The sequence below is a fragment of the Vibrio sp. 10N.247.310.23 genome (genome assembly GCF_041467155.1).
Taxonomy (GTDB): domain Bacteria; phylum Pseudomonadota; class Gammaproteobacteria; order Enterobacterales; family Vibrionaceae; genus Vibrio; species Vibrio crassostreae_C.
The window spans coordinates 115344-173014 of record NZ_JBFSTZ010000005.1 but is presented as its reverse complement, the minus strand read 5'-3'; the positions used below and the strand labels follow the sequence as shown (position 1 = coordinate 173014).

At 45.1% G+C, this 57671-nt stretch carries 46 protein-coding genes and 2 tRNA genes (2 of these 48 cut by a window edge); 28 read left to right on the top strand and 20 right to left on the bottom strand.

All coding sequences use genetic code 11. The annotated features are described in order from the left end of the window. The 13 genes from AB6D93_RS05715 to hemL form a co-directional block, all read right to left on the bottom strand. A protein-coding gene (locus AB6D93_RS05715) for a GH36-type glycosyl hydrolase domain-containing protein (RefSeq protein WP_017066806.1) crosses the window boundary here: on the bottom strand, positions 1-225 show its beginning. It extends 2181 nt beyond the left edge of the window; only the first 225 of its 2406 coding nucleotides appear in the window; it begins with the start codon at positions 223-225; its stop codon lies off the left edge, out of view. A 127-nt stretch (positions 226-352) separates the two neighbouring features. Further along, positions 353-2314, bottom strand: coding sequence for a beta-N-acetylhexosaminidase (locus tag AB6D93_RS05710; protein WP_102331934.1), 1962 nt, complete (start codon positions 2312-2314; stop codon positions 353-355). A 12-nt stretch (positions 2315-2326) separates the two neighbouring features. Beyond that, positions 2327-3211 (bottom strand): N-acetylglucosamine kinase, encoded by an 885-nt coding sequence (locus AB6D93_RS05705; protein WP_102331935.1) that lies wholly within the window; start codon positions 3209-3211, stop codon positions 2327-2329. Between the two features lie 2 nt (positions 3212-3213). Beyond that, positions 3214-4935, bottom strand: coding sequence for a glycoside hydrolase family 9 protein (locus tag AB6D93_RS05700; RefSeq protein WP_102331936.1), 1722 nt, complete (start codon positions 4933-4935; stop codon positions 3214-3216). 98 nt (positions 4936-5033) lie between these two features. Then, the gene (locus AB6D93_RS05695) at positions 5034-6029 is read right to left on the bottom strand and encodes an ABC transporter ATP-binding protein (RefSeq protein ID WP_017063264.1); all 996 of its coding nucleotides are present in this window, start codon (positions 6027-6029) and stop codon (positions 5034-5036) included. Between the two features lie 74 nt (positions 6030-6103). Beyond that, positions 6104-7087 (bottom strand): ABC transporter ATP-binding protein, encoded by a 984-nt coding sequence (locus tag AB6D93_RS05690; RefSeq protein WP_017063265.1) that lies wholly within the window; start codon positions 7085-7087, stop codon positions 6104-6106. 2 nt (positions 7088-7089) lie between these two features. Next, on the bottom strand, positions 7090-8115 hold the full coding sequence (locus tag AB6D93_RS05685) for an ABC transporter permease (RefSeq protein ID WP_017056648.1): 1026 nt from the start codon (positions 8113-8115) through the stop codon (positions 7090-7092). A gap of 2 nt (positions 8116-8117) precedes the next feature. Next, the gene (locus AB6D93_RS05680) at positions 8118-9104 is read right to left on the bottom strand and encodes an ABC transporter permease (protein ID WP_017059409.1); all 987 of its coding nucleotides are present in this window, start codon (positions 9102-9104) and stop codon (positions 8118-8120) included. 169 nt (positions 9105-9273) lie between these two features. Further along, positions 9274-10956 (bottom strand): ABC transporter substrate-binding protein, encoded by a 1683-nt coding sequence (locus AB6D93_RS05675; protein WP_017056650.1) that lies wholly within the window; start codon positions 10954-10956, stop codon positions 9274-9276. A gap of 711 nt (positions 10957-11667) precedes the next feature. Further along, on the bottom strand, positions 11668-15057 hold the full coding sequence (locus tag AB6D93_RS05670; RefSeq protein ID WP_017063266.1) for a response regulator: 3390 nt from the start codon (positions 15055-15057) through the stop codon (positions 11668-11670). Positions 15058-15273: 216 nt separating this feature from the next. After that, a complete protein-coding gene (gene rsmC / locus AB6D93_RS05665; RefSeq protein ID WP_017066801.1) occupies positions 15274-16296 on the bottom strand; it encodes a 16S rRNA (guanine(1207)-N(2))-methyltransferase RsmC in 1023 nt (340 codons plus the stop codon). Between the two features lie 110 nt (positions 16297-16406). Next, positions 16407-17492 (bottom strand): AI-2E family transporter, encoded by a 1086-nt coding sequence (locus tag AB6D93_RS05660; protein WP_017059406.1) that lies wholly within the window; start codon positions 17490-17492, stop codon positions 16407-16409. Positions 17493-17835: 343 nt separating this feature from the next. Then, positions 17836-19131 carry a glutamate-1-semialdehyde 2,1-aminomutase gene (hemL, locus tag AB6D93_RS05655; protein ID WP_102331937.1) on the bottom strand — a complete coding sequence of 432 codons (1296 nt, stop codon included), beginning with the start codon at positions 19129-19131 and terminating at the stop codon, positions 17836-17838. A gap of 296 nt (positions 19132-19427) precedes the next feature. Between hemL and erpA the strand changes: the two genes are divergently transcribed. The 3 genes from erpA to AB6D93_RS05640 all read left to right on the top strand — a co-directional run bounded on the left by erpA (position 19428) and on the right by AB6D93_RS05640 (position 24336). Continuing rightward, a complete protein-coding gene (gene erpA, locus AB6D93_RS05650) occupies positions 19428-19769 on the top strand; it encodes an iron-sulfur cluster insertion protein ErpA (RefSeq protein WP_004734539.1) in 342 nt (113 codons plus the stop codon). A gap of 339 nt (positions 19770-20108) precedes the next feature. After that, on the top strand, positions 20109-21233 hold the full coding sequence (locus AB6D93_RS05645) for an efflux RND transporter periplasmic adaptor subunit (RefSeq protein WP_102331938.1): 1125 nt from the start codon (positions 20109-20111) through the stop codon (positions 21231-21233). Positions 21234-21243: 10 nt separating this feature from the next. Then, entirely contained in the window at positions 21244-24336 is a 3093-nt protein-coding gene (locus AB6D93_RS05640) for an efflux RND transporter permease subunit (RefSeq protein WP_102331939.1), read from the top strand. 84 nt (positions 24337-24420) lie between these two features. On the opposite strand, the gene AB6D93_RS05635 is transcribed toward AB6D93_RS05640, so the two are convergent. Beyond that, entirely contained in the window at positions 24421-25710 is a 1290-nt protein-coding gene (locus AB6D93_RS05635; RefSeq protein WP_065584911.1) for a peptidoglycan DD-metalloendopeptidase family protein, read from the bottom strand. A 129-nt stretch (positions 25711-25839) separates the two neighbouring features. Here AB6D93_RS05635 and tyrS point away from each other — a divergent pair, with 129 nt between their 5' ends. Both tyrS and AB6D93_RS05625 read left to right on the top strand, forming a co-directional pair. Then, the gene (gene tyrS / locus AB6D93_RS05630) at positions 25840-27027 is read left to right on the top strand and encodes a tyrosine--tRNA ligase (RefSeq protein WP_017059402.1); all 1188 of its coding nucleotides are present in this window, start codon (positions 25840-25842) and stop codon (positions 27025-27027) included. Positions 27028-27408: 381 nt separating this feature from the next. Further along, positions 27409-28254 carry a magnesium transporter gene (locus AB6D93_RS05625; protein ID WP_102331940.1) on the top strand — a complete coding sequence of 282 codons (846 nt, stop codon included), beginning with the start codon at positions 27409-27411 and terminating at the stop codon, positions 28252-28254. A 125-nt stretch (positions 28255-28379) separates the two neighbouring features. Here AB6D93_RS05625 and dacB read toward each other — a convergent pair whose 3' ends face one another. Both dacB and AB6D93_RS05615 read right to left on the bottom strand, forming a co-directional pair. After that, a complete protein-coding gene (dacB, locus tag AB6D93_RS05620) occupies positions 28380-29813 on the bottom strand; it encodes a serine-type D-Ala-D-Ala carboxypeptidase (protein WP_102331941.1) in 1434 nt (477 codons plus the stop codon). 112 nt (positions 29814-29925) lie between these two features. After that, positions 29926-30963, bottom strand: a complete 1038-nt coding sequence (locus AB6D93_RS05615) for a porin (RefSeq protein WP_102331942.1) — start codon at positions 30961-30963, stop codon at positions 29926-29928. A gap of 513 nt (positions 30964-31476) precedes the next feature. Here AB6D93_RS05615 and greA point away from each other — a divergent pair. Beyond that, positions 31477-31950 carry a transcription elongation factor GreA gene (gene greA, locus AB6D93_RS05610; RefSeq protein WP_008222155.1) on the top strand — a complete coding sequence of 158 codons (474 nt, stop codon included), beginning with the start codon at positions 31477-31479 and terminating at the stop codon, positions 31948-31950. A gap of 125 nt (positions 31951-32075) precedes the next feature. Here the strand turns inward: greA and yhbY are convergent, their stop codons facing one another. Beyond that, positions 32076-32372, bottom strand: coding sequence for a ribosome assembly RNA-binding protein YhbY (yhbY, locus tag AB6D93_RS05605; protein ID WP_004738252.1), 297 nt, complete (start codon positions 32370-32372; stop codon positions 32076-32078). Between the two features lie 114 nt (positions 32373-32486). Between yhbY and rlmE the strand changes: the two genes are divergently transcribed. The 17 genes from rlmE to AB6D93_RS05520 all read left to right on the top strand — a co-directional run bounded on the left by rlmE (position 32487) and on the right by AB6D93_RS05520 (position 50775). Beyond that, a complete protein-coding gene (gene rlmE / locus AB6D93_RS05600) occupies positions 32487-33116 on the top strand; it encodes a 23S rRNA (uridine(2552)-2'-O)-methyltransferase RlmE (protein ID WP_017059396.1) in 630 nt (209 codons plus the stop codon). Positions 33117-33223: 107 nt separating this feature from the next. Next, positions 33224-35191 carry an ATP-dependent zinc metalloprotease FtsH gene (gene ftsH / locus AB6D93_RS05595; RefSeq protein ID WP_017059395.1) on the top strand — a complete coding sequence of 656 codons (1968 nt, stop codon included), beginning with the start codon at positions 33224-33226 and terminating at the stop codon, positions 35189-35191. A gap of 88 nt (positions 35192-35279) precedes the next feature. Next, a complete protein-coding gene (gene folP, locus AB6D93_RS05590; RefSeq protein ID WP_102331943.1) occupies positions 35280-36110 on the top strand; it encodes a dihydropteroate synthase in 831 nt (276 codons plus the stop codon). Between the two features lie 21 nt (positions 36111-36131). Continuing rightward, entirely contained in the window at positions 36132-37472 is a 1341-nt protein-coding gene (gene glmM, locus AB6D93_RS05585; protein WP_017059393.1) for a phosphoglucosamine mutase, read from the top strand. A gap of 294 nt (positions 37473-37766) precedes the next feature. Next, positions 37767-38099 (top strand): preprotein translocase subunit SecG, encoded by a 333-nt coding sequence (gene secG, locus AB6D93_RS05580; RefSeq protein WP_017059392.1) that lies wholly within the window; start codon positions 37767-37769, stop codon positions 38097-38099. A 16-nt stretch (positions 38100-38115) separates the two neighbouring features. Next, positions 38116-38200, top strand: a tRNA-Leu gene (locus tag AB6D93_RS05575). A gap of 53 nt (positions 38201-38253) precedes the next feature. Further along, positions 38254-38330 (top strand) — tRNA-Met (locus tag AB6D93_RS05570). A 234-nt stretch (positions 38331-38564) separates the two neighbouring features. Then, positions 38565-39020 (top strand): ribosome maturation factor RimP, encoded by a 456-nt coding sequence (gene rimP / locus AB6D93_RS05565; RefSeq protein WP_004738265.1) that lies wholly within the window; start codon positions 38565-38567, stop codon positions 39018-39020. A 35-nt stretch (positions 39021-39055) separates the two neighbouring features. Continuing rightward, positions 39056-40543, top strand: coding sequence for a transcription termination factor NusA (nusA, locus tag AB6D93_RS05560; RefSeq protein ID WP_017059230.1), 1488 nt, complete (start codon positions 39056-39058; stop codon positions 40541-40543). A 22-nt stretch (positions 40544-40565) separates the two neighbouring features. Further along, the gene (infB, locus tag AB6D93_RS05555) at positions 40566-43256 is read left to right on the top strand and encodes a translation initiation factor IF-2 (protein WP_017059231.1); all 2691 of its coding nucleotides are present in this window, start codon (positions 40566-40568) and stop codon (positions 43254-43256) included. Between the two features lie 134 nt (positions 43257-43390). Further along, the gene (gene rbfA, locus AB6D93_RS05550; RefSeq protein WP_017065964.1) at positions 43391-43804 is read left to right on the top strand and encodes a 30S ribosome-binding factor RbfA; all 414 of its coding nucleotides are present in this window, start codon (positions 43391-43393) and stop codon (positions 43802-43804) included. Continuing rightward, the gene (gene truB / locus AB6D93_RS05545) at positions 43804-44757 is read left to right on the top strand and encodes a tRNA pseudouridine(55) synthase TruB (protein ID WP_017059233.1); all 954 of its coding nucleotides are present in this window, start codon (positions 43804-43806) and stop codon (positions 44755-44757) included. The genes rbfA and truB overlap by 1 nt, the downstream gene beginning before the upstream one ends. 213 nt (positions 44758-44970) lie before the next feature. Next, positions 44971-45240: a 30S ribosomal protein S15 gene (gene rpsO, locus AB6D93_RS05540; RefSeq protein ID WP_010436144.1), complete on the top strand. Its 270-nt coding sequence runs from the start codon at positions 44971-44973 to the stop codon at positions 45238-45240. A gap of 378 nt (positions 45241-45618) precedes the next feature. Then, complete coding sequence (gene pnp / locus AB6D93_RS05535) at positions 45619-47739, top strand: polyribonucleotide nucleotidyltransferase (RefSeq protein WP_017059234.1); 2121 nt, start codon at positions 45619-45621, stop codon at positions 47737-47739. A 124-nt stretch (positions 47740-47863) separates the two neighbouring features. Then, entirely contained in the window at positions 47864-48787 is a 924-nt protein-coding gene (gene nlpI / locus AB6D93_RS05530) for a lipoprotein NlpI (RefSeq protein WP_017059235.1), read from the top strand. A gap of 153 nt (positions 48788-48940) precedes the next feature. Further along, on the top strand, positions 48941-49348 hold the full coding sequence (locus AB6D93_RS05525) for a MarR family winged helix-turn-helix transcriptional regulator (RefSeq protein ID WP_017056675.1): 408 nt from the start codon (positions 48941-48943) through the stop codon (positions 49346-49348). An 89-nt stretch (positions 49349-49437) separates the two neighbouring features. Beyond that, positions 49438-50775 (top strand): MATE family efflux transporter, encoded by a 1338-nt coding sequence (locus tag AB6D93_RS05520; RefSeq protein ID WP_017065966.1) that lies wholly within the window; start codon positions 49438-49440, stop codon positions 50773-50775. An 85-nt stretch (positions 50776-50860) separates the two neighbouring features. On the opposite strand, the gene AB6D93_RS05515 is transcribed toward AB6D93_RS05520, so the two are convergent. The 3 genes from AB6D93_RS05515 to AB6D93_RS05500 form a co-directional block, all read right to left on the bottom strand. Next, positions 50861-51739 (bottom strand): U32 family peptidase, encoded by an 879-nt coding sequence (locus tag AB6D93_RS05515; protein ID WP_017059237.1) that lies wholly within the window; start codon positions 51737-51739, stop codon positions 50861-50863. Positions 51740-51757: 18 nt separating this feature from the next. Further along, positions 51758-52771 (bottom strand): peptidase U32 family protein, encoded by a 1014-nt coding sequence (locus tag AB6D93_RS05510; RefSeq protein WP_017068227.1) that lies wholly within the window; start codon positions 52769-52771, stop codon positions 51758-51760. A gap of 168 nt (positions 52772-52939) precedes the next feature. Then, complete coding sequence (locus AB6D93_RS05500; protein WP_017068226.1) at positions 52940-54979, bottom strand: bifunctional diguanylate cyclase/phosphodiesterase; 2040 nt, start codon at positions 54977-54979, stop codon at positions 52940-52942. A gap of 258 nt (positions 54980-55237) precedes the next feature. Between AB6D93_RS05500 and AB6D93_RS05495 the strand changes: the two genes are divergently transcribed. The 5 genes from AB6D93_RS05495 to prfC all read left to right on the top strand — a co-directional run. After that, on the top strand, positions 55238-55765 hold the full coding sequence (locus AB6D93_RS05495; RefSeq protein ID WP_029235120.1) for an SCP2 domain-containing protein: 528 nt from the start codon (positions 55238-55240) through the stop codon (positions 55763-55765). Continuing rightward, positions 55749-56252 carry a GNAT family N-acetyltransferase gene (locus AB6D93_RS05490; protein ID WP_017063279.1) on the top strand — a complete coding sequence of 168 codons (504 nt, stop codon included), beginning with the start codon at positions 55749-55751 and terminating at the stop codon, positions 56250-56252. The genes AB6D93_RS05495 and AB6D93_RS05490 overlap by 17 nt, the downstream gene beginning before the upstream one ends. Before the next feature lie 198 nt (positions 56253-56450). Then, the gene (locus AB6D93_RS05485; RefSeq protein WP_017063280.1) at positions 56451-56849 is read left to right on the top strand and encodes a DNA polymerase III subunit psi; all 399 of its coding nucleotides are present in this window, start codon (positions 56451-56453) and stop codon (positions 56847-56849) included. Continuing rightward, positions 56842-57297, top strand: coding sequence for a ribosomal protein S18-alanine N-acetyltransferase (gene rimI, locus AB6D93_RS05480; protein WP_017063281.1), 456 nt, complete (start codon positions 56842-56844; stop codon positions 57295-57297). The genes AB6D93_RS05485 and rimI overlap by 8 nt, the downstream gene beginning before the upstream one ends. A 172-nt stretch (positions 57298-57469) precedes the next feature. Further along, positions 57470-57671, top strand: partial view of a peptide chain release factor 3 gene (gene prfC, locus AB6D93_RS05475; RefSeq protein WP_017063282.1) — the 5' portion only. It continues 1379 nt past the right edge of the window; the window shows 202 of its 1581 coding nt (coding positions 1-202); its start codon is at positions 57470-57472; the stop codon falls past the right edge of the window.

Genomic DNA, 57671 nt, shown 5'->3' with positions numbered 1-57671 from the left:
ATCACGCAGGTACACATAGTGTCCAGGACGGTCAAAGGTGCCGTTTGGACGGAACTTAGTAACACGGTTGTATTCCGGAGAATTGTAGAACGAGTAACCGCCCGCATTGTGCGAAATCACGGTACAAAACTTTTCAGTACCTAGGTAGTTTGTCCAAGGTGCTGGTACATCAGGGCGAGTGATGACGTATTCGCGATTGTCGTTATCGAAATAGCCGTATTTCATTGTCATTTCCTTTTTAACAAACTGCATCTATGCAGCTAATTTTTAAATAGTGATGCTGAGTCGTATCTAACTGAGCACCTTAATTTGAGTCAGCAACCACTCGATATGAGTGTCGCTTTGGTTTGTTTTATTGAGCTTTCCAAGGGTTGCGATAATCAACATTGAGTTTGTCGAGTAATGGCAGATGCCCCTTTAGGCGAGATAGGTAATCTAGCCAGTTTCGGTTGTTTTTATGTGTCCAACATCCTTCAGCTAAAGCGCTAATTCTTGGGAATACCATGTAATCCATACGCTTTTGGTTGGTGACGATCTCACACCATAGAGCACACTGAATTCCGCGGATCCGCTTACGAATTGGGTCGGTGTCGGATACCTCAGCAAGTGCTTCGTAGGTATAAGCTTGTTCTAATGGGATAACGGCAGCCCAATCTACGCCCGGTTCTTCCGGTGCATAATCTTGGGTCATGTCGAGATAGGTAAACTGTGCAGGTTGCAACACCACATCAAAGCCTTGGCGAGCGCAATTGACAGCCGCTTCTTCACTGAGCCATGAGTAGATGATGGTCTCTTTACTCACTTTGTCGCCGTGCTGTGCTTCTTCCCAGCCGACCATGCGTTTGCCGAGTTGCTTAAGCTTGTTTTCGGCATAGCGGAATAGGTGGCCTTGTAGGTCTTTGCTGTCTTGGTACTGGTGTTCTTTCATCAATGCTTGAGCAGCAGGGCTGTTGGTCCACACACCGGGTGGCACTTCGTCTGCACCCATGTGAATCAATTCGCTCGGGAATAGCTCTGCGACTTCTTCAATAACTGCATCTAGAAATTGGTAAGTACCGGGCAAACCTGGGTTTAGTACATTGTCGTTGTAGTGCTGAATGCTCTTGTATTGAGTGGTATCCGCTTGCTCTACCAGCATGTCAGGCAGTGATTTGATTGCGGCACGGCAGTGTCCCGGAATATCGATCTCTGGGATCACCGTGATGCTGCGTTGCTCTGCATATTCAATGACTTCACGAATTTGTTGTTGCGTGTAGAAGCCGCCGTAGTTTTCCGCAATGTGGGTATATTGCGGCTCTAGTGCATGATCAGGGCCACGCCAAGCGCCAATTTCTGTTAGCTGTGGCAGGCTCTTTATCTCAATTCTCCAACCTTCATCGTCAGTTAGGTGCCAATGAAATACGTTGAACTTGTAGTGCGCCAGTTGATTGATTAAACGCTTCACTTGCTCTACTGAGTGGAAGTGACGAGCGCAGTCCAACATCATGCCGCGGTACTTAAAGCGCGGTTGGTCGGCTATCTTGCAACATGGTAGAGAGAAGTTCTCTGCGTCCAGTTGTTGAACTAGTTGAATCAAGCTTGCCACAGCGTGTGTAAAGCCCGACTGGCTGCCTGATTCAGCAATAATCTGTTGTGCAGTGATGGTCAGTTTGTATTCGGCTTCATCTAACGTCGGGTTGCTGCGAAATAGAATGTTGCCGCTTTCGTCTTTTGAAAGTTCAGCTGAAAGCGCGGTCGAAAGAGACAGCTCAAAGGTCGAGAGCAACTCTTGCTGGAACCAAGAGACTGCCTTATCAGCAAGATGAGATTGAACCTCAATTCTGCAGTCGTTATTTAGCGCGAAGTTACTTAGCGCTAAACTACCTTGCTGAAATTCGATCTGATTAGGCTGAGGAATCAATGCAATCTCAGCAGCGTTAACTTCAGGTATTTGATTGCGTTCACGGTATGGCGAAGCCAGTACTATGGGTGATATCGCGACAGGCAGTACCGATGTTTCTCCATCATTATGTGACTGGATAAAGGCATCGTTAAGGCCATCAGAATAGAAGCGGAATGGTGCGCTTTGAATACTGAATTCAAGGTAGTAATGGTTGTTGGCCTTTAACACTGACGAACTTGGTGTGAATGAGCAAAAGCTGCCAACTTGAGTCAGCTCTCCTTGCGATAAACTCTCTGGAAGGATGAAACGATCAAATGCAAAGTGCAGAGACCAATCTTTTACGTCGAGGTCACTTAAGTTATGTACCGTAAGGCCAAATCGGCAGTTATTTTTTTGTTCAGAAAGAACAGCTAAGTCGATGCGATAATTCATATAACTTCCCTGCTAAGCCTGTTGATACAAGTTGTGTTGTGGTTTTCCGGCAAACATCAATGCGCCTTCAATAGCGTCGAATTGAGGTTTAACGATCCATTGTTGTACTGGTGGTGATAGCCAGTTGAGAATACGCTCAGCGATACTTCCCATTAAGCACACCTTGTCAGCGCCTTTTCGATGCAGTGCTAAGACAAACATTTCGATATCAGCCGCGGTTTGCTTGAGCATATCGATAGCCAGTTCGTCACCTTCGTTAGCGAGTTGAAAAATAACTGGTGAGAATTGACCGTAATCCTTTGGAATAGCACCTTTTGACCATTCGACAATGGCATCCACATCATTATTAAAGTGATTCATCACATGTAGAGTCAGCGGGGTTTTGTTGCGAATACCGTCTTCTGCAAGCAAGACTTGTTGAATCAAACGTAAGCCCATGACTGCGCCGCCGCCTTGATCTGAAATCGGAAATTCACGACCGCCAACCACATGTTGCTCACCGTCTTTTAGGAAGATACCGCAAGAACCCGTACCACCGATCATGATTGCGCCGTCTTGGCCATTGTGAGCACCAATGCAAGCGCCATAAGCGTCGGTATTTAGTGTCATGCTTGCGAAAGGGTGTGGTTGAGCCATGAAGTCGAACCATGCTGATTTTTGCTCAGCGCCAGCCAGCGCTAGGCCAACATGCATATTTGAAAAATGGTCTGAGTTGAGTTGCCCTTGTTGTGCCGCTTTTGTGATGGCATCAATAATTGAGCTCATCGCAACATCAACACCCAAAAGGATGTTGCCACTGCCACTTTTCGCTTCACCAATCAGTTTGCCTTGAGCGTCACGAATACGAGCACGACAAGAAGTACCACCACCATCAATACCTACGTAGTAAAGAGTCATTATTATTGCTCCTTACGCTGAGCTAAGAAGTTGAACTGTGCAGCGGTTGCTAATAAGAACCACGCACCATGAGGGATCCATTGCTCACCCCAGCGCCAGTTTTGAAGCATGTCATCTTTTTGTGCTGGTGGATTGAACGCAATGTCTTGTTCATCTTCAAAACCAGCTGTGATGCCATTACAGATACCGCCTTTCGCATTGAAGAACCCAAGCTGAGGTAGGTAGTCTGGGTTGTTATGGCCATGACCATCGAGCATGCACATGTGGTATGGGTTGAGGCCCAAGATCCAATCAAGGCTATTTTGTGAAAGCTGGATTAAGCGCTCTTGAAGTTCGCTATCTTTAATGTGCGGTTGAACTAGGTAAGCCATGGTTGCGAGTGAGCCAAGGCGTGCGTTCTCGCCTTGCCACCAGTAACCGGTTTCGTTCTGTTGAGCGACGAAGAAGGCATCACGTTTATCACCATCGACAGATTTAACGTATTGTCTTGGATAGCCAAATGGGTTGGTGACTTTGTCGGTGATGTTGATTTCGAACTGACAAGCTTGTTCAACAACTGTGCGCGCCTGTTCTTTTAATTCAGCATCGGTTTCGTTGTCGATGTATTCACATAGTGCAATCACAGGAAGACCGGCTTCAGCTGCGTGAAAGTATGGACGAGAGCCTTCAGAGTTTGCCGACCAGAAGTGCTCAAATGAATCATCGGATTGCTGACGAGAGATTAAACGAGTCGCCCAAGTTCTTGCTTCTGATAGGTATTGCTGGTCTTGTGTTACGCGATACAGCTCATTGGCTGCGAGTAGGGCGCAATACTCATCGATGATGTTCTCTTCACCATCGTTTAGATACTGGAGGTTGTACTCTTTTAGATGCCAGTAACCCTTAACCGCCATTTCAAGGTATGTGTGGCTCGAGTAGCTACCAGAGATTTCAAGCTCAGAAGCTGCGGCTAATGCTGCGATAGCAACACCTGCACCTTGTCGGTAGCCCGCTTGTAAGTCCGTTGATTTATGACCTTCTTGAGTCGCATAAGCGCAGATATCGCGTTGGTTGATATCTTTGCTCCATTTGTCGAATACCGTCATATAGAAGTATCCGTCAGCGTCTTGCATACGCACTAAGAAGTCGGCACCGAACAGAGCCTCTTCCGTTAGACGAGTCATGGAGAATTTCGGGAAGTCTGGGTTATGGCCAGTCAAGCGTACGCTTTTTAGCATGTTCCAAACGACCATCGGAATTTGTTGTGGGTTTAGGTAGTTACCATAAGACAGGTGGCTAAAATACTTACTGACATCACCTGATGCGTCATACCATCCACCGTGGACATCGACGTATCGGTCGGTACCTAGAATTTGTGCTTGTCGATCTTTTTTGTCGAAAATCCCGCCACAGCGTTGTGACTTAAAGTAATGAAGCACATCAGAAAACGTGTGGTTCATTAATAGGTTGCTACCAATCTCAAATACTTCTGAACGCAGGTTGTCAAAACGTAGGTAGTAGCGACCAGATTCAGTGACTGAACTGAAATCAATAGTGAAGAATTGCCCTTGATGCCAATTTGCTACGCGGCCTTGTTTAACCACATCAAAATTTCCGACAGTCATATGGTTGTCAGCACAGACGAGTAGAGCCGTAGTGCTTGATAGGCGAGCTTTCTTAGTTTGTAGGATAGCTTGCTTCGGGCCTGTGGACTCATAGCCAATATGGTTGGTCAATAACAGCATCAATATTCTCCGACAGTCCTAGTTTCTATTGGCTAGGTACTTGAATGTTTTGGATATAAATAGTTAGGGTCCGAAGACCCTAACTTGGGTTTTATTGCTTAGCTTTCGTGTAGGTAACAGCGCACAAAGTGGTTATCAGCGAGCTGCGTAACCCCTGGTAGCTGCTCTTTGCACTTATCCATTGCGTGAGTACATCGGCCTGCAAATGGGCAGCCTGCTGATACTGGTGTCCACAGAGGAATCTCACCTTTGTTGCCTGCAAGTTGCTCGTGGATCGACTTCTTAGGATCTGGAACGGCCGAAACAAGCAATTGGGTGTATGGGTGCTGAGGGTTAGCAATCACGTCATCGGTATCGCCCCATTCCACCATGTGTCCCACGTACATCACCGAAAGGTCTTCAGCGATGTAACGAGCGGTTGCGATATCGTGAGTGATGTAAAGCAGAGACATTTGCTTCTCGAACTTCATCTCTTCCATCAGGTTCAAAACACCGGCACGAATCGATACATCAAGCATTGAAGTTGGCTCATCGGCTAGTACAACTTCGGCACCTACCGCGATGTTGCGGGCTAGGTTGACACGTTGACGTTGGCCGCCAGACAGTTGGTGAGGGTACTTCTTCGCCGTCTCTTTTGGTGGGATCAGGCCCACTTGCTCTAAAAGATCGTAAACACGTTCTTCTAGTTCTCTCTTATTGCCCGGGGTTACCTTCTTGTGGATCAACAGTGGTCGAGCAATGTGGTGGAAGATATTGTGTGTTGGGTTCAATGAACCAAACGGGTCTTGCCATACCATCTGCACGCCTTCACGGTAGTGCATAAGATCTTTTCTGCTTGAGATCTCTTGGATATCACGACCTTTGTATTCGATCGTGCCGCCTGAAGGTGCGTACATTTTTGCGATCATTTTTGCGGTTGTTGATTTGCCTGAACCAGACTCACCAACCACTGCTAGGCCACGGCTTTTGTACATCTTGAATGACACGTCGTTAATCGCACGCATCATTGGGGTCTGAATGGTGGTACTGCTTATTGGGAAGTCTTTTACGACATTCTTGCCTTCTACCAATAATTGACCGAAATCTTTGCTCATAATTGTCTCCAGAATCCTTATTCGCTTTGCTTGTTTTTAGGCGGTCGAGCCGCCTTGTTCGTTATTCACGCAAGCTATAGCTTCCTTTGTACTATTGGGTCACCGTACAGGTGGCAGTTAGACAAATGTCCCGGGTCGATAGAACGCAGCTTGGTTGGCACCTTGGTACACTTTTCATGTACACGGTCACAACGAGCTTGGAAACGACACCCTTCAGGGATCTCTAACAGGTTCAGAGGGTTACCCGGAATACCTGCTAACTTTGTCTTTGGCCCTGTCAGTGGAGGGAAAGAACTTCCCAACCCTTTGGTGTAAGGGTGGTAAGGGTTTTCTAGAATATCTTGAGAGTTAGCTACTTCGATTAGCTCACCTGAGTACATGATGCCGATGCGGTCAGAGAACTCGACCATCAATGACAAGTCATGGGTGATGAACAGAATCGAGAAGCCAAACTCTTCTTTCAGTGCATAGATCTTTTGTAGGATTTCGCGTTGCACAACCACATCAAGTGCGGTTGTCGGCTCATCCATAATGATCAGCTTTGGATTCAGTGCTAACGCGATAGCGATAACTAAGCGCTGACGCATGCCGCCAGAGAATTGGTGAGGGTAATCACTCAATCGGCTCGGGTGAATATCTACGATTTCAAGTAGACCTTCAGCACGTTGTTTAGCTTGCTCACGAGTCATGTTGGTGTGACGCATGATTACGTCACAGAACTGCTCTTCCATCGGTAGTACTGGGTTGAGTGCGTTCATCGCGCTCTGAAATACCATCGACATCTCGCTCCAACGGAACGACTGCATACGGTCATCACTGTATTCAAGGATGTTCTCACCGTTGAAGATAACCTCACCACCACTGATGTAAGCGGGCGGCTTATGAAGACGCATAAGAGAGAAAGCGACCGTTGATTTACCACAGCCAGATTCACCAGCTAGGCCGAATACTTCACCTGGAGCGATGTCGAAACTTACGTTGTTACACGCACGAACATCGCCTGACTCTGTGATGTAATCCACGCATAAGTTGCGGATAGAAATTAGTGGTTCAGACATGATTATTTATCTCCGCTCCAAAGTGCATTTTGTGGTGGTAGTTCTGGTTCACGTTCTTCTTTGTCTTGTGCTGCTAGTTTCTTCCAACGCTTCATGCCTTTGTGAGAACGCAGTTGCGGGTTAGCAATTTCATCGACCGCGAAGTTAAGTAGAGCAAGGCCAGTTACAAGTAGTGTCAGTGCGATACAAGGAGCCAGCAGTTCCCACCAAGCGCCAATCAGCATTGATGAAGAGGTTTGAACGTTGTAAAGCATGATGCCCCAGCTGATTGTGTTCGGGTCACCAAGACCTAGGAACGAGATGGTTGCTTCCATCATGATTGCGTACATCACCGAACCGATGAAGCTTGCGCCAACGATAGAGATAAGGTTTGGCAGAATCTCTACGAAGATGATGCGGAATGAAGATTCACCCAAAACTTCAGCGGCTTTTACAAACTCTTTTTCACGCAGTGCTAAGGTCTGGGAGCGAACAACACGGGCGCCCCAAGCCCAGGACATAAAGCCGATAACCAAGGTTATGGTGAGTGGCCCTGCCTCACCGATAAAGGCTGCTACTACGAACAGTAATGGGTATTGAGGGATTACCAGCATGATGTTCATTGCGGCTGTTAGAACGTCATCGACACGGCCACCGAAGTAACCTGCAGAAACACCAATAACAGTTGCGAGTAAACATACGGTTAGACCCGCACCAAAACCTACAGCAAGAGATACGCGTGCGCCGTATACCACTTGAGACCAAACGTCACGACCCATACGAGTTGTACCTAGTACGTGGTCTGCCTTTTTAGACATGATCAATGTACGACGGTCGTCTGCTAGATTTTGAGCAACCCAGCCATCAGGGTTAGTTTGTGCAGACTTCACCACGAAACCAGGATATTCGTGTGGGTTACCTGTACGCTTGTCTGGTACATGTTTGGTGATTAATGGAGCTGCAATCGCGCCAAGAATAAAAATACTTAGGATGATGACGCCTGTTAGGGCCATCGGGTTACGCCAAATGAGTTTTAAAAAGTCTTTCATGATTATTTACCACCCTTACGAAGACGAGGGTCAAGAACAACGTAAAGCATGTCTGCAACTAGGTTAAAGAACAGCATGAATAGCGTCATGATAAGCAGCTGACCTTGCAGTACTTGGTAGTCACGAGCGTTAATTGCGTTGAAAAGTACGCTGCCAAGACCTGGGTAGTTAAAGATGATTTCGATAATTAACTGACCGCCGATTGCCATACCTAGCGACATTGACAGGGCTGTCACACTAGGTAGCATCGCGTTACGAGCTGCGTAGTTGAATACCACTCGGTTTTCGCTCAGGCCTTTGCCTTTCGCCATGGTGATGTAGTCTTCGGCTAATAGGTTGATCATGTTGTTACGCATGTTTACTAGGAAGCCACCAATTTGAACAACAGAAGCACAGAACAGTGGTAAGAAGGCGTGGTAAGCGACATCTTTAATGAATGCCCAGCTTGTCCAATCAGGTATAGTACCAGCGGTGTAGGCATACCCTGTTGGGAACCACTTCAAGCCAATTGCAAAGGTAAATAGTGCAATCATCGCGATAACAACTTGAGGAACGGCTTGTAGAATCAGCATCCCTGGCGTTACGAAGGCATCGTACTTACTGCCGCGTTTCCACGCTGCGAAAATACCTAGGATTGAACCAATCGAGAAAGAAAGAATAACTGCGGTGCCGGCTAAGAAAAGCGACCAACCGAATGCTCCACCCAACAGTGTGTTTACAGAAAGTGGGTAGAATTGAATTGATGTACCAAGTTCCCAGCTAAGAATGTTCTTCATGTACGCCACGTATTGAACTAAGTAGCCACCATCAACGAAGCCTAATAGTTCTTTCATTGCAGCAATACGCTCTGGAGTAACTTGTACAGAAGCGTTCGCAAACATCATGGTAACTGGGTCACCAGGCATTGCTCTTGGAATAATAAAGTTTAACGTCGCAGCAACTAATAGCGCGACAAAATAAAATGACAAACGTCTTAAAAAATAACCCATAACTCACACCTTACTCACCCAGATTGTTTCCCTGTTTCTGGATTCAGGTCGCTCCTAGCGAAATTTGGAACGAAAAATCCCCTGACGACTAGCGCCATACTTTCAATTGAGAGTGTGGGGATTTTTATAAGCGGCGTAAGAGGTTACGCCGCAAGGATTGAACGATTACTTATTTAACTGGTTTTAGGTCCAGTACATGAAGTAGACGCTCTGGAATACCAGCCCAAATGTTTGGACGGCCTTTTGGATTTTCTTCGTTCCACCAACCAGTGAAGCGAGTTGTGTTGTATTGGTACATGTAAGCACCAGACATCACAGGGATTGTCACTTGGTCTGCAGCGATGATTTGTTGGATACCGTGTGCAATGTCTAGCTGCTCGTTCTTATCAGCTGTTTTGTAGAAGCTGTTTAGAAGACCATCTAGCTTGTCGTTTTTGTAGAAGTGCATTGCGAAACGAGGCATACCATCACCAGATTGTAGTGATGAGTTGTAAGCACTGTTCCAGTACGTGTATGGATCCGCACCGTGGAAGTAGTTTGTGTATGCTACGTCGTATGTACCTTCAAGCATTGCTTGGTTGTAAACAGAGAAGTCAGGTGTACGAGCTTTTGCTTTAATACCGATTTCGTTTAGCTGTTCTACCGCTAGTTGAACTGTGTTGTTGAAGTCAGTCCAGCCGTTTGGCGATTGAATCATTAGTTCGAAAGACTTGCCTGATGGAGTGTCAACAAAACCATCTTTGTTTACATCTTTGAAGCCAGCGTCAGCAAGAAGCTTCTTCGCGCCTTCAGCGTTGTAAGTGTTGAAGCCTTTGTACTTGTCATGAGTTTTTTCATCAGACCAAGCTTCAAACGCGTAGCCAAGACCCGATGCGAAATCGTTTACAGTACCGCCACCGTAGAATGCGATGTCGATGATAGTTTGACGGTCAAGAGCCATAGAGAAAGCACGACGGAAGTCAACGTTGCTCAATGCTTCATGCTTCGCAGCATCAGGGTGCTTGAAGTTAACGATGAATGCCTGTGTACCTGCTGGCGGGTACCAGTAGTGGTGTTTAGGGCTAGCTGCTGCGTATGTACGATCGATATCTGGAACGAAAGAAGACGTCCAGTCCATTTCACTGTTTACAACTTTACCTAGGAATTGGTCGTTGTTCGCAATTTGTGGAACACGTAGACAGTCAACATCTAGGTTGTCTGCATCCCAGTAGTTCGGGTTTGCACACTGGATGTATAGCTGCGCTGTAAACGTATCGATTTCTGTAAATGGACCAGAACCTACCGGGTTCTCATTGGTAAACGTTGATGGATCTTTAACGTCTTTCCAGATGTGCTTAGGTACTACAGGTACTTTAGCAATCTCGTAAGGTACGTTTGAGTTTGCTTCTGTTAGTGTGAACTTAACTTGGTTGTCGTTCAGTTTTTCTACAGAAGTTACCCAAGAGTTGATACCAGATTGGTCAAGCTCTGGCTTCTCTTTTACAAGGTTGAAAGAAAAAACAACATCATCAGCAGAGAAAGTTTCTCCGTCTGACCATTTAACACCCTTACGAATGTCGAAAACAACGCTCATCAGATCATCTGACATCTTGAAGTTTTCAGCTAGACGGAACACTGGAGTGTTACCGTGCATTTCGTTAAATACTACTAGCGGCTCATACATGAAGTCAGTTGTAGTATGTAGGTTAGTAGCACCAAGGTACGGGTTAAAGTTACGTACGAATGTAGTGTACTCTTTCGGGTGAACGGTCAGTTCACTGCGTTCTGCAGCGGTTGCTACTGATGCAAAACCTGTTGTAGCAGTTGCAATAATTGCTGTTGCTATTGCTGTTTTTTTTATATTGGCAAGCATAGCTGTTCCTTACTATTTGCTTTCATTTCACTAATGGATTGAATGTTATCTGTCGCTAAATTGTTTAGTAGATACACACTCTGGTTAAAGGCCTACCTCTTCTTCGTTGCTCCAGATTCATCGTTGATTCTGAGAAGTGGTAAGAGTGGCCTGTAGGCCTTTGGCAGGAGTAAGAAAACACCTTATCGATGAATTAATCAAACTCGTTTCCCGTCAAAAATGTTAAAAACACACAACCCCACGTCATTAACGTCAAAATAGGTTGCTTTGGTGGTTTTTCGTACGCAATTGTTAAAGTGATGTGACTCGCATTTGGTTTTGAGGTTCTTGCAGGTTGTAAGTGGCCACTAACTTTAAAGGCTTTTTATTATAATGCCTTACCCTACGTTGGTATAATTGTAGATCTCGGTCACTTGCCAGTTTTACGTTAAATTTCCCTAGAAAATTAAATCTGCCGTTCTGTTGTGACTCGCTTCTCAAACTGCAACAAAGAGTCAGATAACGGTCAGATATGATTGAGAATAGAACGAAAAGTACTGACGGTTACCAGCACGCACTGTGAGTAATTAGCGTGAATTTCCCCTTGTTTAAAGGCGTAAAAAAAGTGCGTTGCAAGCGTTGGGATTCTACTTTTTGTGATTATTAGGCGTACAAAAAAGCCCACGCTAGGTGGGCTCCATTATTCAAAGTATCGTGATGTTGGTTCAGGGATTAACTGGTCAGTAGTTTCTGAAGTTTATCTCTTAGCATCTCAATATGGGTTCTTTCTGGCGTCTGTTCTTTACAGTGTTCCAGTATGAATTCGATTGAGCTCAGTACCGTTCGCCAGCGAGGGGTTTTCGGTAGGGTTTCTACGCGTAGGTATTTGTCTAGCGTTCGAGTTTGCAGCGTACTGCGGTCTAAGTAGACGCGCCACAAGCCACTCTTCTCGGCGAAAGCGAACTTGGTTTCACCAGTCACCGATTCCCAGTAGATGATGGCATTAGTCATCGCATCGACCAGTACCTCGCGCATTAACTCTTGCTTGTTTTTACCTTCACCGGTTGCCTTGTCAGCAAGACGAGTAAATTCTCCGCCAAGCTCCTTCAACTGTTGCAACTTATCTTTGTCGCCTTCAAAGGCATAACTAGAGAGAGCTTCAACCGCCGTTTCAAGGTTATTGATTCGGTTTGAGTTAACACCACCACCTACATTGAAGATATACATGGTGTCGAGCCCTGAGCCTTCAGGCAGCTTAAGGATGTCACTTGGTATGCGCTGACGTGTATCGTCTATATAGATATCAATATCACCGCAGTAGTGGGCTTGTTCTACCTTAAGGTATTTAGGCGCAATGATCTCGTCGGCCATTGAGCGTTTAAGTTGTTCTTGTCCGCGTCTGAATAGCTTCGCCGCAGCTTCGTTAGCAAAGCGAATACGTTGGTCGTCACGAATACAGATGATGGCTTCAGGTGCCGATTCTAGTTGCTCTAATAAGCGGCCTTGAGTTTCTAACAAGTTAGCCTCAACCATCGCTCTATGTTTGAGCTCGAGTTGCAGTTGGTCGTTTTCAAGGCGTCTTTGTTCAGCTTTGCTTGCTGATAGATGTGCTGTAATTCGAGCCGCTAGTTCTTGTTTGTTGAACGGTTTAGACAAGTAGTCATTGGCGCCAGCTTCGAAACCTCGAACACGGTCTTCTGCTTGGTTGAGTGCCGTTAGCATGATGATTGGCAACTGAGCATGATCGTATTGCTTACGCAGTGCTTCACAAACCTGATAGCCGCTCATTCCTGGCATCATGATGTCGAGTAGAAGCAGCTCTGGCTTCTCTTTCTCAATCAGTTCAATGGTTTCAGGGCCATCACATGCAGTACGTACTCGATAACCTTCTAACTTCAAGAAGCTGTCTAATACTCGCAGGTTAACCGGCTCATCATCGGCGATAACCAATAACGGGCCATCTGGGTTTTCACTGATAACACTATTTTCTTGTTGGCTGTTATCAATTAAATCAGGCGCTTGGAAGTGCGAGTAGTGACCTGATTCGTTGTAACTGTCTAACTCATCTTGAGTAGCTAGGGGCAGGGTAAAGCTAAACGTAGTGCCGAGCATTGGTTGGCTACTAACGTACAGTGAACCGCCCATTAGCTCGATCAACTGACGACTGATCGATAATCCAAGCCCTGCACCTTGGCGGTAGTTACTCGCATCTTGGCCTGCTTGAATCAATGGCTCAAAGATGTGCTCAAGGTACTCGGCCGGTATACCTTGGCCAGTATCGACAACTTGTACACGAATGTTGTCATCGATAACGCTGGCAGAGATAACAATTTTACCTTCTGAGGTGTACTTGATGGCATTGCCGACCAAGTTATACATCACTTGCTCAAGTCGTTGAGGATCCGATGAAACCAGACCTAAATCACTTGGGACTTGGTTAATAATACGGATTGGCTTATTGCCCAATAGGTGATGAGACAACTCTAGGACCAAGCTGGTGGCTGCCGACAAATCAACGGCTGATTTCTTAATATCTAAGCTGCCATAGCGCATCTTGTGATAATCAAGCAGATCATCAACCAAGGTCGCCAATCTCTGACCGCTATTGATGATGATATCCAACTGATATTTCTGATTAGCAGGAATAGGGCCGTTAGCTCCAGATATCAACGCTTCAGCGATACCCACCATGCCATGCAGTGGTGTTCTCAATTCATGTGAAGTAGTCGCTAAGAACTCATCTTTGAGTTTATTTGCCAGTTGTAACTCTTCGTTTTGCTTTTGAATGGTCTTAAGGTTGTCCTCAAGCTCATCGTTTTGGCTTTTGATGAGCTGCATTTTTTCACGAATAGATCGCTGCATTCTTTCGAAGCTCACCGCGAGTCGGCCTATCTCATCTTTGCGCTCGGTATTGATCATGGTTTCATCGAGATCACCCGCCGATACTTTTTCGGCAGCCCACGTCAGTTTAAGCAGTGGGGATGTGATGAAGTTAGACAGATAGTGCGATGCAACGACTACCAGAATGATCGCCGTTAGCATCACGATCACGAAGATCTTTTCTAACTGATGAATACGGGCAAACGCCTCTTTCTCTGGCAGCTCTACGACAAGAGCCCATGTTGCGTATTTCAGTTCAATTGGCGTATATGCCGCGATGATCGCTTGATCTAGGGTGTTGTCGAAGGTGCCAACCGCTGTTTCGCCAGCCAATGCTTTATCGACAACATCAAGGCTCAAGTTGATAGATTCTTGTGAATGAGCAAGGCTACGCGGCAGGTGATCATCACCTACAAGCAGCGTTTGAATATTCGAACTCTTGTTGAGATCCGCAATCAACTTAGTAATGCCGTTGATTGGTAGCCTAAACATCGCGTAACTGTGTAGGTAGCCTTGTTGAACGATAGGTGCGCCTAGCCATGCGGTCTGTTTGCCATTCTCGTCTTTAAAGTCAGAAACGATAACCGGCGTGTAATCTTCGTTAGATTTGCGTCGGTCGGTTACGTCTTTGGCTAGTCGTTGAAAGGTAATACCTAGGTTGGAGTCCTTGTATTTTCCTGTCAGCAGATTGGTGCCGTAATCGTCATTTTTAAAGACGGAATAAGCGACGTTACCGTTGATATCAACTAAGAGAATATCGTCAAAATCAGAGCGTTTAAGCAGTTCTAGGTAAGCATTATGGTAGCGCTTGTGGAGCAGGCGATAACGCTCGCTGCCAATAAAGCTGCTGGATTCAGGGAGGATCGACGTTTTGATTTGATCGCCAGAGCCTTGAATATAGCGCTGCTGTGCATTACTGCGTGCCTCGTCAATATCTAACCCCAATCGTTGAAATGCATTGATCAAACCATAAAATCGCCCGCCACTGGCATTGGCCAATTCTGAGCGAACAAAGCCCATCACTTGGGATTCTTGAGCTTGTAGGTAATCGACAATTTGCTGCTGCTTAGTATCACGAACCGAAACAAGGTGTGAGGTGCTTTGTTCCTGGAGATCCTGACTGTGCGATTGGAGGAAAAATATCGCGATAAGTGTCACAGGGGTAATACTGAGGACAAGAAATGCCAGCATTAGGGTATTTTGAAGGCGCTTAAACTTCTGCTTACGATAGAATCTAAACATAAATTGGGTACTACTTTCCTTTGATGTACTGCTAAAAGGGGCGAAAACAAGTACAGAGAATAGAATTAACGGGTTCCAATTTAACGAAATTAACGAGTTTTTTTACTTTGACAAGTAAGTGGTATTTAAAGCGTGTGCAAAAGCTCATTTTTATAGAGTTTTGACAAAAATATGAACAGACAGCGCAGATAATGACCCTGCGCTGTGCTAGAGAGGTTATTTGTTTGCGTGATAGATCGCGAATTTAGTGGTCTTATTTAGAGTCGCGCATTTTCCAAACGCTTGTTCAATAATTGGAATGTATTTTAAGAAACTATTCGCAACAATAATCATCTCACCAGAACGCTTCAAATGCTTAGGAGCCTGAGAAAGTAAGGTCTCAGTCGCGCTGTAGCTAGTGTCTAAACCTGAATGGAATGGTGGGTTACTGATGATGAACTGATAGTCTTCTGCAGTATCAGAATAGACATCGGATGCGAAGACTTTACCCGTTAAACCATTCGCTTCTAGCGTTGCTTGGCTTGATGCCACGGCAAATGCACTGATGTCGCACATTTCTAGCTCGATATCTGGGTTACGAGATGCCATCACCGCGCCCAATACGCCTGCACCACAGCCAAAATCCAGTACCTTGCCTTTTAGTTTTGGCAGAGTATCCAACAGAAGTTGGCTACCGACATCGAATTGACCGTGACTGAAGACGCCAGGAAGGCTTTTTACCGTAAGTGATTGCTCACCAATGTTAACCGTGTAGGTCTTAAACCAGTCTTGCAGGTTGAACGCTTGTGGTTGCTCGAAGCATTGACCCCAGTAGAAAGAGCAACGACGCGCTGAATCGTATTTAACAACTTTGCCGTAAGGAGCAAACATCTTCTCGATGCTTTTCACGCCTGAACGGTTTTCACCAACCACGACGATCTCGGTATCTTTGCCTAGCTTGGCAAATAGCATCGCCAACAAAAATTCCGCTTCCGCTTTGGCTTTTGGCCAGTACAACATCACTAAGTCGGCTTTAGTCTCTTCGGTAAATTCCGCACCATAAAAACGTTGGATGGTGTTGTAGCCTTCTAATTGACGGTAGTAGCTGTAATTAGAAGTAAACACAGAGACAGATTCACAATGCTTCGCTAACTCAACAGGGAACAAGTCTTCTGCCTCACCGGCAACTAAAACATGTTTGCCTTCAAAGTAGGCGAGTTGGCGTTGAGCAATCTGGCTTGGTGCAATATAAGCTGACATAGGACACTCTGTTGAATCGTTAGCAAAAAATGAGGGCGGATTTTCGCATAATCCGCCCAAAGCTTGAAGTGTTTAATACGGGTTCGCCAATCAAGTTGACGTCAAGTTCGTTAACTCTTGTCTTGCTGGTTTAAAAAGTCCTTAAACTCTTCATCGTAGATGTTGAATAGGACAATGGTAATCGCAAAAATCAATGGTCCGTAGATAAGACCAATTAGGCCAAACAGTTGAATACCGCCCAATAGTGAGAAGAAGATCATTAGGGTATTCATGCCTGCACTGCCTTGCATTAGCAGTGGACGTAGCAAGTTATCAATTGAACCAACAATCGCTACACAGTAAACCGTTAGGAAAATCGCCCACGTGGTATCACCAGTTAGGAACAAGTAGGTTGCTGCTGGGATCCAGATTAATGCAGTACCCACTACTGGGATGAAAGAGGCAAAGCCCATCATTGTGCCCCAGAATAGACCTGGGAAACCAGCAATCCACATACCTAAACCGCCGGCAAAACCTTGCGCGATTGCGGTTAAGAATGAGCCCATTACTGCTGATTTAGATACTTGCTCTATCTCTGTTAGAAGTTTGTCTTCTTGGCTACGAGACAGCGGCAGAATATGACGAACCACACTGATGATTTTGTCGTGATCTCTTAATAAGAAGAACAAAACGAACAGCATCAAGAAGAAATCCATCAAGAAATTGGTCGCGTCACCTAAGATTTTGGCACTGATACCAACTAGCTTAGAACCAAAGCTTGTCGCAAACTCACCGACTTTTTGTGCGATGGCTTGGGGCTCAATATTGTCGAAAGGCAGGTAGTTATTCACAAATGACAGCGCTTTGACCACTAACGGATGAGCAAACAGAGTCTGAATGCCACCGTGGGTCACCCATTGGTAAGTATTCTGAGAGAACAGAGAACCTTGCTGAACAATTGCTGCGAATACTGCCAATAAAGGGATAACAATAATGAAGGTCAGTATGATACAAGACAGCAGAGAGACGATGTTTTCTTTATTCGGGAGCTTTTTTTCAAGCCACTCATGGATTGGGAACATCAATAGTGAAATGATAAAGGCCATCACGATAGAGTTAACGTATGGCTCGATAAGCAAGTAACAAGCATAAGCCGCCGCGAGTAGGGCAATGATGATCACCCAGTGGCTGGAATTGATTTTGAGTTTTTCTGACACGGTAATGGTCTCTATATTTGCGTTCTGAGTTTATAATGGCTGCAAAACAGAGAGTTAGCAATGAGGAGTTTTGATAATGGGATGCTGTAATAAAGATAAGAAATGCCAAGACGAAGAACAGCAAACAAAAAAAGAGATCCCTTGGTTCAGAATGTTCCTTGGTACCTTGATGTTGTTGGTTTTTCTTTTCTGGGAACGTTAATCGCTTTTGGTTCAGCTTTAGCCTTAGTCGACGGCTAAATAAGCTGTCATATTTTTTGGCTGGTGAGCGCGATATATAAAAAGGGCTGCATTTAATGCAGCCCTAAATTCAATCGGTTAGCGACTTATAAAGTGCTTTCGATTATTTGCTTTCAGCAGCAATGATCGCAAGAGAGCGGTCAGCAGCTTCTAGTGTTGCATCAAGTTCTTTTGAACCATGAGCAAGAGAAGTAAAGCTTGCTTCGAATGCTGAAGGTGCAAGGTAAACACCGTGATCTAACATTAGGTGGAAGAAGCGCTTGAAGCGTTCTACATCACACTTAGTTACATCTTCGTAGCACGTCACAGTTTCTTGGTCAGTGAAGAAGAAACCAAACATACCGCCAACTTGATGAACTAGCATCGGGATGCCGTGCTTGTCAGCAAGTTGCTTGAAGCCTTTTGCCAACTGCTTAGTTTTTGAAGCTAGACGCTTTTCGTTGCCTTCTTCTCGTAGAAGGTTCAAACATGCGTAGCCAGCAGCCATTGCAACAGGGTTACCTGAAAGCGTACCCGCTTGGTAAACAGGGCCAGTTGGTGCGATGTATTGCATCACGTCTTTACGACCACCGAAAGCACCGACAGGCATGCCGCCGCCAATCACTTTACCAAGACACGTTAGGTCTGGCTTGATGTTGTAGTAAGCCTGAGCACAACCTTCAGCAACGCGGAAACCTGTCATTACTTCATCAAAGATTAGCAATGCACCTTCTTGATCACAGATTTCACGTAGACCTTCGTGGAAGCCTTCTACAGGAGGGATACAGTTCATGTTACCCGCTACTGGCTCAACGATGATACAAGCGATCTCGCCTTTGTTTGCTGCGAAGATTTCACGTACTGAATCTAGATTGTTGAAGGTTGCTGTTAGCGTTAGTTTCGCAAAATCAGCCGGTACGCCTGGAGAGCTTGGTTGACCTAAAGTCAGTGCGCCAGAACCAGCTTTTACAAGTAGGCTGTCTGCGTGGCCGTGGTAGCAGCCTTCAAACTTAAGAATTTTGTCACGACCAGTGAAGCCACGAGCTAGACGAATCGCGCTCATTGTTGCTTCTGTACCTGAGCTCACCATACGTAGCTGTTCCATTGATGGAACCATCTCAGATACCAGTTCAGCCATTTTGATTTCAGTTTCGGTTGGAGCACCGAAGCTAAGGCCGCGTTGAGCTGCTGCAATAACTGCGTCACGAATAACCGCGTGGTTGTGACCAAGGATCATTGGACCCCAAGAGCCAACGTAATCGATATACGCTTTACCATCAGCATCAAAAATAAGTGGGCCATCAGCGCGTTCAACGAAGATTGGAGAACCACCTACACCGTTAAAAGCGCGCACTGGAGAGTTAACGCCACCTGGAATAGTTTGCTGTGCCTTTTGATACAGTTCTGCTGATTTGGTCATTGATATATCCTCTTTTGACTGTCGGACCAATTGGCACGCATTGTACCTATCCAGAATCCAACTAGGAATGCTTTCGCCGATATAATCCCCCGAATCTGGTTGTTTTGTGTGGTTACACGTTTTAATTGTCAGATATGGGCGAGTTTACGACAGTAAAAGGAACGATCCTGTGGTGAATACTTGAACGTTTCAGTCAGGTATTAGATAATCACCAGAATATAAGAAAATACTCAACAACTATGGTCTCGAATTAGATTTGTATCATGTTGTTTTTGACACAGGTAAGAGAGGTTGTCGTGAGCGAAGTAAATATCCCATTGTCTTTTTCTGATGCAGCAGCTACACGCGTACAAACGCTAATTGCTGAAGAAGAAAACCCAGAACTAAAACTGCGTGTATACATTACAGGTGGCGGTTGTAGTGGTTTCCAATACGGCTTCACATTTGATGAAAAAGTAAATGATGGCGACACTACTATTGTAAACAGCGGTGTTACGCTGGTTGTTGATCCAATGAGCCTACAATACCTAATGGGCGGCATGGTTGATTACACTGAAGGCCTAGAAGGCGCACGCTTCTTTGTGAACAACCCGAACGCTACAACAACATGTGGTTGTGGTGCATCATTTAGCGTCTAACGTGAACTGAAAGGTAGCTTGAACTGAGAGCTACATTAGAAATATTTTAAACGCTGAGCTCATGCTCGGCGTTTTTGTTTTTAAGAAATACATCATATAAAACAGACAGTAACTCGACCTATTATAGCCATATACACCAAGAGGTATTTGGGCGGGGAATGTGTAATCTTTATTTCATCTACCTGGCTTATAGTAAACGCCATATTTTTTAAACTGTCGATAGAGTCCAACTTCGTTGGGTGTGGGTCTGTTAAGGTTACCGCTGTGCATCAGGATGTTGCATATGACAGTGTTAAGCTAATTAGCGCGCCTTAATAACATCGGACAAAAGGATTTGCTATGCCCACTCTATTTTCTAACTCTCCACTTTTTCAGAAACTGAAGCAGCCGTGGTTGGTTTCTCTGATTCTAGTTGTGCTGTTGTCGATTTGGCTTGGTTTAGGAGTGGGGCAAGCGGAAGAGTCGTCTGAGAAAAAAGTGACAGAAATTCCGTTGGCGAAGGTCTCTTTTCAAACATTTACTTCATCACCGACCTTTAAAACGATTGATCTCTATGGTCGAACGGCGCCCGATAGACATGCTCGTTTGGGGGCTGAAGTTGCGGGCAAGGTTGTTAGATTGAACGTTGTTAAGGGCGATGCGGTTAAAGTTGGACAAGCCATTGCTCAGATTGATAAAGGCGATTTAGAGATCCAGTTGGAGCGAGCATCTGCGTTATATCGTTTGAAGCAAAAAGAATTTAAAGCAGCACAGTCTTTGAAGAAAAGAGGGTTGCAAGGCGAGATAGCCTATACCATCGCAGAGGCTTCACTAACGGAAGCAAAGGCCATGAAGCGCAATGCGGAATTGGCTTTAAAGAATACTGTGATTACTTCGCCTTTTTCGGGTGTGGTTCAAGATTTGATGGTGGAGCTCGGTGATTTCGTTAGTGTTGGCGATCCTGTTGCTGGCGTGATTGACCTCGATCCTTTGGTTATTGAGGCGGATGTCAGTGAGCGTCATATCCAACATTTGCTAGTCAATCAATCTGCTTTGGTTCGTTTGTTAGGGCGAGAAGAAGCGGAAGGCCGTTTACGCTATGTTTCTCGTATCTCTTCTGTTGCTACTAATACCTTCCCAATAGAGATTGAAATCGATAATTCCAAAGGCCTATTACCTGCAGGTGTCAGTGCAGAAGTAACCCTCAACCTAGAAACAAGAGATGCAATCAAGATTACACCTGCCATGCTGGCACTGGATGAGGCAGGTAACCTTGGGGTCAAAACTTTGGTTTCAGTCGATGACTCACCAACCGTGAAATTTGTAGGCATTCAGCTAGTAAAGGCAGAGCAAGATGGAGTTTGGCTCACAGGACTTGGACAACGCGTCGATATCATCACAGTAGGCCAAGGGTTTGTGCGTGATGGTGATTCGGTGATTGCTGTTGAGCAAGGCGCTGCACTCTCTAACGCAGCCGCAGAGTAGGAGATAACCGATGTATTCTATTATTGATGCAGCCTTGTCTCGCGCTCGAACAATGCTCTCCCTTTTAGCGTTAATCCTTGTCGCCGGTGTCGTCACCTATATCACGATACCTAAGGAATCGAGCCCAGACATTACCATCCCAATTATCTATGTTTCGGTCGGGCACCAAGGGATCTCGCCAACGGATGCAGAACGTTTATTGGTTCGACCTATTGAGCAAGAGCTTAGGTCAATCGAAGGCGTAAAAGAGATGACAGCAACCGCAGCAGAAGGGCACGCCTCTGTGGTGTTAGAGTTTAATGTTGGCGTCGATCTTACTAAAGCGATGGCTGATGTTCGTGACGCTGTTGATCTGGCTAAGCCCAAATTGCCAGAAGATAGCGATGAGCCGACTGTAAATGAAGTTACCCTCGCTTCTGAGCAGCCTGTGTTGTCAGTGGTTCTGTTTGGTACCGTGCCTGAGCGTACCATAGTACAAATCGCTCGAGAGCTCGGAGATAAACTCGAAAGCTATCGCCAAATCCTTGAAGTCGATATTGCGGGCGATCGCGATGACATCGTCGAGATCATTGTCGATCCGCTGTTGATGGAGAGTTACAGCCTAGATCAAGCGGATATCTATAATCTGATCGCTCTGAACAATCGAGTGGTGGCCGCAGGTTTTGTTGATACTGGCTACGGACGTTTTTCTGTCAAAGTCCCTTCGGTATTTAACTCCTTAAAAGACGTGCTTGAGTTGCCTATTAAAGTGGATGGCAAGCAGGTGGTCACTTTTGGCGATGTCGCTACGGTTCGTCGAGCGTTTCGAGATCCTGAAAGTTTTGCTCGTTTAGATGGCAAATCTGCGGTGGTGTTGGATATCAAGAAGCGTGCAGGTGAGAACATCATCGAAACCGTTGAGCTAGTCAAAGCGGTAATGGCTGGTGCTCAGCAGCAAGCGGAATGGCCAAATAACCTGTTGGTCAAATACACCTGGGATGAATCTAAAGATGTGAAGATCATGCTTAATGATCTGCAAAACAATATCTTATCCGCCATTATTCTGGTGGTGATCGTTATCATCGCGATTCTTGGTGTGCGTACCGCTTTGTTAGTGGGTATTTCCATTCCAGGCTCATTCCTAACCGGGTTATTGGTTCTTTCGGTGTTTGGCTTAACCGTCAACATCGTAGTGCTGTTCTCTCTGATTATGGCGGTGGGGATGCTAGTAGACGGTGCGATTGTGGTGACCGAATTTGCAGACAGGCGAATGCAAGAGGGTGAAGGGCGCAAAGCCGCTTACCGAGATGCAGCGAAACGGATGGCGTGGCCGATAACCGCATCGACTGCCACAACCTTAGCCGCATTTGCTCCGTTACTGTTTTGGCCTGATGTGACGGGCGAATTTATGAAGTTCTTACCACTAACTCTGATCGCGACTTTAACTGCATCATTGATCATGGCGTTGTTGTTTGTGCCCGTGCTGGGCGGTTTGATTGGCAAACCTCAATACGTATCGTCTAAAAGCCAAGCTCGAATGGTCGCACTGCATAATGGTGACTTTTCACAGGCTACTGGTTTAACCAAGGCTTACTACCATACGCTTTCTTTAGCGATTAAACACCCCTTTAAGATTTTGTTCAGTGCGGCACTGCTCGCGGTTGCAGTTGGTTTTACTTATTCAAAAGCGGGTCTAGGTGCAGAGTTCTTCCCAGAAGTTGATCCGCCATTCTTTAATGTCAAAGTTCGCTCGCATGGGGATCTGTCTATCCAAGAAAAGGATGACATCATGCGTGATATTGAACTGATGATGCTCAATCATGATGAGTTCGATACCGTTTACACGCGTACTGGTGGTGACGACCAGATTGGTTTGATCTCAATTACGCCTGTTGACTGGCAATATCGACGCAGCGTTAAGGCGATTATTGATGAGTTGAAGGTACAAACCGATCAATACGCTGGTGTTGAGATTGAATATAAGTTCCCTGATGCTGGGCCTCCGGTTGAAAATGACTTAGTGATTGAGCTGTCGGCAAGAACTCCAGAGCAGCTCAATCAGGCTGCAAAAATTGTGAGAGGTTGGGCTGATGGAAATAAAGCACTGACCAATATCAGCGATACTGCGAGTAAAAATGGCATCGATTGGAAGGTGGATATTCGCCGCGACGATGCTGCGCGCTTTGCAGCTGATGCGACCTTAGTGGGTAATACCGTTCAATTCGTGACTAATGGTCTCAAGATTGGTGATTATCTGCCCGATGACTCTTCAGAAGAGGTCGATATCTTGGTGCGCTACCCTAATGATAAGCGTGATATCGGGCGCTTCGACCAGCTTAGGGTGAAAACGCCAGCAGGTTTAGTACCTATTACTAATTTCGCTCAGATCGTTCCCGACCATAAGCAAGACACCATTAAACGCCTTGATGGCAAGCGTGTGGTGAACATCATGGCGGATATGGAAGAAGGGTATAACCTTGCTCTCGAACTACCAAAGATCGAACAAGCATTGAGTGAGCTAGGGCTGCCGAGTAGCGTGGAATTTCGCATCCGTGGTCAAAACGAAGAACAAGAAAACTCGTCAGCCTTTTTACAAAGTGCTTTCTTGGTTGCTTTGGCGGTAATGGCTTTGATTCTGATTACTCAGTTCAATAGCTTCTATCAAGCGTTTTTGATTCTGAGTGCGGTGCTGTTCTCAACGGTTGGCGTGTTCGTTGGCTTACTGATCTTCCAACGTCCGTTTGGCATCGTGATGTCGGGAATTGGGGTAATAGCGCTCGCCGGCATAGTCGTGAACAACAACATCGTGTTGATTGATACTTATAATCAGCTCATCAAAAGAGGCTTGGACAAGCGAGATGCGATTCTAAGAACCGGTGTTCAGCGTTTAAGGCCAGTAATGCTCACGACGGTTACGACTATCTTAGGTTTAATGCCGATGGTGTTAGAGATGAACATCGACCTGATTAATCAAAAGATAGAGTTTGGCGCGCCAAGTACACAATGGTGGTCACAGCTTGCGACCGCTATTGCTGGTGGTTTGGCGTTTGCCACGGTGCTGACTTTAGTATTAACCCCTTGTTTGTTAATGCTTGGACGGAACAACAAACCTGAAAAACAGTAGCTAGTTGTGGTATGTGAGCATAAAAAAGAGCGCCTTGATGGGCGCTCTTTGCATTTTTCTATTTTGCAGTGAAGCTACAAACGCCTAGTTAGTCGCTAGTAACTGACCGTATCGCTCAAGGTTTCTTAATCGAATCTCTGAGTTGGCAATAAAGGTTGCTTTTGCTTTACCAGTTAACGACTTGGATTGAGGCAATTTCACGGTACGCGCATTTTTATGTACGCCATTAACCAAGAATTCATAATGTAAGTGCGGGCCAGTCACACGGCCTGTACCGCCCAAAGTACCAATGGTTTGGCCTTGTTTTACGCGCTGACCGGTTTTCACCATACGTCGCTTCATGTGCAGGTACTTGGTGATGTAGGTGTTGCTGTGGCGGATGAACACGTAGTTACCATTGAATTGGTTGTAACCTGACTTCTGAACAATACCGTCACCGGCTGCCCAGATAGGCGTGCCAACAGGGGCTGCGTAGTCAGTACCGCGGTGAGCTCGAATCTTACCGGTTACTGGGTGTCTCCTGGTAGGGTTAAAGTTCGATGTTACGCGACGAAAATCAATTGGTGAGCGCAAGAACGCCTTCTTCATCGCACGACCATTTTCATCGAAGTAGTTGCCGCTTTTATCATCCAATACCGCGGTAAATGAATCGCCTTGGTTTTTGAACACGGCTGCCATGATCTTACCGCGACCAACTACTTCACCTTCAACCACTTTCTCTTGGTATAAGATTTTGAAGCTGTCGTTCTTACGAATATCTAACGCAAAGTCGATATCCCAACCGAAGATGCCGGCCAGTTCCATAATTTGGTTTGCGGTTAAACCTGCGCTGACGCCAGCGTTCCAGAAGTTAGAGGTGATGTTGGCTTCGGCATAATTGTATTGGTATACCACTTCTTTTTTGTCGAAACTTGATGAGAACGAATCGCCAGATTTAGTGATCTTGAAGCTTTCAAACGCACTAAGTTGTCGTTTTAACTGAATAAGGTCGTTGTTTTCATCAAAGCCGAACTGCAAGACATCACCAGGTCTTAGGTTAGACAGCTGCTTCTTAATATCATTATTGGTATTGAGTAGCGTGATCAGCAGACGGTATGAGAGGCCAATACGTTCAAATAAAACAGAGGTGCTTTCGCCAGAGCGAACGGTGTATTTCTCCCAATTGAGCACTGCCGTCGGTGGAGCGTCACTTGAGCTAATAAGTGCAGAGGCATTGATAGTCAGTGGGTAATGTTTTCCCACAACTAAAGCGCCCGAATCGTCACGCAAACTGTTGACGTCGGGGAGTAAGAAAATCGCGACGAAAATTATGGCACTAAAAAATGCGATAAAAGCCCGGTGCAAAATAGGAAGGCGTGCAAAAATAGACAACATGTTCCGGTTCGTTCTGTAAATATTATGAAAATCGACGACGGAATAGTGTAACTGGTTTCAAAATACATCGCTATTCAAGTAAGATGTCTAATTAATGTATTTTTGCCAAATCTGTGGGAGTGAACAAGAATGGCGAGTATTGAAGCTGCACTAGCCGAGATCAAACGTGGCGTAGAAGAACTGATTCCAGAAGACGAACTGATTGCTAAATTAAAAGAAGGTCGTCCTTTACGCATTAAGCTGGGTGCCGATCCAACAGCTCCAGATATCCACCTAGGCCATACGGTTATCTTTAACAAGCTTCGTGCTTTCCAAGAGCTTGGTCATGAAGTGACATTCCTTATCGGTGATTTCACTGCAATGGTTGGTGACCCATCAGGTAAAAACTCAACACGTCCACCGCTAAGCCGCGAAGACGTATTGAAGAATGCTGAAACTTACAAAGAGCAAGTATTCAAGATTCTAGATCCTGCGAAGACGCAAATTCGTTTCAACTCTGAATGGCTATCTGAGCTTGGCGCTGAAGGCATGATTCGTCTTGCTTCTAACCAAACTGTTGCTCGTATGCTTGAGCGTGATGACTTCAAAAAGCGTTACGCTGGTGGTCAACCGATCGCAATCCACGAATTCATGTACCCACTTCTACAAGGTCACGACTCTGTTGCACTAGAGAGCGACGTTGAGCTTGGCGGTACTGACCAGAAGTTTAACCTTCTAATGGGTCGTGAACTGCAAAAAGCAGCAGGTCAAAAACCACAAGCGGTACTAATGATGCCACTACTTGTTGGTCTAGACGGTGTTAAGAAGATGTCTAAGTCTGCGCATAACTACATCGGTATTAGCGAAGCACCAAGCGAGATGTTTGGTAAGATCATGTCTATCTCTGACGATCTAATGTGGAGCTACTACGAGCTGCTGTCTTTCCGTCCTCTTGAAGAAGTTGCGGAACTGAAAGCTGGCGTTGATGCAGGTAAGAACCCGCGTGACGTTAAAGTGCTTCTTGCTAAAGAGATCATCGCTCGTTTCCACAGTGAAGCAGATGCTGAAGCCGCTGAGCAAGAGTTCGTTAACCGTTTTGCTAAGAACCAAGTTCCTGATGAAATGCCGGAGTTTGAATTCGAAGCAGGCCTGCCAATTGCGAACGTTCTAAAAGAAGCGGGTCTTGTAAACTCGACTTCTGATGCGATGCGTATGATCAAGCAAGGCGCTGCTAAGCTTGAAGGCGAGAAGATTGAAGACAGCAAATTCGTGCCTGAAGCAGGTACTGCCGTTTACCAAGTAGGTAAGCGTAAGTTTGCTCGTATTACTATTAAGTAATAATGCACATCAATAATTGAACCAAAGGCATCCACGGATGCCTTTTTTATTGACTTAAAATTGACGAAACTTTGAAACGCCTATTGCTACACTATGCGCGCTGTCAAATTGACAGTAATTCTGGAGATTTTTATGAACAATACCGACCATCCTCCTAGTTTGAATGGAGAAGAATAACCTGTCTCGGTATTGATCTATTGTCCTGCCGTTCAGGTAGGGTATCTTTGTTTCCCCCCGCATTCTTTTCCACACACTAGATTCTAACAAGTAGACACATCAGTAGCTTTCAGCTCTTGGTGCGCTTAGCTGTACGCTCTTGGTGTATTAGCTATAGGCTATTTGTTTTGATGGTCGTTACCTTTGCCAATCGGGAGATTCGCCATGACGGTAATGAACAACACTTTTTTATCTATTGAAGCTCTGTACTCAGAGCAAGACATCCAAGCTGTATCGAATGCATTTCAACAGTACGGACGTGAACAACAAATTAATCTTTTGAATCGAATGCCGCTCGAAGATGCGGTGCTAGTGCTGGGGCAATGCTCTTTGAGTACGATTCAGACTTTACTTAGTGAGCTAGAAGAGCAGGGCTTTGAGAAGCGCTCTCGACATCTAGCTCACCAACTAGGGCTGATCTACTCTGAGGTAGAACCTCAACAGGGTTACCTTTCGACTGGCGTCATGAGCCACGTCAGGCAGCGTATCGGTTGGATTATTTCGTTAGCACTATTGGGAATCGTCTCAGGGCTTATCATTGCTCAGTATGAAGACATTCTCAGTCAGTTGGTACTTTTGGCAATCTACATGCCGGTAATTGCTGCTGCTGGTGGTAACACCGGAACACAAGCAGCGACTTTGGTGATCCGAGCCTTAGCCACAGGTGAGTTGAAAAAACGCCAATGGGCTAACGTTCTATGGAAAGAGTTTAGAGTTGCTATTTGTTTAGCTTTAGCGATTGCTGTAGTGATGATTGGACGTATTTTGCTCTTTAGTGAAAACCAAGCGACAGGTGGTTATGATATCAACATGATTGCGTTAGCTATTGCGGTAGCGCTGTTTATTCAGGTGACCATATCAACCGTGCTGGGTGGCGGATTGCCGATAGTTGCTAGGCTATTTAAGCTTGATCCAGCGGTGTTAGTGAGCCCAGTGCTTGCTTCCATAGTTGATATCTCAGGAATGTGGATCTACTTCACTGTGGTTAACTCATTCCTCGGTATCGCTTAGCTCCTATAAAAATAGGCACCTATAAAAATAGCTAAATACATCTGAGAAACAAAAATGGCGCTGAAGATTTAAGGTCTTCAGCGCCATTTTTATTGTTTGAGTAGAAGTTTGCACAGAGCTAAGCATTACTTAGATTTGCTTTGTGTTTGACTGAACTCGACCACATCTTTGTAGAAAGCACGCTCAAACTGGGTGATAGGTGCTTCCACTGGTTTGTCTGGATCTTGTTCTTCAGGGAAGTAATCACGGACAAATTGTACAAACAGAGAGTTTGGTTTTCCCGCTTTATCTAATCCGTATCCCGCCATGTTGTAACTGCCGTATAGAGAACCACTCTTGGCGATAATGTTGCCTTGAATCGGTGCTTTTCTCATGCTCTGACGGTATTTGAGCGTTCCATCAGTGCCAGATGTAGGCATAGCCTCAATCAGGCTGAGCTGTTGATCGTTTTCCCAGATATAACGAAGCACTTGAGCCATGGTCTGTGACCTCATTCGGTTATTTCTGGATAACCCTGAACCATCGACGAGCTGCGCTTTACTGAGGTCAATATTAGCCTTGGTCAGCAGTATCTGTTTTATTGCTTCAGTGCCGTTATTGAAGCTGCCCGGTTGAACATAAAATGTTGATCCTAGCGTTTTAGTTAGATTATCTGCGATAAGGTTATCTGACTTCTTGAGCATGATATCGAGCAGTTCAGGAAGCTTTTCTGAGTTGTGACTAGCGACTAACGTGGTTTTGTCTGCTTGCGCTTTTTTACCAATAATCACATCACCTTTTACTTCTATTTTCAGTTCTTTGAGAAGCGATGTAACGACTTGATAGGTGTAAAGTTCTGGATTTTGAATCGCGAACTTGAGTGGCAGTGGCTTTTTACGCTCAACCAAGCAACCAGAGAGCTTGTAAGCGTTATCTGGTGTGGTGATGAGCTCCAAGTCGCATTGTGTTGCCTTCTGCCCAGAGCGAGTTACCGTGGCAGCGGTGGTCGTCACGTCTATCGGATAGTGAGCGGGAATATAAACGCGTGTCGCACCATTATCTTTTGTATAAATAGAGGCTTGTGCACAGTTGCTGTCTAAGGTCATTGCACTAGAGGGCGCGCTGTAACAAACGCCTAGAATGTCCCAAGGCCACCCCACCGCTCGCTGATAGCCGGTATAAGCTGTGTTATCCAGGTATAAGTTGCCTTTGATGGTTCTGGATTGAGACTTAGCATACTGAGCTAACAGGCTTTTTAGCTGTTCACGTTGTAGTGTTGGGTCACCGCTAAATGAAATGATCGAATCATTGCCAGAACGAACAATGCTGGTGATGTAATGAAAGTTGTCGCCCAGCTCTAATTTAGCCGCTAAAGCCGTCACCAGTTTTAACGTGCTGGCTGGTGGATAAAAGTCATCGCTATCGGTATTAAGTTCGCCCGAATTATCACTCAACGATTTGAGTATCAAACTCGTACTACTACCATCGGGCAGTGTTTTTAGAGGGGCGTATGCGAAAGCGTTAATCGAGAAAACGCTAATGGAAAAACTACATAGAAGTAGAGTTGGTAGAAGGCGCATAGAAGATTTTCTTGGATGGCTGATTTTTTCAGTATACAGATATAAAAAACGCCCGCTAGAGAGCGGGCGTTTTGATTCTCAATTAACTAATTAATCAATTAGATAATCAGAATTAGAAGTCGTAACGTAGACCAATAGCTAGCTCGTCTTCAGCTTGTGCTTTAGTTGCACCACGGTTAACTAAAGTATCAGCCGTACCGAACTTGTCGCCTTCAGAGATAAGGTTGAAGTTGTACGAGATGTACGTACGGAAGTTAGGCTTGAAGTAGTAAGTCGCATCTACAGCAACGTTATCAGCAGATGTATCACCATTTGTTTCTGCGTTGTTGTACGTTAGAGTGAATGCAGCTTTGTCTAGCGTGTAAGCAGTTGCGAATTCGTAGCCAGTGTAGTCGCCGTTATCTTTAGATAGTTCACCGTCAGTGAATACACCAGCAAAGTATAGAGCTTCAGTGCGGAAAGATGCCGCTAGCATGTACTCGTTTTGCTCGTCTTGGTCAGCGTAACCTGCACCTAGCTTAAAGCCAGAGTCGCCGATTGCGTAGATACCAGATAGAGAGTAGCCGTCTGCTTCGTTCTCAACGAATTCGCCACCTTGTTCAGCGCGGTCAGCAAAGCGGTAGCTTGCTTTAACCGCTAGGTCTTGGAACTCACCTTTGTAAGAAAGCATGTTGTCTGTACGGTCTGCTGCTGCAATTTTGTATGCCGCTGAGTTACCGTGGTAAGACATGATATCGGTAAAGTCTGTGATAACGCCTAGCGCACCGTCGTTTTTACCGTATGTCACTTCACCGAATGTACCGCCGATACCAGCGTATGTGTAACGGTGGTCGATATCAGAACCATTGTCGGTAGCTGTCGCGTCAGAGTCTGCAGTAGTGTATTCACCTTCGTAGAAACCAACACCGTATAGGCCGTCTTGGATTTCAACTTTACCTAGGAAGTTTAGACGTACACGAGAGTTGTCTTGTGCTTTGCCATCTTTTAGAGATAGACGAGCTTCCGCACGACCACCGATTTCTAGAGAAGTGCCGTTTGAGCTGTATACAGATGTACCTTCGATACCACCAGCTTGTTTACCGTCCGCTGCCACTGCGTTAGTAGCAAGAGCTGCAGCAGATACAGCAAGCGCGATCATAGTCTTGTTCATGTTATTATTTCCTAATTACTGTCCATAGAAGTTTTATCAAGGATTTGAACCCTTTTGTGTATTGCCTGTATTAATCAGGCTTCATAATCATGATTAGAACAGAAGTCTGAAAAATGCCAGTGCAATCCATGGGTTACTTTTTACCTCTAAAGTTCCATGGTCAGTTAGTAAAATGATATAAAACTAAAAAATGAACACTGTTTTATTATATCTCTTGTTGATTAAGTGTTTGTTTTAAATTGATTTTTATAAAAGTGTGATCTGTGTTTATTTTGTTTGTTTTTTGTTTTTTTAGGTATTTAATTCTCAACTTATTGATGGGGAGGTTATTATTCATTTTTGTGATGTCTGTAATTTAGACCTAGATAAAGCTTTTATAACGCAAAGTGGAATAAAGGTGATTTAGCCATAAAGTTTGTTTACACTAAGCCAAATCGTTTTGTTTCTATCACCCAATAAATACGTTGGGTGTATTTATGTTGGCCAAAGAAAGCTTTGGCATAGAGGTAAAAAATGGAAAAGGTTCCAATGACAGTACGTGGCGCTCAGCAGCTACGTGATGAATTAGATCGCCTACTTAAGCTACGCCCTGTTATCTCAGCAGCTATTGGTGAAGCACGTGAACTAGGTGACTTAAAAGAGAATGCTGAATACCACGCCGCTCGTGAAGAGCAAGGTATCTGTGAAGCTCAAATCCGTGATATCGAATACAAGCTATCTCTAGCTCAGATCATCGATGTAACCCAAATGGAAAACACGGGTAAGATTATCTTTGGTACAACAGTCACTCTGATTGATGTTGATACAGACGAAGAGTACCGTTACCAAATCGTTTCTGAAGACGAAGCCGATATCAAAACTGGCCGTATCTCAGTGAAGTCACCAATTGCTCGTGGTCTTATCGGCAAGATGGAAGGCGACGAAGTGATGATTTCGACTCCTGGCGGTGATAAAGATTACGAAATTGACAAAGTAGAATATATCTAATTGAATTTTCTTTGTTTCTGATAAGTAAAAAGGTCGCTAAATGCGACCTTTTTCGTTTCTCACGCTACACTAAAAGATAAGCGCTGTGGCTTCCTATTAGTGAAGTTAGCTTATATCAAACTCGCTTATTTACGTGGAATCTCGATTTTACGTGCTTCTGACTGACGGAACAGTACTAGAACTTTACCGATAGTCTGTACTTTCTCAGCTTTAGTTTCACGTACAATTGCATCGATAATCAGCTGCTTAGTTTCACGGTCTTCTGATGCAACTTTAATTTTGATCAGTTCGTGGTGATCTAGAGCTAATTCGATTTCCGCTAGAACAGCTTCAGTAAGTCCATTTGCGCCCATTAGCACTACAGGTTTTAAACTGTGAGCTAGGCCCTTTAGATGCTGCTTTTGTTTGGTACTTAGGTTCATTACGCGGCCAATTTTCTTTACTATTAGGGTTGAAAAAACCTATTTTAACGCCATCTAATGCTGAAGACTATAATTTATTCAGCAATTAGTACTTTCCTCCAATTTAGGTATCCAATGAGCAAACAGAAACACTCGGCCAGTTCAGGCCGTTGGTTGAAGGAACACTTCGACGACAAGTACGCAAATGAAGCAAGAAAGAAAGGCTATCGTTCACGTGCTTATTTCAAAATGGAAGAGATTCAAACGAAAGATAAATTGCTGTCTCCTGGGATGACCATTGTGGATTTGGGTGCAGCACCTGGCGGTTGGTCTCAATATGCTGCTAAGATTGTTGGAGACAACGGACAAATCATTGCGTGTGACTTGTTACCAATGGATCCGATTGCTGGTGTTAGCTTTTTACAAGGCGATTTCCGCGAAGAAGCTGTGCTAGATGCCTTGTTGGAACGTATACAACCAAACATGGTTGATGTCGTGATGTCAGATATGGCACCTAATATAGCAGGCAACAATTCTGTGGATCAGCCAAGAGCTATGTATTTAGTTGAATTAGCTTTGGATATGTGTCGACAAGTTCTAGCTACCAATGGTAGTTTTGTTGTAAAAGTATTCCAAGGCGAAGGGTTTGACCAATACGTTAAGGACGTCCGTGAGATGTTTAAAACAGTAAAAGTTAGAAAACCCGACTCTTCTCGAGCTCGATCTCGTGAAGTGTTTATCGTAGCCACTGGTTACAAAGGTTAACGATTCTCTTCCAAGAGTGAGAGTTAACAACATGGCTACAGGTTACAAACTGTAGTACCCTACCTTTAATTACAATTAGTTATCGAGAGGCTTACACCTTGAGTGACATGGCAAAAAATTTAATTCTGTGGCTTGTTATCGCGGTAGTGTTGATGTCGGTATTCCAGAGCTTCGGCCCTGGGGAAAGTAACGGCAGAGCAGTAGATTACACCACGTTTGTACAGGAAGTTGGCCAAGGCCAGATTCAAGACGCACAGTTCAATAACAGCGAAATCACTTTCACACGTCGTGGTGGTGGTTCTAAGTATGTAACTTACATGCCTGTTTATGATCAAAAGCTACTTGATGACTTAATTAATCAAAACGTAAAAGTTCAGGGTACACCACCTGAAGAGCAGAGCCTGCTTGGCACTATCTTCATCTCATGGTTCCCAATGATCTTACTGATTGGTGTATGGATTTTCTTCATGCGTCAAATGCAAGGCGGCGGCGGCGGTAAAGGCGCGATGTCTTTCGGTAAGAGTAAAGCTCGAATGATGAGCGAAGAACAAATCAAAACCATGTTTGCTGATGTTGCTGGTTGTGACGAAGCAAAAGAAGACGTGAAAGAGCTTGTGGACTACCTTCGTGACCCAAGCCGCTTCCAAAAGCTAGGTGGTAAGATCCCGACAGGTATCCTGTTGGTTGGTCCTCCTGGTACGGGTAAAACATTGCTTGCAAAAGCGATTGCCGGTGAAGCGAAAGTACCGTTCTTTACTATCTCTGGTTCTGACTTCGTTGAAATGTTTGTTGGTGTTGGTGCATCTCGTGTGCGTGACATGTTCGAACAAGCGAAGAAAGCGGCACCTTGTATCATCTTTATCGATGAAATTGATGCTGTAGGTCGTCAACGTGGCGCTGGTGTTGGTGGTGGTCACGATGAACGTGAACAAACACTGAACCAAATGTTGGTTGAGATGGATGGTTTCGAAGGTAACGAAGGTATTATCGTTATCGCTGCGACTAACCGTCCAGACGTACTAGACCCTGCATTACTTCGTCCTGGTCGTTTTGACCGTCAAGTTGTGGTTGGTCTACCGGATGTACGTGGTCGTGAACAGATTCTTAAAGTACACATGCGTAAAGTGCCACTATCAGGTGATGTTGAACCGTCGCTGATCGCTCGTGGTACTCCAGGCTTCTCTGGTGCAGATCTTGCGAACCTTGTGAACGAAGCGGCGCTATTTGCTGCTCGTGGTAACAAGCGCAATGTATCTATGGTTGAGTTTGAACTTGCGAAAGACAAAATTATGATGGGTGCAGAGCGCCGTTCAATGGTTATGTCTGAAGAAGTGAAAGAGTCAACGGCTTACCACGAAGCGGGTCACGCAATTGTTGGTCGTTTGGTACCTGAACACGATCCAGTGTACAAGGTGTCAATCATTCCACGTGGTCGTGCGCTTGGTGTAACCATGTACCTACCTGAGCAAGACCGCGTAAGCATGTCTCGCCAACATCTAGAATCAATGATCTCTAGTTTGTACGGTGGTCGTCTTGCTGAAGAACTTATTTACGGTAAAGACAAAGTGTCAACTGGTGCGTCTAACGATATCGAACGTGCAACTGATATTGCTCGTAAGATGGTTACGCAGTGGGGCTTCTCTGAGAAATTGGGTCCTCTTCTTTACGCAGAAGAAGAAGGTGAAGTTTTCCTAGGTCGCGGCATGAGCCAAGCTAAGCACGTTTCTGATGACACGACTAAGCTTATCGATGAAGAGATTCGTATCCTTATCGACCGTAACTACGATAGAGCTAAGAAGATTCTTGAAGATAACATGGATATCATGCATTCGATGAAAGACGCTCTAATGAAGTTCGAAACGATCGATGCAGGTCAAATTGATGACTTGATGGAGCGTAAGCAAGAGATTCGTGATCCAGCTGGTTGGGGTGATCAGGTAAAAGCTGAACCTACAAAGGAAGAAGCAAAACCTGAAGCTAAGGCAGAAGAAGCTAAAGCGGAACCTAAAGCTGAAGAGTCAAAAGTTGAAGAAGTTAAATCTGAATCAGATGATGCTCAAAACAAAGATTCTTAATCGCTAAACTATCAATTAAAACCCTGAGTACGCTCAGGGTTTTTCTGTTTATAGCCTATGGTGTTTTTCCCTTTAAGATCGGCCTTCCATGATATTAAAAGCAAAGAATAAAACTCTCGTGTTAGATCGCCCACATGTGATGGGCATCCTCAATGTCACCCCTGACTCTTTCTCTGACGGTGGGAAATTTAACTCACTTGATAATGCCTTACAGCAAGCTGAACGCATGGTTCAAGCGGGCGTTAGCATTATCGATATTGGTGGTGAGTCAACTCGACCTGGCGCTCCTGATGTTTCGTTAGAAGAGGAGCTTGCCCGTGTCATTCCTGCTATTAAAGCCATTCGTGCCAAGTTTGATGTGTGGATCTCGATAGATACCAGTAAAGCGGAAGTGATGCGCCAAGCTGTTGAAGCGGGCGCTGATTTGATCAATGATGTGCGCGCTTTGCAAGAGCCTGGAGCATTACAAGTCGCCGCTGATGCTAATGTTCCGATTTGTCTGATGCACATGAAAGGTCAGCCGAGAACCATGCAAGCTAACCCAAGTTATGATGATGTTCTTCAGGATGTAGAAGCATTCTTGCAAGAAAGGGTAGAAGCGTGTGAGGCGGTGGGTATTTCAAAAGATCAGCTGATCCTTGACCCTGGTTTTGGTTTTGGTAAAACCATTGAGCATAATTACCACCTATTAGCGCACCTTGAAAAGTTTCACAGGCTTGGGTTGCCAGTCTTAGCGGGGATGTCGAGAAAGTCGATGATTTTTAAGCTACTAGACAAAGCTCCAGCAGATTGCATGGTTGCTAGCGTCACTTGCGCTACCATCGCTGCAATCAAAGGCGCACAAATTATTCGCGTTCATGATGTTGAAGATACATTGGAAGCGATGAAGATAATCGAAGTGATGAATAACAATCACTAATCATAATTAAGGAAAATCAATATGTCTGATAAGAGACGTTACTTCGGCACAGATGGTGTGCGTGGCAAAGTAGGCCAGTACCCGATTACACCTGATTTTGTTCTGAAGCTTGGCTGGGCTGCGGGTCGTGTTCTTGCGAAGCAAGGCACAAAGAAAGTCATCATTGGTAAAGATACTCGTATCTCTGGTTACATGCTTGAGTCAGCGCTAGAAGCTGGCCTTGCTGCTGCTGGTCTTCAGGCTACGTTTACTGGCCCAATGCCAACACCTGCTGTGGCTTACCTAACTCAAACCTTCCGCGCTGAAGCCGGTATTGTTATCTCTGCATCACACAACCCATACTACGATAACGGTATCAAGTTCTTCTCTTCTGAGGGAACAAAACTGCCGGACGATATCGAGTTGGCAATTGAAGCTGAGTTGGATAAAGACATCGAATGTGTTGATTCTTCAGAGCTAGGTAAAGCAGTACGTTTGAACGATGCGGCTGGCCGTTACATCGAGTTCTGTAAAAGTACGTTCCCACATAAAATGACATTAGCTGGCATGAAGATCGTTATCGATTGTGCACATGGTGCGACTTACCACATTGCGCCTGCTGTATTTAAAGAACTGGGTGCTGAGGTCGTTGCGATTGGTGTTGAGCCAAACGGTACTAACATCAACCACGAAGTCGGTGCGACGGATGTACGTGCTCTGCAAGCAAAAGTGCTTGAAGAAAAAGCGGCATTAGGTCTTGGCTTTGATGGTGATGGTGACCGTATCATCATGGTTGACGAGCTAGGCAACAAAGTTGATGGCGACCAAATCGCTTACATTATTGCTCGTGATGCACTGCGTCGCGGTGAGTTGAAAGGCGGCGTTGTTGGTACACTAATGACCAACCTGGGTATGGAAAACGGCCTTAAGCAGTTAGGTATTCCGTTTGTACGTGCTGCTGTTGGTGACCGTTACGTAATGGAACAGCTTCTTGCTAAAGGCTGGAAGATCGGCGCTGAAAACTCGGGGCACGTTATCCTACTAGATAAAGTGACGACGGGTGATGCTATCGTTGCTGCTCTGCAAGTTTTGGCTTCAGTTGTTGATAGCGAAATGACACTGAATGAGTTGTCTCAGGGCATGACGTTGTACCCTCAAGTTCTAGAAAACGTTCGTTTCAGCGGAGATTCAAACCCACTAGAAGCCGAAGCGGTAAAAGCAGCGGTTGTTGAAGTAGAAGCTGAGCTTGGCGAGAAAGGTCGTGTGCTATTACGCAAGTCTGGTACCGAGCCACTACTGCGTGTCATGGTTGAAGGCGAAGATGCAGAGCTTGTTCAAGCATCAGCGCTTAAGATTGCAGATGCAGTAAAAGCAAACTGCTAATTTAACCTTTTACTTAGCTGGCGCAGCGAATAGCGCTTGTGATTAGAAGTGGTTGACTTATATCACGGTCAAAAGATATAACGGTCAAAAGAGACATAAATGAGTTTTGTGTCGCTTTTGACCTTTTTTTGACCATTCACTTGGTAAAGGCTTATTTTTTAGCAAATTCTCCTTGTCAGCCATCGTCGCATTCGCTAGTATTGCTCGGCCTTCAGTTAGGAGGTCGCTAGCCTTGTTCTTAAAAATAGTTTTTTGAACGGCGCTGGCTCAACAATTAGGAACATAGGTGGAAAAATGTTTACAGTTCTACTTGTGATTTACCTGTTGGCAGCGCTTGGTGTAATTGGCCTAGTGTTGATTCAACAAGGTAAAGGCGCAGATATGGGAGCCTCTTTCGGTGCTGGCGCTTCAAACACTGTGTTTGGTGCTGGTGGCTCAGGAAATTTCCTTACCCGAATGACTGCAATTTTTGCAACTACATTTTTTATCCTTAGCTTAGTGCTTGGTAATATGTCTACACATAAAACTGAGTCACAATGGATTGACCCGACCCAAGGTCAGGTGATTCAACAAGCTGATGATGCAGTGAGTGAAGTTCCGGCGCAAGGCGACGAAATTCCACAATAATCTGTAAAGATTTGATGCCGAGATGGTGAAATTGGTAGACACGCTAGCATGAGGTGCTAGTGCCTTAGGGTGTGAGGGTTCGAGTCCCTCTCTCGGCACCATGTTTACAAACTTGTAAAACATCTTGTTGGGCGTATAATGCTCGCAAGTCGGACGCGGGATGGAGCAGTTTGGTAGCTCGTCGGGCTCATAACCCGAAGGTCGTCGGTTCAAATCCGGCTCCCGCAACCAATTTCAATGCTATTATATAGCTTGTATTGGTAGCAAGTTTGCACAGTGTGAACCTCACTGTGAGTTAGGTGCGATATCGAATGTGATGGCACTTAACATATAAGGGTCCAGCAACAAAAACCCCGGCTTATACGGGGTTTTTTGTTATCTAAGCATTTGTAAATGTATTTAGATAATGTTTGCTTGGAATTTAAATTGGGCTTTGAGCCCTTTTTTTGTTTCTGGAGTGGTTAAATGACTGGTTTAGAAAGACAACTTACTGAAATGCTTGACGCTCCAGTAGCAGCATCAGGTTATGAGTTAGTTGGATTAGAATTTATTCGTGCTGGTGAGCACTCAACGCTACGTATTTACATCGATTCACCAAACGGTATCAATGTAGATGATTGCGCTGAAGTTAGCCACCAAGTAAGTGCCGTAATGGACGTTGAAGATCCAATTTCAGTGGCTTATAACCTTGAAGTGTCTTCACCAGGTTTAGAGAGACCACTGTTCAAAGCAGAGCATTACCAACAATTTATTGGTCACGAGGTAAGCATCGTTTTGAAAATGGCTGTCGGCAACCGTCGTAAATGGAAAGGTGATATCCAATCTATCGAAGGCGAGACAGTGAAAGTATTGGTTGAAGGACAAGAAGAAGAATTCGTCCTGAGCAATATTGCGAAAGCTAACCTGATCCCTAAATTTTAGTTCTCCTAGAGAGAAGAGCTTAAGAGGCTAGATTAATGAACAAAGAAATTTTGGCGGTAGTAGAAGCTGTTTCAAATGAGAAAGCAGTTCCTCGTGAGCGTATTTTTGAAGCGCTTGAAATCGCGCTTGCAACGGCAACAAAAAAGAAAAGCGAACTAGAAATTGAAGTTCGTGTTGAAATTGACCGTAAAACGGGTGATTTCGAAACTTTCCGTCGTTGGGAAGCTGTTGAGGAAGTTGAATTCCCAACAAAAGAAATCTCTATTGAAGCTGCAAAGTACGATGACCCAGAGATCGAACTTGGCGGTTTCATTGAAGATGATATCGAATCAGTAACGTTTGACCGTATTACGACTCAAACGGCTAAGCAAGTTATCGTACAGAAAGTACGTGAAGCTGAACGCGCTCAAATCGTTGAGCAGTTCATCGATAACGAAGGCGAGCTAGTAACTGGCGCAGTTAAGAAAGTTAACCGTGACACTATTATTCTAGACCTAGGTAACAACGCTGAAGCGGTAATCCTTCGTGATGACCAACTTCCTCGTGAAAACTTCCGTCCAGGTGACCGTGTTCGTGGTCTTCTTTACGCAGTTAAACCAGAAGCTCGTGGTTTCCAGCTTTTCGTTACTCGTTCGAAGCCAGAAATGCTAGCTGAACTATTCCGTGTTGAAGTGCCTGAGATTGGTGAAGAGCTAATTGAACTTAAAGGTGCTGCACGTGACGCTGGTTCTCGTGCTAAAATCGCTGTGAAAACAAACGACAAACGTATTGACCCAGTTGGTGCGTGTGTTGGTATGCGTGGCGCACGTGTACAAGCTGTTTCTAACGATCTTGGTGGTGAACGTATCGATATCGTTCTTTGGGATGATAACCCGGCTCAATTCGTAATCAACGCAATGGCTCCTGCTGATGTTGCTTCAATCATCGTTGATGAAGACGCACACTCTATGGATATCGCTGTTGAAGCGGATAACCTAGCACAAGCGATTGGCCGTAGCGGTCAAAACGTACGTCTAGCGTCTCAACTTACTGGTTGGGAACTGAACGTAATGACTGTTGCTGATCTTGAGAAGAAGCACCAAGAAGAAGCAGTTGCATCTATTGAAAACTTCATGAAGCACCTAGACATTGAAGAAGACTTTGCTCAAATGCTTGTTGAAGAAGGCTTCTCTACGCTTGAAGAAGTAGCATACGTTCCTGTGAACGAGCTTCTTGAAGTAGACGGTCTAGACGAAGGTATCGTTGAAGAACTACGTAACCGCGCAAAAGACGCACTGACTACTCTAGCGCTAGCGAAAGAAGAAACTTTCGACGGTGTTGAGCCTGCTGAAGACTTACTTGCACTTGAAGGTCTTGAGCGTGAAATGGCTTACAAGCTAGCAGCAAAAGGCGTTGCGACACTGGAAGACCTAGCTGACCAAGGCGTTGATGAACTAGAAGGCATCGAAGACCTAACTGCAGAGCGTGCAGGCGAGCTAATTATGGCTGCGCGTAACATCTGTTGGTTCGGCGACGAAGAATAATTCAGCAAGGAGAGAAAGCGGTATGACACAATTAACAGTTAAAGCACTGAGTGAAGAGATTGGTACGCCAGTTGACCGCTTAATTGAACAACTTGCTGATGCAGGCATGAAGAAAGCAGGGTCGGATCAAGTGACTGATTCAGAGAAGCAAACATTGCTAACGCACCTTAAAAAGGAGCACGGCGATACTTCAGGCGAAACAGAACCGACTCGTTTAACTCTTCAACGCAAGACCCGCAGCACGCTAAGTGTTGCCGCTGGAGGCGGTAAGAGTAAGGATGTTCAAGTAGAGGTACGTAAAAAGCGTACTTACGTGAAGCGCAGCACTATTGAAGATGAAGCGAAACGTGAAGCTGAGGAAGTAGCTAATCGTGAAGCGGAAGAGAAAGCACAACGCGATGCTGAAGAGCAAGCGAAACGTGATGCTGCAGAGAAAGCACAGCGCGAAGCTGAAGAAAAAGTAACACGTGAAGCGGATGCAAAACGTGAAGCTGAAGAGAAGGCTCAACGCGCACAAGCTGAAAAGGCTAAAAAAGACATGAATTCAAAAAATGCAGACGCTAACGCACAAGCGAAAAAAGAAGCGGATGAACTTAAAGCTCGTCAAGAGCTAGAAGCAACTCGTAAAGCAGAAGCTGAAGCAGCTAAGCTTGTTGAAGAAGCTCGTAAGTTAGCAGAAGAGAACCAAGAACGTTGGTCTGAAGAAGAGAAGAAGAAGAAAGAGCAAGAGAAATCTGCGGATTACCATGTGACTACTTCTACTTACGCTCGTGAAGCTGAAGATGCGGCAGATAAGAAAGATGAGAAAGCACCTCGTCGTCGCAAGAAGAAAGCAGCTCCTGCTAACCAACCTGCAAACAACCGTGGTGGTCGTAACCAGCGTGGTCGTGGCGGTAAAGGTAAGCTTGCTAAACCAACTTCAATGCAGCAAGGCTTCGATAAGTCAGCAACTGTTGCTAAATCTGACGTTGCTATCGGCGAAACTATCGTTGTTTCTGAACTGGCTAGCAAAATGTCAGTTAAAGCAACTGAAGTTATCAAAGTAATGATGAAGATGGGCGCTATGGCGACTATCAACCAAGTGATCGACCAAGAAACAGCACAACTTGTTGCTGAAGAAATGGGTCACAAGGTAATCCTACGTAAAGAAAACGAACTTGAAGAAGCAGTACTAGCTGACCGTGATAGCGATGCTATCGCTGAAGGTCGTGCTCCTGTTGTTACTATCATGGGTCACGTTGACCACGGTAAAACTTCAACACTTGATTACATTCGTAAAGCACACGTTGCTTCTGGCGAAGCTGGCGGTATCACGCAGCACATTGGTGCTTACCACGTAGATACTGACAACGGTATGATCACTTTCCTTGATACTCCTGGACACGCGGCGTTTACAGCTATGCGTGCTCGTGGTGCTCAAGCGACAGATATCGTTGTACTTGTAGTTGCAGCAGACGATGGCGTAATGCCACAAACAATCGAAGCAATCCAGCACGCGAAAGCGGCAGGCGTTCCTCTGATTGTTGCTGTGAACAAGATCGATAAAGAGGGTGCAAACCCAGACAACGTTAAGAATGAGCTAGCTCAATACGACGTTATCCCTGAAGAATGGGGCGGTGAGAACATCTTCGTTCACATCTCTGCAAAACAGGGTACAAACATCGATGGTCTTCTAGAAGCAATCCTTCTTCAGTCTGAAGTTCTTGAACTTACAGCGGTTAAAGAAGGCATGGCGTCTGGTGTTGTTGTTGAATCTCGTCTTGATAAAGGTCGTGGTCCAGTTGCAACAGTACTAGTACAGTCTGGTACTCTAAACAAAGGCGATATCGTTCTTTGTGGTCAAGAGTACGGCCGTGTTCGTGCAATGCGTGATGAAAACGGTAAAGACATCGAAACTGCAGGTCCATCTATTCCTGTAGAAATTCTAGGTCTTTCTGGTGTTCCTTCGTCAGGCGATGAAGCGACTGTTGTACGTGATGAGCGTAAAGCACGTGAAGTTGCGAACTACCGTCAAGGTAAATTCCGTGATGTTAAACTAGCTCGCCAACAAAAAGCGAAACTAGAGAACATGTTCGCGAACATGACGGCTGGCGAAGTTGCTGAGCTTAACGTGGTACTTAAAGCTGACGTTCAAGGTTCTGTAGAAGCGATTGCTGACTCTCTACTGAAACTGTCAACTGACGAAGTGAAAGTGAACATCGTAGGTTCTGGTGTTGGTGGTATTACTGAAACTGATGCAACGCTTGCTGCAGCTTCTAACGCTATCATCCTTGGTTTCAACGTTCGTGCTGACGCAACTGCGCGTAACACGGTTCAGAACGAAAACCTAGATCTACGTTACTACTCAATCATTTACCAACTGATTGACGAAGTTAAACAGGCGATGGGCGGTATGCTTGCTCCTGAATTCCGTCAAGAGATTATTGGTCTTGCACAAGTTCGTGACGTATTTAAGTCGCCTAAACTTGGTGCAATCGCTGGTTGTATCGTGACTGAAGGTACGATTAAGCGTAGCAACCCAATCCGCGTACTTCGTGAAAACGTTGTTATCTACGAAGGTGAACTAGAGTCACTTCGTCGCTTTAAAGATGACGTACAAGAAGTTAAGAACGGTTACGAGTGTGGTGTCGGCGTTAAGAACTACAACGACGTTCGCGTTGGTGACCAGATCGAAGTATTCGAAATCGTTGAGGTTAAACGTACTCTAGACTAATCAGTCTGTACGACTCGACATATTGACTAAGGTTACTAACATTACTAGTAAAGGTAATAAGTAATCGGTTGTTGAATACACCATGGGGGGCTGGTAATTACCAAGCCCCCCATCTTTCTAAGTGAGAAAAGAAAATGTCAAAAGAATTTAGCCGCACACAACGTGTGTCTCAGCAGCTTCAAAAAGAGCTTGCTCTTATCCTACAACGTGAAGTTCGTGACTCACGTATTGGTATGGTAACTATCTCAGACGTAGAAGTGTCTCGTGACCTTGCTTACGCAAAAGTGTTCGTGACTTTCCTGTGTGTTGGTGAGCAAACTCCTGAATCATGCCTTAAAGCTCTTAAAGAGCATGAAGTGCCAGTTCGTATGGCTCTTGGTAAGCGTATTCGCCACCGTCTAACGCCTGAAGTTCGTTTTACTTACGACAACACACTAGTAGAAGGCATGCGTATGTCTAACCTAGTAAGTGAAGTTCTGAACGACGACAAGCGTAAGCAAGAAGAAGCTGGCCGCACTGACGAAACTCAGTCTAAGGGCGAAGAGTAATGGCTCGCCGTCGTAAAGGTCGCCCTATCAACGGGGTAATTCTATTAGATAAGCCGACTGGTATTTCGTCTAATGATGCACTGCAAAAAGTAAAGCGTATTTACTTTGCAGAGAAGGCAGGGCACACCGGTGCTCTGGATCCTCTTGCGACTGGCATGCTGCCAATTTGTCTTGGTGAAGCGACGAAGTTCTCTCAGTTTCTTCTAGATTCTGATAAGCGCTACGTTGTTATCGCTAAGCTTGGTGAGCGTACCAATACCTCTGACTCTGATGGTGAAGTGGTAGAGACACGTGATGTTAACGTGACTCAAGAACAGCTTGAGCGTTGCATTGCGAGCTTCAAGGGTGAAACCGATCAGATACCATCAATGTTTTCGGCATTGAAGTATCAAGGTAAGCCTTTGTACGAATACGCACGTGCAGGTATTGAGGTTCCTCGTGAGTCTCGTAAGATCACTGTGTACTCTATTGAACTGCTTCGCTTTGAAGGTGATGAAGTTGAAATGGAAGTGCATTGTTCGAAAGGCACATACATCCGCACAATTACCGACGATCTTGGTGAGATGCTAGGTTGTGGTGCTCACGTGACCATGCTTCGTCGTACAGGTGTCGCGAAGTACCCATACGAGCGTATGGTGACTTTGGAGCAGTTAAACGAGATCTTAGAGCAAGCACAGGCGCAAGAAATTGCACCGAAAGAGCTGCTTGATCCACTGCTGATGCCAATGGACACTGCCGTTGAAGACTTACCAGAAGTAAACCTGAACGCGGAACTGACTGACCTAGTTCAGCACGGTATGCCAGTTCAGGTTGCTGGTGCGCCAACTGAAGGCACGGTTCGTATGACAAGTGGCGAAGAGAAGCTGTTTGTCGGCGTAGCTCAGATTGCTGAAGATGGCCGAGTTGCACCGAAGCGTTTGGTTGTTTTCAGAGATGAAGAGCCACAAGCGTAGCGCTTACATCGGATCTTAGCGCTGAGTCGTGAAAAGCGAGCAAATAAGATAGAAAGCGAACGCCTAATTTAGGTGGTTCGCTTTTTTCGTTTTTAATGGGTTCGATTGTTATTGCACCAACTGACAAACTTCCCTATAATCCTCGGCTCGCGTAGCGGCTGAATCAGAGATTGGCTGCTACAAATATAAACTTACTCTTATCAGGAGAGAATTATGTCTCTGAATGCAGAAACTAAAGCAGCAATCGTTGCAGAATACGCACAATCTGAAGGCGACACAGGTTCACCAGAAGTACAAGTAGCACTACTTACTGCTTCTATCAACCACCTACAAGGTCACTTCAAAGCGCACAAACACGATCACCACAGCCGTCGTGGTCTACTACGTATGGTTTCTAGCCGTCGTAAGCTTCTTGATTACTTGAAAGGCAAAAACCTTGCTCGTTACCAAGACCTAATCAAGCGTCTAGGCCTACGTCGCTAATAGCGATGTCTGCAAAGACAGTTTGAAGAAAAGGAGCATTTATGCTCCTTTTTTTGTGCCTGTAAGAAAATGCTAGGCTGGATGCTCAGAATATCATCTGGCTTTTTCTGATAGGAAATATATCTCCTAATAAAAATAGTTTATACTACGCCCGCCTATAGCGTTTTCAGCGTTTGGCAATCAACCTCTCAAGAGATTACAGTCACAGATGTCGGCCAATAGGTCGCGACTATTCAAAGGCGGATTTGGTCTTAATTCGGCGTATGAACACATACAAAGAGTCACCATCCTAAGTCCCTTTTCACTAGTCGCGATTGGTAATGTCTTGAGTCATTATTCACTTAATCTAAAGTCTGACTTTAGAGCTAAGGATATACAATGTTTGAAAAACCAGTTGTAAAATCGTTCCAGTACGGTAACCACACCGTTACTCTAGAAACGGGCGTAATTGCACGTCAAGCTACTGCTGCTGTAATGGCGACTATGGACGATACTTCAGTATTCGTTTCTGTTGTTGCTAAGAAAGAAGCAGTTGCAGGTCAAGACTTCTTCCCACTAACAGTAAACTACCAAGAGCGTACATACGCTGCGGGTAAAATCCCTGGTGGTTTCTTCAAGCGTGAAGGTCGTCCATCTGAAGGCGAAACACTAACAGCTCGTCTGATTGACCGTCCAATTCGTCCACTTTTCCCAAGTGCGTTTAAAAACGAAGTTCAAGTTATCGCTACGGTTGTTTCTATCAACCCTGACGTAAACCCAGACATGATCACTATGATCGCAACATCTGCTGCGCTTGCTATCTCTGGTGCTCCATTCAATGGTCCTATCGGTGCTGCACGTGTTGGTCACATCGACGGCGAACTTGTTCTTAACCCATCAAATACTGAGCTTGAAAACTCTAAACTAGACCTAGTTGTGTCTGGTACAGAAGGCGCAGTACTTATGGTTGAATCTGAAGCAGATAACCTATCTGAAGAAGAAATGCTTTCAGCTGTTGTTTACGGTCACGACCAACAACAAGTTGTAATCAAAGCAATCAACGAGTTTGCTGCTGAAGTTGCAACTCCATCTTGGAACTGGGAAGCACCAGCAGTTAACACTGAGCTTAAAGCTCAAGTTGCTGAACTTGCTGAAACTCGTCTATCTGACGCGTACCAGATCACTGAGAAAATGGCTCGTTACGAGCAAGTTGGCGTAATCAAGAACGACGTTGTTGAAGCTCTAATTGCACAAGACGAAAACCTAGATGAGCGCGAAATCCGCGGCATGCTTGGTTCTCTAGAGAAAAACGTAGTACGTAGCCGCATCATCGCTGGCAACCCACGTATCGATGGCCGTGAAAAAGACATGGTTCGTGCGCTAGACGTACGTACTGGTGTTCTTCCACGTACACACGGTTCTTCTCTATTCACTCGTGGTGAAACTCAAGCACTTGTTACTGCAACGCTTGGCACACAACGTGATGCTCAAATCATCGACAGCCTGATGGGTGAGAAGAAAGACAACTTCCTTCTACACTACAACTTCCCTCCATACTGTGTAGGTGAAACTGGTTTCGTTGGTTCTCCTAAGCGTCGTGAAATTGGTCACGGTAAGCTTGCTAAACGTGGTATCCAAGCAGTAATGCCTTCTGTTGAAGAATTCCCATACACAGTTCGTGTTGTATCGGAAATCACAGAATCTAACGGTTCTTCTTCAATGGCTTCTGTATGTGGTACATCTCTAGCTCTTATGGATGCTGGTGTTCCAATCAAAGCTTCTGTTGCGGGTATCGCAATGGGTCTTGTTAAAGAAGGCGACGATTTCGTTGTTCTTTCTGACATCCTTGGCGACGAAGATCACCTAGGTGACATGGACTTTAAAGTAGCAGGTACTAACGCTGGTATCACTGCACTTCAAATGGACATCAAGATCGAAGGTATCACTAAAGAGATCATGCAAATTGCACTTAACCAAGCGCAAGGTGCACGTAAGCACATCCTTTCTGTAATGGATGAAGCTATCTCTGGTGCTCGTGAAGATATCTCTGAATTCGCTCCACGTATCCACACAATGAAAATCAGCTCTGATAAGATCAAAGATGTTATCGGTAAAGGCGGCGCAGTTATCCGTGCTCTTTGTGAAGAAACTGGTACTACAATCGAAATCGAAGACGATGGCACAATCAAGATTGCTGCTACTGAAGGCGCAGCTGCTAAAGAAGCTATCCGTCGTATCGAAGAGATCACAGCTGAAGTTGAAGTTGGCCGCATTTACCAAGGTAAAGTTGCTCGTCTAGCTGACTTCGGTGCATTCGTTACTATCCTTCCAGGTAAAGATGGTCTAGTACACATCTCTCAAATCGCTGACAAGCGCGTTGAGAAAGTGTCTGACTACCTAACTGAAGGTCAAGAAGTTCCTGTTAAGGTTCTTGAAATTGACCGTCAAGGCCGTGTACGTCTAAGCATGAAAGAAGCAGTTGAAACGCCAGCTGAAGGCGAAGCACCTGCTGCTGAGTAATTCTCAGTGTGTCGATGGTGATATCGCTTTTTAGTGATTTCTAACCTATCGTCAACAAAGCATGTTATAAAGGGGAGCATATCGCTCCCCTTTTTTATTGCGGTCATAACAGGAGTAATTATTTGTGAAATGGTTTCAAACCGCGAGTATGTGTTTACTGCTTGTACTAACAGGTTGTGCGACAACATCAGATAACACCTCAAGTTGGGTTTATCCACCGATGGCTGTGCCACTGCAACCAAGCGTTCAGCAAGAAGTTCAAATTGCACGTCTTAGTCAGTTATTACAGCGCCCAGATTTGAACGATGAAGTTCGAGCTAAGATGCTGTTTGAACGTGGTAACTACTACGACAGTGTTGGCCTGCGTGATCTCGCGCGTCTCGACTTCAACCAATCTCTTTCATTGAACCCTGCTCAACCTGATATCTTCAATCTTTTGGGTGTTTACTTTACGCAGGTAGGGGAGTTTGATGCGGCTTATGAATCTTTTGATTCTACGTTAGAGCTTGATCCTGCAAACTCTTACGCAGAAAGGAACCGCTCTATCGCGCTTTACTATGGCGAGCGTTACGACTTAGCCAATGAAGAGATGATGAAGCACTATGCCGACGATCCTAGCGATCCGTTTCGCGCTCTGTGGTTGTACATCATTCAGCATGAGCTGACGCCAGAGCAGGCTAAGCTTGATTTGCAAAAACGTTACGAGAGCCGTGATGAGCAGTGGGGTTGGGTATTAGTCGCGATTATGCTTGATGACATTACTGAAGAGCAGGCTTTCAAGGCGATCTTAACCGGTACTCGTGACAACACGTTACTTGCGCAGCGTCTAACAGAGACGTACTTCTACCTTGCTAAGCGTTACCATATGAATGGTGATTACGCGAATGCTATCTCTTTGTACAAGTTAGCGGTTTCTTTTAACGTGTATGAATACGTAGAACATCGTTACTCTTTCTTAGAATTAAGCCGTATCTTCACCACACTTAAAGCTGAGCACTTAGCGCAAGTTAAGCTGGCTGAGGCCGAAGAAGAAGCCAACGCTAAGTAAGCAACACATTTTGATTCCGAAAAGCCGCTGTCTGTCAGCGGTTTTTTTATGCTCCTTTTTTATGATCTTCATCTCGTTTTGATTGCTTTTTATTTAAACAATACTAAAATAGTTAGCCTTGCTAACTAAATGCTATTCTTTGATTAGGTGAGTATGCTGAACCAGAATTTAGAAAAGATTGAGCGCTTCGCCTCTAAGATATGGCGCACTCAGGTAAATGAAGATCCTATTTGCCAATTGAGCTTCAATGAATATGACTATTTGAAGGTCATTCAAGCCTCTCCTGAACCGATCCGATTGACAGATCTGGCGATTGAAATGCAAGTAACCAAGCCTTCAGCAACTACTATGGTTCAAAGGTTAGAGAGAAAAGGTCTCGTTGAGCGTAAAGCTTCGCTCGAAGATGCGAGGTCTAAGTTGGTCGTACTGACCAGCAAAGCGGAAGTCGGCTTGGAAGAAGAAAGTAAGATCTATCAGGTCATGGCACAGATACTGGAAAGCCGTTTGTCTGAGCAAGAATCTCAGCAGTTAAACCTATTATTAAATAAAGCTTTAAAGTAAATAATTTAGATATTTAGTTAGCCTTGTTAACTAATTTTTCGAGTCATATCTTGTTGATATGCGACTCACAAATGAAAGTAGAGTAAGAAATGAGTAACTCAATTAGTCGTCAATTTTGGCGATACACAATCCCTACCGTGGCGGCCATGTTGGTTAATGGCCTGTACCAAGTGGTGGATGGCATCTTCATTGGCCGCTATGTGGGGGCTGATGGACTTGCAGGTATCAATGTTGCGTGGCCTGTGATTGGTTCGATTCTTGGTATTGGTATGTTGGTGGGTGTGGGCACAGGTGCGCTTGTCTCGATTCGCCAAGGTGAAAAAGATACTCAAGGCGCTAAGCAGATCTTAGCAACGGGCTTAACCTTGTTGTTAGCGATAACGCCTATTGTCTCTGCATTGCTGTTCTTGTTTGCTGATAACTTCTTGCTTTGGCAGGGCGCTGAAGGGCGAGTGTATGAACTTGGTCTGCAGTACTTACACATTCTGATTGGTGCTAGTGTCTTCACGCTAGGTTCGATCGCGATGCCGTTTCTACTGCGTAACGATGACAGTCCGAACTTAGCGACGATACTGATGATCGTTGGTGCGGTGATTAATATCGTGCTCGATTACCTGTTTATCGCTCTCTATGGCTGGGAGTTGATGGGTGCAGCATTAGCAACAGCGATTGCCCAGTTTGTAGTAACGGCTCTCGGCTTGGCTTACTTCTTCTCGCGTCGAGCAAACCTACGTTTACGTTGGAATGAGTTGAGATTGAAGCTGGATGTGATTCCACAAATCTTCGCCATTGGTACATCAAGCTTCTTTATGTACGCTTATGGTTCGATGATGGTGGCGTTGCACAATGCGTTGTTCTCTCAATATGGCGACCAGTTGATGATCGGTGCTTACGCGATTTTGGGCTACATCGTGACGGTTTATTATCTCACGGCTGAAGGTATCGCCAACGGCATGCAACCATTGGTGAGCTACAACCATGGTGCGCGTAACCAAGCAAACATCCGCAAGCTACTTAAGATTGCGATGATGAGTTCGGTATTGATTGGTGTGGCGTTCGTGCTGCTTCTCAATGCGTTCCCACGTGAGTTTGTATCAGTATTTAACTCAGACGAACCTCAGTTGGTTGAGTACACCGTGTTGGGTATTCGCCTTCACATGTTTGCACTGGCGCTGGATGGCTTCTTGGTAGTCGCAGCTGCTTACTATCAAGCGGTGAACAAGGGCAGCAAGGCGATGTTTGTGACTATAGGTAATATGCTTATCCAACTACCGTTCTTGTACATTATGCCTAAGTTGTATGGTGTGCCGGGGATCTGGATTGCGTACCCACTGTCTAACATCGCACTAAGTGTGGTGGTGATGGTAATGCTCTACAAAGACTTAAAGAAGCTCGATGCCTCACCGATGGAAACAGCGACGGCATAGGCCGTGTTTCTTAAGTCGCATTAAAAAGGTCTAGCGAACGCTAGACCTTTTTTGTATCTGTTGCTGGTTAGTCCAATGCGAGGAACTAGATGTTCTTAACGTCTAAACCTGCAAGCTGATGCCAGTAACCATTACATTGGCGGCTTTCAATCTTCATCGGTTTTTGACCTTGCTCGTTCGCTCTGAAGTTATTGATTTCAGAGAAGGTATCGATGCCGAGTGGGCTTAAACGAACCACATCAACCAAGTCGTGCATATTTGGCAAATCGTTGACTAGGTTGTAGCAGTAGCCTGATTGCGTCTGAATACCGTTAAGGTTGAAGACTGATTGGCCTTCTTGGCTTTCTACTTGTAGCCCTGTTGGGTACTTGATACAGCAGGTTTCGCAATCGTCTTTAGCTTTGTTTTCAGCGCGAGCGGTAAAGCAGCGTGCTGAGTAAGCAAGCGGTAGGTAGCCGTGGCTAAACACTTCAACTTCGAACTTGTTACGAATATTTAGCTCTTCGCACTGGGTCATTACGTTGCTTAGCCATTCGCGAGAAAGCTCAACCGGCATACACCAACGCGTCATACCTTGTTTCAAGAACAGGTTCAGGGTGCGTGCGTTGTAGGTGTTTACTGCCGGGCCAACCACGAAAGGTACTTTGCTTTCGCTGGCCAGTTGAATAGCAGACACATCATTGGCTTCGATCGCAAAGTCACCGTTATCGATGTACTTCTTCATGATGTTGACTTCGCTTGGTGCTTCTAGCAATGCCATGGTGGAAAGTACGACTTGCTTACCTGAAGCCGACAGCTCTTTAGCAATGTCCATCCAGTGTTTCGCTTTCATCTCACGACGCTTTGAACACACCGCTTCACCTAGGTAGATGATATCGGCAGAGCTTGATTTCGCTTGCTCATAGAAGCTTTCAACGTCTTGTTTTGGCCAAAAATAAAGTAGAGGGCCTAATGCGTATTTCATTGAGTTCTCCATTTGGCTCTATTGCCATTTACGGTGATAAGCGCCAAGCGTGGTTTGTGTACCTTCAGATACATTCGCCAGTGTCGCATTCCAAGCTTGTTCCACTTGGTATTGTTCTGGGTTCGCTAAGTAGCGATCGATAGCTGCGCGCCAAGTGCGAGTGACTTGTTCAACATAAGCCGGGCTGCGTTGGCGACCTTCAATCTTCACTGAGGCAACGTTTGCCGCGAAAAGCTCAGGCAACATGGATAGCGTGTTGAGGCTGGTGGGCTCTTCAAGTGCGTGATAGCGCTTACGTTCACCATCGATCTCGGCTTCAAAGCGGCCTTTACACAGCGTTGGGTAACCTGCGTTCTCACCTGCTTCATACTTATCGATAAGGATTTCGTTCAAGCGAGACTCGAGGCCAGTTTCTGTTTCTTGCCAGCGAACGTATTTTGCGGGAGAACAAGCACCAACAGTATTTGGTGATTCGCCTGTCATGTATGAAGAGAGGTAGCAACGACCTTCTGCCATGATGCACAAACTACCGAAAGCGAATACTTCAAGGTCAACGTCAGAAGTGATATTACGAGAAAGCTGTTTGACCTGATGAATCGACAACACACGCGGCAGTACGACACGCTTAACGTTGAAGTTTTTATGGTAGAAGTCGATAGCCGCCGCATTGGTCGCAGATGCTTGCACTGATAGGTGCAGTTCTAGATCTGGATACTTATTTGCTGCGTACTCAAGCACCGCGATGTCTGCGATGATCAGCGCATCAACACCCAGAGCAGCGGCGTTGTCTACGGCATTAGTCCAACGGTCGAAGCCATTTGGGTGAGCAAACGTATTTAGGGCAACATGAATTTTCTTGTTGTGGTCATGCACATACTGCACAGCACGATCGAGCTTTTTACCCGCAAAGTTTAGGCCTGCAAAGTGTCGGGCATTGGTATCGTCTTTGAATCCGATATAGACAGCATCCGCACCACAATCAATAGCGGTTTTCAAAGCAGGTAAGTTACCCGCTGGGCATAAGAGTTCCATTTGCTCACTACCAGTAGAATTAAGTTGAAGCGAGCATTTTATGAAGAATTGTGAATGACGGAATTGATGTAAGGCAGGTTTAGATGGATAAATCTGCTTTTACTCCGTTTGAGGTACTGACGAGTGACCGTTTTACATGTTGGCTTGGTTTAAATATGAGGTACTTGATTAGTTCTTATGACGGCGGTTTTGGGCAAACAACTCTTCGACATCTTGTTTTGGTTGCGGACGGTAGAAGTGGAAGCCTTGAATCGAACTACAGTTGAGGTTCGATAGCAGAGTTGCTTGCTCACTGGTTTCGACACCTTCAGCAACCACGGTCAAATCGAGAGATTTACCTAGGTTGATGATGTTTTCAATTACGGTGATTTGCTTTGGTAGGGTATCGATATCAGAGATGAAAGCACGGTCTATCTTAAGCTCATCAATTGGGAAGCGAGCAAGGTAAGACAGTGAAGAGTAACCTGTACCAAAATCATCAATGGAGAGAGCAAAGCCAAGTTTCTTGATGGCGTTAAGCATTTGGAGTGTGTGTTCACTATCACTCATCACCGCACTTTCCGTTAGCTCGAACGTAATCGCACTTGGATCAAGCTCGGTCGAACGCAGTAGCTTTTCCATGTAATCAATCAGTTTCGGGTTACCAAACTGTTCTGGTGAAAGGTTGATAGCCACTCGACCTGGAAGGATACCTTGCATCTTCCAGCGCTTAACCGTAGCAAATACTTCACGCATTACCACTCGGCCAAGTTGTTCAATAAGCCCTGCTCGTTCCGCCACAGGAATGAACGCGGCCGGACTGATATAACCTTCGACAGGATGCTTCCAACGTACCAGAGCTTCAGCGCCGTTGATGGTGAAATCACGGGCATTCACTTTCGGTTGATACCAAACCTCAAGTCCATTTTGTTGCAGTGCTTTTTGGAGCTCTATCTCAAGCCACAGTCGCATACGCGCTTCTTTATTCATCTGTTCGTTGAACTTGATCAGACGATTACGACCACGATCTTTCGCTTCATACATTGCTGTGTCTGCATTTTGCAGCAAGATACGAGCATCAGTACCATCTTGAGGAAAGCTCACACTACCAATAGAGCAGGCTAAGCGCTTGCTAAAGTGGTGAAGATCGAAGGGTTGATTGATCAGGGAAATGATCTTTTCAGCGAGCATTTCAGGTGTTCGCTGATGTTCAGGTTCTGGAAGGATAATACCAAACTCATCCCCGCCTAAATGTCCAATCACGGCCTTACGAGGCAGTAAGCGTTTAAGACGCGAAGCGACCTCTTTAATCACCTTGTCACCGATGTGATGACCAAGTGAGTCATTGATATTTTTAAAGTTATCAATGTCTAAGTAGAGCATCACCACCGGCGTATCGTTGTGAATGAACTGCTCAAGACGCTTAGTAAACCCAACTCGATTGTAGAGTTTGGTCAGTGCATCTATGTAGGCATCTTCACTGTTTGCTGGTGTGTATTGTTTTGCGGTTTCTTGTGCGTCTTGGATAAGCACCAACTGAGTGTTGCTTCCAAGAACAGTGGTGGAGTCGATGTTGAGCTGAACCTTACGTTCAAAGCCGCATCGTGCACCCGTTAAGCAAACCAAACCAGACTCAGAAATAATAGAGCTGAGGTTATTATTGAAGACTGTTTTGGTTTGTTCATCGATAAATAGGCGTCCCAACTCTTCACCAATTAACTCTGTGGTTGAGTTAAAGCCAAGCAAGCGCGCTGCTGCTGGGTTAGATGACAAGATGTAGTCACTTTCAACGAGCAGTAATCCATCTGGAAGTAGTTGAGATAGTTTGTGGAATTTGGCTTCGGATTCTTCTAAAGAACGGACAAGTACTTGGTTTTCTGATGTGTCGAAGGCGTGAAAGACGATGTAGTCGGTTTTGTTGCCATTGGTAAGCGGAGATAGGCTGAAATGAAGGCTGGTATCGAGGTCTGTTTCGTTGAGGGTGACTTCGGCCTCAATCGTTTCGCCACTGAATGCACGCTCATAGTAAGGCTTGAGATGTTGGTAGAACTGTTCGCCCAATGTTTGGCGATCATTCATGCCTGCAAGCTCTGTTTGACTCAAACCAGCAATATCGCAGTAACGCTCATTCACCATAAAATAGTTATGTTGAGCATCAAGTACTGCAAAAAAGAACGGACTATTTGCAGTTAGCTGGGTAAACCAATGTTGTAGTTGTTGGGGAGGCATCAAAGTACTACCAATTCTCCAAGAGCTTGAATATTCACTATCGATAAATATTTATTACTTTTTGTGTGGCTATCGATATTTACCTGTGAGTGCAGCGATCCGCTGTAATTCTCATTACCTGAGTTACTATAACTGTGATTTTCAGGATATTAAAGGTCGAGTATCAAACAGAAGTTAATTTGATACATAACAGTAACTGAGATCTCAACATCATCTATGATGCATTCCATATTATTGACAAAGTTACGGATAAGTCACGTGATAAACAAGATTCGCACTCAACTAGTTCAAAATGCCGCATCAATTTTGCGATCTCCAGTCCAGTTATTGCCTAAAACAGTACAAAAAAGAGCCTTATTGGAGGCGCTTAAGAATGTATTCAAGGAAGCTTTAGAGGACGGTGACTTTGAGTTTTTAGAAGACAAATGGCTGAAAGTCTCAATAAAAGACATGGGGTTAAGTTGGTGTATTAGCTACAAAAATGAGCAACTGGTTGTAGCTGATAAAGAGGTGGTTGAAGATGTAAGCTTTAGCGGCAATCTTAACGATCTTGTGTTGATTGCGGGGCGTAAAGAAGACCCAGATACGCTTTTCTTCCAACGTAGACTGTCTATTGAAGGCGATACCGAGCTCGGTTTAGAAGTTAAAAACTTGATGGATAGCGTAGATTTGGACTTATTGCCGACTCCTATGAAAACTTTGTTAAATCAATTAGCTGATTTTGTGCAGAAGGGAGTACAATCCCCAGATACACAAAGTGAGGTAATGAATGCTTATTCGAACTGAAGCACCGGCAGATATACTTGTCATTGATCGTTTATTGAAATCTGTTTTTGAAACAGATGCAGAAGCTAACTTGGTTATGAGCTTGCGTGAGAATAGCCATTTAACGCTATCGCTGGTGGCTTGTTCTGATGAAGGCGAGGTGGTTGGTCACCTGATGTTTAGCCCTATCACTCTTGATGGCGACGATCATAACTGGCAAGGGCTTGCGCCTCTCGCTGTGAAAGAAGAGTTCCGCAACCAAGGCATTGCCAAATCTCTAGTTGAAGATGCGTTTTCCACTTTGGTTGATTTTGGTTACCCAGCTTGCGTTGTGTTGGGTGACCCTGCTTATTACAGCCGCTTTGGTTTCAAGGCTGCGAGCGAGTTTGGCCTGAGTTGTGTTTGGGATGTGCCTGAAGGTGCTTTCCAAGCGATTGAATTGGTAAACGGTGCGTTTGCTGGACATGCTGGTGAGATTGCTTACAGCCCCGAGTTCAACGACTTATAAGCTGATTTATCACGCAACAAGATACAAACTGATTTAGTCTAAATAAAGGAGCTTGATGCTCCTTTATTTTTTGTTAGTATCAGCCCTGCTCTAATAAGCGCTCTTTCAATAGAGGCAGCTTTCACAAAACTAGTTCTAACAAACTTCTGGCTCCAATAAACTTTGGCTCCAATAAACTTAAGGTTACTACCGCTAGATATGTCACAAACACACGCGCAATACCTACATGAGATGGGCATTAGCCAATGGGAACTAAGTCACCCAGAGCGTTTAGCAGGTTATGAATCTGAATTGACTCCGCTCTCGAGCGATTGCAAGTTACTGTTGGTTTCGCCTGAAAAACCTCAGGAAGATCTCGCCGTGATGTTTGAGCGAGTACTCAAAAGTATCAAGCTCGACTTATCTCAGGCTTTACACCTTCAACCGCAACACTTGTCTACTGTGGATTTAGGTTCGGTTGAGTGGATATGGTTTGCTGGTTGTGAGTCGGCTCAAGAGCTGAAGGCTAAAACACTTCAATCGCCATTACTGTCTGACATTAACGGTAACAACCAACACCGCCGCGACTTATGGCAACAAATTTGTGCTTATGACTAATCAATTTTTACCGACTTCACAACAACACCTAGACGCCATTTGGAAGATAGAGCAGGCCGCGCATTCTCACCCTTGGTCTGAAAATATGATCCGAGATCTTGATAGCCGAGGCGCTTGTCATCATGTCCTTGAGGTTGATGGACAAGTGGTGGGCTATTTCTTCGCGCAAAACATCGTTGGCGAAGTCACATTGCTTAATATCGCGGTAGACCCAAGCCAGCAAGGCAAAGGGTATGGAAAAGCGTTAACGGAACATTTCCTTGATATGTGTGAGCAAGCTGACGCTGAAAGCGCTTGGCTGGAAGTTCGCGAAAGTAATGTGAACGCGTTTAATCTTTACGAAAAGGCAGGCTTCAACGAAGTTGATCGCCGTCGTAATTACTATCCAACTAAACAAGGCAACGAAGATGCCATCATTATGAGCTATCTTTTTATGTCTTTTAGCTAGTCATGTTACGTCTTTTCGCTAACTAGATAGCTAATCACAAAATTAGCCAAAAAATAGGGTGTAAACTGACCCTTTAGAAAGTGATACGCTTTCTGTATAATCCGCACACAGAATTCAAGGGCAAGTATTATCTACTTGCCCTTTTTACGCTTTAGATCAGCAAAGGGCGACTATGTCTTTCCAACAAGAAGTGAGCAAACGTAGAACGTTTGCGATTATCTCTCACCCGGATGCGGGTAAAACCACGATTACTGAAAAAGTTCTTTTATTCGGAAACGCGATTCAAAAAGCGGGTACCGTAAAAGGCCGTGGCTCTAACCAGCACGCTAAATCTGACTGGATGGAGATGGAAAAAGAACGTGGTATCTCGGTAA

Coding starts and splice junctions, on each gene's coding strand:
- AB6D93_RS05710 (WP_102331934.1), bottom strand. CDS start 2,314: ATGAATTATCGCATCGACTTAGCTGTTCTTTCTGAACAAAAAAATAAC.
- AB6D93_RS05705 (WP_102331935.1), bottom strand. CDS start 3,211: ATGACTCTTTACTACGTAGGTATTGATGGTGGTGGTACTTCTTGTCGT.
- AB6D93_RS05700 (WP_102331936.1), bottom strand. CDS start 4,935: ATGCTGTTATTGACCAACCATATTGGCTATGAGTCCACAGGCCCGAAG.
- AB6D93_RS05695 (WP_017063264.1), bottom strand. CDS start 6,029: ATGAGCAAAGATTTCGGTCAATTATTGGTAGAAGGCAAGAATGTCGTA.
- AB6D93_RS05690 (WP_017063265.1), bottom strand. CDS start 7,087: ATGTCTGAACCACTAATTTCTATCCGCAACTTATGCGTGGATTACATC.
- AB6D93_RS05685 (WP_017056648.1), bottom strand. CDS start 8,115: ATGAAAGACTTTTTAAAACTCATTTGGCGTAACCCGATGGCCCTAACA.
- AB6D93_RS05680 (WP_017059409.1), bottom strand. CDS start 9,104: ATGGGTTATTTTTTAAGACGTTTGTCATTTTATTTTGTCGCGCTATTA.
- AB6D93_RS05675 (WP_017056650.1), bottom strand. CDS start 10,956: ATGCTTGCCAATATAAAAAAAACAGCAATAGCAACAGCAATTATTGCA.
- AB6D93_RS05670 (WP_017063266.1), bottom strand. CDS start 15,057: ATGTTTAGATTCTATCGTAAGCAGAAGTTTAAGCGCCTTCAAAATACC.
- rsmC (WP_017066801.1), bottom strand. CDS start 16,296: ATGTCAGCTTATATTGCACCAAGCCAGATTGCTCAACGCCAACTCGCC.
- hemL (WP_102331937.1), bottom strand. CDS start 19,131: ATGACCAAATCAGCAGAACTGTATCAAAAGGCACAGCAAACTATTCCA.
- AB6D93_RS05645 (WP_102331938.1), top strand. CDS start 20,109: ATGCCCACTCTATTTTCTAACTCTCCACTTTTTCAGAAACTGAAGCAG.
- AB6D93_RS05640 (WP_102331939.1), top strand. CDS start 21,244: ATGTATTCTATTATTGATGCAGCCTTGTCTCGCGCTCGAACAATGCTC.
- AB6D93_RS05635 (WP_065584911.1), bottom strand. CDS start 25,710: ATGTTGTCTATTTTTGCACGCCTTCCTATTTTGCACCGGGCTTTTATC.
- tyrS (WP_017059402.1), top strand. CDS start 25,840: ATGGCGAGTATTGAAGCTGCACTAGCCGAGATCAAACGTGGCGTAGAA.
- AB6D93_RS05625 (WP_102331940.1), top strand. CDS start 27,409: ATGACGGTAATGAACAACACTTTTTTATCTATTGAAGCTCTGTACTCA.
- dacB (WP_102331941.1), bottom strand. CDS start 29,813: ATGCGCCTTCTACCAACTCTACTTCTATGTAGTTTTTCCATTAGCGTT.
- AB6D93_RS05615 (WP_102331942.1), bottom strand. CDS start 30,963: ATGAACAAGACTATGATCGCGCTTGCTGTATCTGCTGCAGCTCTTGCT.
- greA (WP_008222155.1), top strand. CDS start 31,477: ATGGAAAAGGTTCCAATGACAGTACGTGGCGCTCAGCAGCTACGTGAT.
- yhbY (WP_004738252.1), bottom strand. CDS start 32,372: ATGAACCTAAGTACCAAACAAAAGCAGCATCTAAAGGGCCTAGCTCAC.
- rlmE (WP_017059396.1), top strand. CDS start 32,487: ATGAGCAAACAGAAACACTCGGCCAGTTCAGGCCGTTGGTTGAAGGAA.
- ftsH (WP_017059395.1), top strand. CDS start 33,224: ATGGCAAAAAATTTAATTCTGTGGCTTGTTATCGCGGTAGTGTTGATG.
- folP (WP_102331943.1), top strand. CDS start 35,280: ATGATATTAAAAGCAAAGAATAAAACTCTCGTGTTAGATCGCCCACAT.
- glmM (WP_017059393.1), top strand. CDS start 36,132: ATGTCTGATAAGAGACGTTACTTCGGCACAGATGGTGTGCGTGGCAAA.
- secG (WP_017059392.1), top strand. CDS start 37,767: ATGTTTACAGTTCTACTTGTGATTTACCTGTTGGCAGCGCTTGGTGTA.
- rimP (WP_004738265.1), top strand. CDS start 38,565: ATGACTGGTTTAGAAAGACAACTTACTGAAATGCTTGACGCTCCAGTA.
- nusA (WP_017059230.1), top strand. CDS start 39,056: ATGAACAAAGAAATTTTGGCGGTAGTAGAAGCTGTTTCAAATGAGAAA.
- infB (WP_017059231.1), top strand. CDS start 40,566: ATGACACAATTAACAGTTAAAGCACTGAGTGAAGAGATTGGTACGCCA.
- rbfA (WP_017065964.1), top strand. CDS start 43,391: ATGTCAAAAGAATTTAGCCGCACACAACGTGTGTCTCAGCAGCTTCAA.
- truB (WP_017059233.1), top strand. CDS start 43,804: ATGGCTCGCCGTCGTAAAGGTCGCCCTATCAACGGGGTAATTCTATTA.
- rpsO (WP_010436144.1), top strand. CDS start 44,971: ATGTCTCTGAATGCAGAAACTAAAGCAGCAATCGTTGCAGAATACGCA.
- pnp (WP_017059234.1), top strand. CDS start 45,619: ATGTTTGAAAAACCAGTTGTAAAATCGTTCCAGTACGGTAACCACACC.
- AB6D93_RS05525 (WP_017056675.1), top strand. CDS start 48,941: ATGCTGAACCAGAATTTAGAAAAGATTGAGCGCTTCGCCTCTAAGATA.
- AB6D93_RS05520 (WP_017065966.1), top strand. CDS start 49,438: ATGAGTAACTCAATTAGTCGTCAATTTTGGCGATACACAATCCCTACC.
- AB6D93_RS05515 (WP_017059237.1), bottom strand. CDS start 51,739: ATGAAATACGCATTAGGCCCTCTACTTTATTTTTGGCCAAAACAAGAC.
- AB6D93_RS05510 (WP_017068227.1), bottom strand. CDS start 52,771: ATGGAACTCTTATGCCCAGCGGGTAACTTACCTGCTTTGAAAACCGCT.
- AB6D93_RS05500 (WP_017068226.1), bottom strand. CDS start 54,979: ATGCCTCCCCAACAACTACAACATTGGTTTACCCAGCTAACTGCAAAT.
- AB6D93_RS05490 (WP_017063279.1), top strand. CDS start 55,749: ATGCTTATTCGAACTGAAGCACCGGCAGATATACTTGTCATTGATCGT.
- AB6D93_RS05485 (WP_017063280.1), top strand. CDS start 56,451: ATGTCACAAACACACGCGCAATACCTACATGAGATGGGCATTAGCCAA.
- rimI (WP_017063281.1), top strand. CDS start 56,842: ATGACTAATCAATTTTTACCGACTTCACAACAACACCTAGACGCCATT.